This window comes from Microbacterium sp. Y355, assembly GCF_059445345.1.
Genome location: NZ_JCAIUD010000001.1, coordinates 2,445,205 through 2,499,140, shown reverse-complemented (window position 1 = coordinate 2,499,140; position 53,936 = coordinate 2,445,205). Strand labels below are relative to the sequence as shown.

The following is a 53,936-nucleotide window of genomic DNA, read 5'->3' as shown; positions in this document are numbered from 1 at the left end:
CAGGTGCATCGCGCGCACCTCTCCGAACTTGACGCCGCCGACACCGGGCTCAAGAACGTCGTCGTGAAGGTGCAGCGCCCCGGCATTGACGAGATCGTCGCCACGGATCTCGCCGCTCTCCGCCGCGTCGGCGGTTGGCTGCGTCGCATCCGCATCGTCTCTGACCGCGTCGATGCACCCGGCCTCGTCGAAGAGTTTGCGCTGACCAGCCTCGAGGAGATCGACTATCTGCACGAGGCTGCTAGCGCCGAACGGTTCGCCGAGAACTTCGCCGACGACCCGCGCGTCGACACTCCGGAAATCATCTGGGAGCGAGTGACCCGCCGAGTGCTCACGCTCTCTGACGTCACTGCGATCAAGATCAACGACACCGCATCTCTCCGCGCGGCCGGCATCGACCCGAGCGAGGTCGCGAAGGTCTTCGCCGAGGTCATGTTCGACCAGGTCTTCACGCATAGCTTCGTGCACGCTGACCCGCACCCCGGCAACATCTTCGTCACCCCGATGCCGAAACGAGCGGATGCCGCGGCCCCCGCCTGGCGGCTCACCTTCATTGACTTCGGGATGATGGCGGAGGTGCCAGATAGCCTGCGCGACGGGCTACGCACGTTGCTCATCGCCGTCGCCGGCCGCGACAGTAGGGGGCTGGTGGCTGCCGCTCAGGAGATCGGCGTGCTGCTTCCGTCTGCCGATACTGTCGAGCTCGAACGCGCGCTGACCGCGCTGTTCGCCCGCTTCGGAGGGATGGGATTCGCCGAGCTGAGCAAGGTCGATCCGCGCGAGTTCCGCGACTTCGCGAACGAGTTCGGCGACATGGTGCGCTCGCTCCCCGTGCAACTGCCGGAGAACATGCTGCTGCTCTTCCGTTCGGTCGCGCTGACCTCTGGAATGTGCAGCGGGCTGGACCCCGCTTTCAACGTCTGGGATGCTGCGGAACCCTACGCCGCCCGCCTGCTCCGCGACGAGGCTGGCAACGTCGTGCAGGCGCTCGCTCGCCGCGCGCTTTCGACCGCCGATGTGACGTGGCGGCTGCCGCAGCGCATCGACGACGTTATTACCCGCATCGACGACGGAACAGTGTCGTTCGACACATCGCGGCTCGAACGACGCCTCGACGCGCTCATGCGCATCGGCCGGCGTGCGGTCGCTGCCGTAGTGTTCGCGGGACTGCTCGTCGGCGGAGCGCTGCTGCTCGCGCCGCTGCCAGCGCTCGGAACGACGCTCATGATCGTCTCGCCGTTGCCACTGGCGTACGCGGCGTTCGCCGGGCGGCGCTGAGGGCGGTCTCGCCCCCGGGCGGGTTCAGGCGAGTCGCCTCAGAACGGCGTGTCGTCCGACACCGACCATTCCGCATTCGGGGTCGACCATGAGTCAGTCGCGCCCGATGGTGATGCGGGTGCCGCTGGTGCCGCCGACACCGATGCGCCAGACACCGGAGCACCTCCGCCACCGGACCGATCTCCGCGGGTGACCTGCGCGGTCGCGTACTTGAGCGAAGGACCGACCTCGTCGATCTGCAACTCCATGCTCACTCGGCTGTTGCCCTCGCGGTCCTGATAGGTGCGCTGCTGCAGTCGTCCAGATGCGATCACTCGGCTGCCCTTGGTCAGCGACGCGGTGATGTTCGTCGCCATGTCGCGCCAGGCCGAGCAGCGCATGAACAGCGCCTCACCGTCTTTCCACTCGTTCGCCTGACGGTCGAATGAGCGTGGCGTGCTGGCGATGGTGAAGCTTGCGACCGCAACGCCGGATTGCGTCTGGCGCAGCTCGGGGTCGGCGGTGAGGTTTCCCACGATGGTGAGGGTTGTCTCGTTCATGTTGTTCACTCCGGTTTCGTATGTTCTTCATCTCGTGTCGAGACCGTCTCATCGGTGAGACGTGCTCACTGTATGGCGGGCATCCGACATTGGTCTTTCCGGACACACGCCTTTCACGTCATCGCGGCGAAGCGGCGTCGGTAGGCGAGCGGCGGGAGTCCGACGGTGGCGTGCAGGTGTTTGCGCAGCAGCGTTGTGCTTCCGAAGCCGGCTGCACTGGCGATTTGGTCCACGGTCAGATCGGTTGTCTCGAGCATGCGCCGGGCCGACTCGGTCCGTCGCTGGATCAGCCATCGGGCAGGAGTTTCTCCGACCTCGGCCTGAAAACGGCGAGAGAAGGTCCGCAGGCTCATGCGGGCGTGATCGGCGAGGTCGGCAACCGAGAGTGGATCGTGCAGGTTGTCGATCGCCCAGGCCTGAGTCGGCGTCGTCGAGGCTTGGGTGTCTTCGGGCAGTGGGCGCTCGATGAACTGAGCTTGGCCGCCATCGCGCCACGGCGCCACGACGCAGTGACGTGCGGCAGAGTTGGCGACTTCCGCACCGTAGTCCCGTCGCACAAGGTGCAGGCACAGGTCGATCGCCGCGGCTCCGCCCGCTGAGGTCAGCACGCGTCCGTTATCGACGAAGAGTACGTCGGGGTCGACTGTGACACGGGGGAAGAGCGCGGCGAACGCCTCGCTCAAGGCCCAATGCGTGGTGGCGGTGAGACCGTCGAGCAACCCCGTGGCAGCGAGCACGAACGCGGACGTGCAGAGACTGACGACGCGTGTGTGCTGTGGTATCGCATCGAGAGCTGCGGCAAGTTCAGGGGGTAGTGGTTGGCCGGCACGTAGTTCCGTACTGGGCTCCTGGGTGGCGATCACGACCGTGTCGGCTGACTGGAGCAGTCGGTGATCGTGGTCAACCTGGATCGTGAAGTCCTCGCTGGTGCGCACGGGGCCGCCGTCGAGTGAGCAGGTCGCCACGTCGTAGAGGCGCCGACCGGAGGTATCGAGAGCTTCATTGAAGACCCTTGCCGGGATTCCGAGGTCGAACGGCATCACGCCGTCCAGGGCGAGTACGGCCACGAGATGTGTCATGGCCGTAAGTTTACGCATAGTGACATTTCTGCCACTGGTTTGCGTGCTTCCGGCTCTGCAGAATCGACATCATGACAAACGAACTGACTTCCATGCGAGCCATCACCCAGCAGAACTTCGGCGGGCCTGAGGAGCTCGTTCTCACTACTGTCGCCCGCCCGACGCCGCTTCCGACCGAGGTCTTGGTCCGCGTCACCGCGGCCGGGGTGAACCCTGTCGATTGGAAGTCCCGCCAGGGCGGTGGCATGGCCGGCGTGCTCGGGGCCCCGCCATTCATCTTGGGTTGGGACATCGCCGGTGTCGTCGAGGAGGTGGGGTTCGGCGTGACCACGCTGAAGGTTGGAGATCGGGTCTTCGGCATGCCGTGGTTCCCCCGCCAGGCTGGCGCCTACGCCGAATACGTCACAGCCCCAGCCCGCCAACTCGCCAAGACCCCGGATACGGTGAGCGATATCGAGGCCGCGGCGGTTCCGCTAGCCGCGCTGACCGCCTGGCAGGTCATCGTTGATACCGCAGGAGTCAGGGCCGGAGATCGAGTGCTGATCAGCGCTGGTGCGGGTGGCGTGGGCCACTTCGCCGTGCAATTCGCCAAGCATCTAGGCGCACACGTCGTCGCTACCGCCAGCGAGCGGAATCACGACTGGCTGCGCTCACTCGGGGCAGATGAGGTCGTGGATTACCACGATGCCGACTACCTCTCACAGATCAAGGACATCGATGTCGTCGTCGAACTGACAGGTGCTGATCAGATCGCGATCGCCACCTCGACGCTGCGGCCGGGAGGCCTGATCATCGGCGTGCCGTCCGGCGTGTCGGCTGGGCTGCTTGAGATTGCCGCAGAACGAGGGTTCCGCGCATCCGCGTATCTGGTGGAGCCCGACGCGACTTCTTTGCGCAAGATCGGCGACCTGATCGCCGACGGCCAGGTAAAGGTCGAGGTCGCCGCGACGTTCCCGCTGGAGCAGGCCGCGGCCGCGCAAAAGCTCGGCGAGGACGGCCACACTCGCGGCAAGATCGTGCTCGAGGTCGCCTGATGAGCGCCTTCTTCGAGATCCGCCGCTACCAAACTCGTCCAGGACGCCGCGACGAGTGGGTCCGCTACATGGAGGATGTCGTCGTCCCCTACCAGCAGTCCAAGGGCATGACCGTCGTGGCTTCATTCGTCGATGAGGAAGACGAAGACGGCTACGTCTGGATCCGTCGCTTCGAGGACGAAGACAGCCGTCTGGCCCGCTACGCCGCAGCATACGAGGATCCGCAGTGGATCAACGTGATCAAGCCGGTCGTCGAAGCCCTGCTGCTCGTAGACCGGACTGTTGTTACCCGCGTTCGCCCCACGCCCGTCTCCGGCCTCAGCTGATCACCGCCCACACCGTCGCAACTGTCCAATCGCACTCGATGCTCACCCAATCAGGAAGGCCCCTCAGATGACTGAATCCTCCGTTTCCTCGCAGGAACTGGCTGACGTTCTACTCGCTTCGGCACAGGAATCTGAGGCGGCCGACCGTCTCACCCCCAACAGCATTGAGGCGCTCCGACGCGCCGGTGCTTTCGCGTTCCGCTCGCGGCGGACTGAGGGCGCGTGGGCCACTCCATTCGAGATCGCCGAACAGCTGGCAGCGGTCGGCCGCTTCTCTCCGTCCGCCGCCTGGGTGGCGGGTACATGCGCGACGACGAAGACCCTCTTCGCGCGTAATTTCGGCGACGCTGCTCCAGAAGAGGCACTGGCTGAGCCCGACGCGCTCGCCTGTGGGTCTGGCGTGCCAGCGGGAACGGCGACCCGCGTCGGCGAGGACATGCGCATCAGCGGCCGGTGGGCGAATATCTCAGGCAGCGAGGACGCCGACTGGGCCTCGCTCGCCGTGATGGTCGACGGCGCCTATAGCTGGGCCTTCATCCCCCTCGATCTGCTGAGGATCGAACGGACCTGGCAGATGGCGGGGATGCGCGGCACGGGGAGCCATACCGTGGTCGCGGACGAAGTCGTCGTGCCTGCTCGATGGGTGGTCGCGGGTCAGATGCCCTCGCCCGCCGACCAGCTCGTTAGCGGCCTGACAGTTCTGGCGCCGGTGGTGGGCGCGACGTTCGGAGCGCTCGGCCTCATCCGAGACATGTTCGCCTCCGACCGCAAGCCCTTCATGACGACTTACGAGCGCATGAGCGACTCGGCTGGTGCGCGCCATTGGTTCGCCGAAGCGGACCGGCTCGCACACCGAGCCGAGCGGGCAATGCTGGCGGTGGCCACGGTAGCGGGTGGCGAGGAACTCGACCAGATCGGAGTGGCCCGCGCGTTCTCTGATCTGGCCGATGCGGCGCGCGACAGCCGCGCCGCTGTCGACCTGATGATGGACCTGCACGGCGCATCCGGCTTCAACACGGCCAACGCGCTGCAGCGGTTCTGGCGCGATATCGCCGTGGGTAGCCGCCACCCGCTGCTGAATCCGTATCTCGCCCTTGAGCGTCTCGGTGCCGCAACTGCTGTCACCGACCGGGCCTAGCAGAGCGGCGCGGTTCACTCGACGAGCGACTGGGTGCCGAGCACGATGGCGAGTTCGAGCCGTTGCGCGTCGTCGGTGCCCGGAGCCGCGGTGTAGACCATGATGCGCAGGTCGTCCTGCGCGACGACCAGGGTGTCGCAGTCGACTTCGATCGGGCCGACCGTCGGATGGTCGATGATCTTGCGACGTGACCCCTCGGTCATCGGTGAATCGGCCGCGGTCGCCCAGAGGTTGACGAACATGGGGCTCGCGATGCTCAGCTCGGCCACCAGCCGGCGGAGGCGGTCGTCCTGCGGGTATCGCGCCGCCGTCGCGCGGAGGTCCGACACGAGACCGCGTACCTGGGCGGCGTGCTCTTCAGCAGTCTGCCGCGCCCGCGACGCTGGTCCGAGCATGTTGCGCCACACGCCGTTGCGTTCATTACCCAGCAGTTCGGCGACCGGCCCCATGAGTGCGTCGTAGGGCGGGTTGGCGACCACGAGGTTCCAGCCCGCGTCGTACACGACCACGGGGATTCCGGTGAAGCGGTCAAGCAGACGCTGCACACTCGGCGGGATCCGCGTGGGCACCACCCCTCGCGCGTGCGGGTTGCGGCCGGCCAGTTCGAACAGGTGCGCCCGCTCACCATCGTCGAGGCGCAGGGCGCGGGCGAGCGATTCGATGACCTGTTCCGAGGGGGCAGTCGCCCGCCCCTGTTCGAGCCGGGTCAGGTAGTCGACCGAGATCCCGGCGAGACCGGCGAGCTCCTCTCGACGAAGGCCGAGCGCGCGTCGACGGCCGCCCGTGGAGATGCCGACGGCATCCGGCGACACTCGATCACGCCACCGTCGCACTATCCGGCCGAACTCCCACTCCTCCATGACTCCAGTCTGCTCCCGACGCGAGTCGTTGTCATGGCCCTGGCAGTCCTAGGAAAACGCGGCGACTGTCTGACCGGCGCGCGACGGAGCAGTGTGGGGATATGACAACGACACTGATCACCGGGGCCAACAAGGGCCTTGGCAAAGAAACTGCACGCCTTCTCGTCGACGCCGGCCACCTGGTCTGGCTCGGCTCTCGCGATGATGCGCGGGGGCGAGCCGCAGCCGACGAGGTCGGCGCACGTCACGTGCAGCTCGATGTGACCGACGACGCATCGGTAAAGGCCGCGCTACGGACGATCGCCGATGCTGGCACTGGGCTCGATGTACTCGTCAACAACGCGGGCATCGCGAAGCGCAACGGCGGTGCCGGGGAGTTGCTCGACAGCGCAAGCGTGCTCGAGGTATACGACACGAACGTGGTCGGCATCGTGCGGGTCACCGAGGCGGCGCTGCCGCTGCTCGCCGAATCGGCGAACCCGGTGATCGTCAACGTGTCGAGCGCGCTGGGCTCTTTCTGGGCGACTCATGAGCCGACGCGTCCGGCCTCCCACTTCGTCTCGCTCGTGTACGGATCGAGCAAGGCGGCGGTCTCGATGCTCACCGTGCAGTACGCGATGGCGCACCCTGCGGTGAAGGTCAATGCCGTCGAGCCGGGTATCACCGCGACGGAGCTCGGTGGCGGGAACCCAGGCACTCATCCGGGGCGTCCGGCATCCGAGAGTGCGGAGGTCGTCGCCCGCATGGCGATGATCGCCGCCGATGGTCCCACTGGGACGTTCCAGGAGGATGCTGGCGAGTTCGCTTGGTGACGGCGGAAGGCGAGCATCTCGCCGGGCCTCGGGCGCCCGTCGACGACGAGCGGGGCCTCCCCTAGACAGGTGGGGAGGCCCCGCTCGGCAACGACTGTGCGGCGTCAGCTGGTCGCGCGAGCCGCCGTTTCGATGAGCTTCGCAGTCGCGGTCGGGTGGGAGACGTACCCTGCGTGCGATGCGTTGATCGAGGTGGTCTTCGCACCCATCCGCTCGGCGAAGAAGCGCTGCGCGACGGGAGAGAGGGCCTTGTCCTGGTTGGAGACCTGGTACCAGCTAGGGATCGTCTTCCACGCTGGTACTGCGGTCAGCTCTTCGAGGACCGCAACGTTGGTCGGGCGCTGGGTCGCGGCCATGATGTCGGTCTGTCGCGCGGGCAGATCCGCGGCGAAGATCTGGCGGAAACGCGTCGGGTCGATGGTGGCGTCGAGGCCGCCGGGGTAGGGCCGGACGATGAGCGAGTCGGTCGTCAGCTCGGCGCCCGGGTACTTGGTCGGATCGTTGAACTGGCCCAGGGTCTCACCCTCGTCCGGCGCGAAGGCGGCGACGTAGACCAGGGCGGTGACGTTGTCGGCGCCAGTGGCGGCGTTCGTGATGACGCCTCCGCCGTACGAGTGGCCGACGAGGACCACGTCGCCGTCGATCGTGTCGACGATGCTGCGGACGTAGGCCGCGTCAGTCGCCAGTCCGCGCAGCGGGTTGGCGACGGCGAGCACCGGGTAGCCGTCCTTCTCGAGCTGGGTGACTACACCGCCCCAGCCGCTTGAATCGGCCCATGCGCCGTGCACGAGAACGACAGTGGGTTTTTCGACAGGCGGCTGTCCGGGGTGGGGGCCGTGGCCGGCCTGCGCCGCGCTGGCGCCGGCTCCGAGGGTGAGAGCGAGGGCAGTGGTCACGGCCGCGCTGGCGACGGCAGCGGCGACCCGAGTAAGGCGCCGGGGGATACGAGTGTGCATGGAGTTTCCTTTCATCTGTTGCTCCATCCAAAGGTAGATAGAACGATCGGTACACCGAGTCTGCGCCGGTTCGTCGCAGATGTCAAGACCGATCGTTCTATCTCTCTGCTACTCTCGTAAACACAGCACGTGAAAGGACGAGGTGCACATATGTCGGAGGCACGGACTCGACTGCTCGACACAGCCACTCGGCTCTTCTACACCGAGGGACTGCGCGCCGTCGGCATCGATCGCGTCATCGCCGAGGCGCAGGTCACCCGCGCCACGCTCTACCGGCACTTCCCGAGCAAGGACGACCTTCTTGTCTCTTACCTCTCGCAGATCGACGAGGGGATCCGTGCCCGGATGGATGCCGCGCGCACCGCCGGCGCCGATCTGGACGACGTCATCCGGGCGATCGCCGAGGCCATCTCCGACGACATCCAGAGCCCCGGCTTCCGAGGGTGCGCATTCCTCAACGCCGTGGCCGAATTCCCGGATCCCGACCACCCGGTGCACCGTGCCGTCCTCGAGCATCGGCAGTGGTTCCTCGACACGATGATCGAGCTGTTCGCTCAGACGGGGAAGATCGACGCGGAGCCAGCAGCGCGTCATTTCGTGATGCTGCGAGACGGTGCGATGGCCGCGGGCTCTCTGACCGATCCGCTGTTGGTCTGCGTGACCTTCCTTCGAGGTGTCGAAGGGCTTCTCGCCTTTCGCAGCGGCCTGGAGGAGGACGCCGACTAGGCGTGGCGCCCTCCTCCAGGAAGAATCTTCTTCCAGGATGGGATATGCGAATTGCTTCGCAGGCCATCATCCGAGGGACGTCGGCATGCTGAGCACTCGTGTGGGTGTGATGGTCACAACGGCGATCTCGTGCTCGGTGGGGGGCTCCTTGGTCGCTGCGTAGACGGTGGGGTCCGCATATTCGAGGATTCGCACGATGCCGTCCTCCTCTACGTCGAATCGTTCGACGTAGAGGTTCTGATATGGCTCGCCAGAGTGGGACATGACAGCGTCACCGCGCGCTTCGAGGAACACAGTGCGGCCGTCCGCTGATTCGGTCCAGCGCTTGTCGACCCAGGCGAGGGACTGGAACTTCGTAATGTACGCGTCGACGTAGCCCAACACCTCTTCGCGGCCCTCGAAGATCCCTGCCATGTTGTGGTTTCCCGCCACCGGGAACATGTGCGCGACGTTCGGTGCCAGGGTCTCGGCGACTGCTTCCCTGTCTTGTGCCTCCATCGCCGTCACATAGGCCTGCACAGTCTTCAACGCGTTCATAAGTCTTCCTTTCTGGCCCGATCGGTCGCGGGCACCTGTTCGTTAAGGCAAACAGGTGCGGGGACACGTAGCCAGGGACCGTTAGTACTAGGGTCAATCCGCGCCGTTCGCGCTCACTGATGCACGCATCGCTTGCACTACCTGTGCAGCCCGCCGTCACGCTGGCGAAAACCTTCGATCACCCGGTGGTCGGGTCAATATCGCTCGACTGCGACGTTCTACATCTCGCCGACAGTGATCAGGACCTCGTCCTCCACACGGCGCCAAGCGGATCCGGTGCGGCCGTGAGCCTTGCGTTCTTGGAAACTGTGGGGCGAGGAGCCGCCATGTGAGCATCTGACGTCACGTTCGGTCGGAGGTCCTTTGAACCTGTTCTAGCCAGGTCCAAAACGCACTTTCACGGTCGGCGTCGTAGGACTCCTTGGATGACGACACCGCCTTCGTTTTGTGGATGTACGTGCCGGTCCCGGCGGTGGTGACGCCGAGGATGGCGTCGGCCAGTTTCCTGCCGGCGGGGACCGGCGTGTCCACGAGGCGAGTGACGGTGAGCAGCGGGACAACTTTGCTCATCAGAAAGGGGAAGGCTCCGCCGGTTTCGCGCGCGAGGCCGGTTCCGACGACGAGACTGGGGTTATACGAGATGATGTCTATGCCGTCGGGCAGGCGTCGGGCCCATTCATGCACCAGGTGAATGCCGCCCAGTTTGCTTGTCACGTAGGCGCGACGTCCAGCTCGGACCCGGCTGGGATGGTCGAATCCTCCGGGCTGAGCGATCTTTGGGATCGACCACCGGGGTGCGGGCATGGTCCCGCCGGTGTGCTGAAGATCACCGAAGTGAGCGTCGCTGACCGTGACGACGATGCGCGCCGGGGCTTGGATGTGGGGGTGCAGTTGCCGGAGAAGCTGGTGCGTGGACATGACGTTCACGGCGAAGGTTCTTTCGTACCCGTCAACTGTGGCCTCGAGTGCATTGGAGAGGTGGACGCCCGCGTTGAAGACGAGGCCGCGAAGTGGAGGTAGTCCGCCCGAATCGAGAACATCTTCCAGCTGGGCGCCAGCCGCAGCGACGCTCCCCTTGCTGGACAAATCGACGTCGACAGTCGAGACGTGCGGAGAGATCTTTCGTAGGCTCGGCAGTACCTCGGCTACAGAAGAACCTCTCCCCAGAACCACGAGGTGGATATCAGGGCTGCGACGCAGGATTTCTCGTGCTGCTTCGAGACCGATTCCTCGGGTGGCGCCGGTCATGACAATGGTTTGGGTTGCGGTGGTCATCTCATGCTCCTGGATTGCTGGGCTGATTCTGGTGATCTCATCTTTCGGGATGGCACCAAAAGGAGGAACACCCTGCCGAGGCTGGTACCAACAGGACCACGCAAAAGGGAGTCCGTGGCGGTCGAGCAGAGGAACAATGAACTATGGAGAGACACGGTCGACCAGAGTTCGGAGAATTTCTACGTCACCGACGTGCGCTCATGGTTCCTCCTGGTCGGCCCAACGATATGCGCTTGTCTGTGCGGCGCGTGCCAGGACTACGCCGTCAGGAACTCTCTGACGCTGCGGGAATCTCCGTCGAGTACTACACCCGCCTCGAGCAAGGGCGCGCGCCCCGGCCCTCGCGGGAGATCCTCACCGCGTTAGGGCGAGCCTTCCAACTCTCCACGGCTGAGAATGACCACCTGTTCCGACTTGCCGGCGAACTACCCCCGCAACCGCGAGCGCCTGCAACGAAAATCCGCCCGGGACTCCAACAACTGCTCGACACCCTGGACGACACCATGCCAGTCGCCATCTACGACGGCCGACTCGACGTGCTGGCGTTGAACGCTGCCGCGGCGGAACTGTTAGGGCCCATCTTCGGAGACGGCCCCCACGGCCACAACATCGTCTTCCAAGCGTTCACATCGGCGGGACTCCGCGAAGTGCTCGGCGACGATGGAGCGGAGCAACTCGCCCGAGTGTCCGCTGCCGAGCTCCGCAAAGCACTCACCCGCTACCCCGAAGATGAGAATCTAGGTTCTCTGTTCCGCGAGCTGTCGATGATCAGTCCCGAATTCATCCGTCACTGGGCTCGAGGAGAAATCGGAACCTGGAGATCCGCGCTGAAGCGGATCAACCATCCGACGAGAGGTTCACTCACCTTCGACAGCGAGATGCTGCACGACCCGGAAAACGACCACTGGGTCATGCTCCTCACACCCCACCGCGAGTGATCGATCAAGGTTTGGCGCTACTCGCAATAGCAGTGGAAGCAGGCTTCGGTGGAGCGAGTCCCCGTGATGTGAAGTGTCGAAGTGGTTCACGTCCATTCGTGGTCCGTACGAGGTGAGTGATCGATCCGCATCACCGCCAGGAAACGGAAGGCGCTCTCACGACATGTACAACGACCCTATGATGGCGATTCTTCTGTATCGGATGGACGTGAGGCGTGCCGAGGAGAACATCTCCCATCAGCCGGAACGATTCGATGAAAGAAGGCGACCGATAGTGAAAGTGTCTGTGCTGCGCCGGGTCAGATGGCTCTTGTCGTGGATGCACGCCTTTTCTGAGCGCCGTGTCGGATCACGCGAGTCTCGTTCGTAGCATCATCAGATAGACGGAAGTGTGATCGCACACGAGGCAGAATCGAGGACTGAGTATTCACGCCAGTGAGGTGAGTTCGACGGAGGGCAGCTTGGTCTTCGTGCGCGAGGTAATAACCCGCACCCACCGCGAGGAGTGGGCCCGCATCGTTGCGGGACTCGCACGACGATGCGGTGACCTCGACCTCGCTGAAGAGATGACCGCGGAGGCATTCGCTTCCGCGGTAGCTCACTGGCCCGTCGACGGTGTGCCGCCCAACCCGGGAGGGTGGATCACAACTACCGCGTACAGAAAAGCGATCGATCGGCTCCGGCGCGAGGCGCTTCGCGAATCGAAGTATCTGCAGGCGCTCATGATCTATGACCCGACTCCTGCCGAGCCTGTCGGAGCTGTGGAGGATGATCGCCTGCGAATGCTGTTCATCTGCTGCCACCCTGCCCTGACGATGGAGGCACGCGTCGCGTTGACCTTGCGCATCGTGGGCGGTCTTACGGTGTCGGAGATTGCGCACGCCTTTCTGGTGCAGGAGAGCGCGATGGGCCAACGGATCACCCGGGCAAAAACAAAGCTCAAGACCGCCCACATCCCATATCGAATGCCTGCGGCTGTTGATCTGCCGGAAAGGCTCGACGGTGTGCTCGCCGTGCTCTACTTGGTCTTCAACGAGGGCTATTTCGCATCAGGATCAGATACTTCACCGCTCCGCCGAGACCTCACCAGCGAAGCAATTCGCCTGACCCGACTACTGCGGGAATTGCTCCCTGACAACCATGAGACGGCAGGGTTGCTGGCGCTCATGTTGCTGACGGAGTCGCGTGCGGATGCCCGACTCAGCGCTGACGGGGAAGAGCTGGTGCGGTTGGACGAACAGGATCGCGGACTGTGGGATCAGGCGTTGATTGCGGAAGGCTTGTCACTCCTGTCGACGGAGGACGATGTCGTCGGCGTACGGACTCGAGCTGGACGGTTTGGGCTATTAGCCGCTATCAACGCAGTCCACTCGACCGCCTCCCGGGCCCGCGACACACGATGGGACCGGATCGTGACCCTCTACGAACAGCTGGAACGCGTTGATCCGAGTCCATTCGTCACCTTGAACAAGGCCATAGCGATCGCTGAGTATGACTCACCGGTTGTCGCCCTGTCCATCGTTGAGCGCCTAGGGTCCACGCTCGACGGATCCCACGCATTTCACGTCACTCGGGCCGAGCTTCTGCGCGCGGCGGGTCGATCACAAGAAGCGCTCGCCGCATACGGTGCTGCGCTCGATCTGGCCGGCAACTTAGCCGAAAGAGCACACCTGGTCCGACGGAAAGGCCAACTTTCGTCGTCCTTCCTGCCGGAAACCCCCGGCGAACCAAAGAATGGAGAGATCGAATGAGCAATCGATACCTAGTTATCCACATGACCGACTCAACAGGCACCCCCTTATCGCAGACCGACGATCAGCGGTTGCTCGGCGAGTGGGCCGAAGAAGGCAACGCTGAGGGACGACTACACGACGGCGCCCCTGTGGGAAGCCCCGAACAGGCAAAATCGGTCGCCGTTCGAAACGGACAGGCACTTGTCACCGATGGACCGTTCCCCGATTTCAAGGAGTGGTTCGCCGGCTACGACATCATCACTGCCGATTCGATCGAAGAGGCCACGGCATACATGGCCAAGCACCCCACCGCAGTACTCGGGCGGATCTACGTTCTCCCGCTCGTGAAGCTCCCGTGGGAAGAGGGATGAATGGTCGACGGTCTTAACGAGTAGTCGACACTTTCCGCGCTGAGCACGGCCGGGTATGAATCGACGTGCATGGGTCCGAGACGCCTGTCAGACACCCGGCCGGGACGATTCGCGTCGATGATGCCACGTTTCAGCAGCCCATAGAGCTGGTTCGTGTCATCTCAACGCAGTTCCGACAATCCGACTCTTGACGCAGCATCCGTTTCGTCGTAACGTACAACCAAATGGTTACACAACGAGAATTGAGCGAAGCGGAGGTCGACCGTGTGTTTCACGCACTGGCGGCATCCACTCGGCGCGACATCCTGCGCCGAACGATCGAGCGAGAGCACTCTGTCTCGACGCTCGCGTCCGAGTACGAGATGTCGTTCGCGGCAGTGCAGAAGCATGTCGCCGTGCTCGAAGCCGCGAACCTCATCATCAAACGCGCCGAGGGACGCGAGCGGCTCGTCCGCGCGAATCCTGAGATGATCGCGCGCGCTCGGGCGTTGCTCGCCCGGTACGAAGAGCTGTGGCGGGCCCGCATCTCCCGACTCGACGACCTCCTGTCATCCGAAGCACCCCATCAAGATTCACCGAAGAATTCACCGAAGAGAGGGAACTGAAATGCCTGTCACCGACGTCAGCACCAACGCTGAAGACCGCACGATGACCGTCACCGCCGACTTCGCCGCTCCGATCGAGCGGCTCTGGCACGCGTTCACCGACGCCAACCAGCTGGAGCGCTTCTGGGGTCCTCCCGGCTGGCCGGCCACTTTCGGCGAATTCGACTTCACGGTCGGCGGCAAGGCGCTCTATTACATGACCAGTCCGCAGGGCGAGAAGTCGGGCGGCTCCTGGGAGTTCCTGAACATCGACGAACCCCGCGGCTTCGAGGTCATCGACGCTTTCGCCGATGCTGAGGGCAACCCGCTCGACGGCTTCCCCTCGATGCGGATGACATTCGCATTCGAATCGACGGACGCCGGCAGCCGCATGGTCAACACCACCCACTTCGATTCGTCCGAGGCTCTCGAGCAGGTCATCGCGATGGGTGCAGTCGAGGGCTCGCGCATGGCGATGGATCAGTTGGATGCCGTGCTGCAAGACCTCCGCGAATACGCGCAGGGCAAGGGCACTCGCGTCGAGCTGATCGACGACACTCATGTGCGGATTACCCGCCTGGTGAACGGCCCGCGTGACCTCGTCTGGCGCGCCCATCACGAACCCGAGTTGATGAAGCAGTGGCTGCTCGGTCCTGACGGATGGGAGATGACGGAGTGTGTCATCGCCACCGCGCCCGGAGAGACGCACCGCACTGCGTGGGCGCCTGTCGGTGACACCGAGGGCGAAGCCTTCGGGTTTGAAGGAGAGGCTGTGCTCGTGGATGCGCCGCGCCGCGAGGTGAGCACCGAGCGGATGCAGGGCATGCCGACGCAGACCCTCAACGACCTCAACCTCTTTGAAGAGGACGGCGCGACGCTCATCACATTGCTGATCGAGTACCCCGATAAGGAGACCCGCGACATGATCCTCGCCACCGGCATGGCCGACGGCATGGAGGCGTCGTACGCGCGGCTCGAGAGCATGGTGCTGGTCGGTTAGGGCTGTTCTGGTCGACTCAGCGCTTTGCGCGGGTCGACCAGAATGCCGCCCACACGAGCACAGGCTGGAAGAACAGTCGCACGAAGCGCTTCATCTCGGTATCGAGCCCGAAGCCATCACGGTGATGCATCCACTGCGAGACGTTCCCAGGGAATACGGCGATGAAGAACAACGCCGCGATGACTCCGACCACGCCGCGCCGACGTCGGGCGAACAGCAGAGCTGAGCCGAGCCCGATCTCGACGGCGCCGGATGCCAAGACCGTGGTGTCCGGATCGAGCGGCACGAACTCAGGAACCTGTGCCTGAAACTCGCGGCGGCCGAAGGTGAGATGCGAGACGCCGGCGAACACGAGAAAGCTGCCGAGCCCGATGCGGGTGATGGTGCGCGCGCGAGAAGTCATGGCATGACACTACGCGTGCGCGACGGCGTCAGTGCAGGTGCTTGACAAGAGTGCAGTTCACCGAGTCATCGCCCGCTGGGCAGCGAGCCGGATCGGGGCATTTGCTCCCCCGTAGCCGTCGTACTCGCCGCGGCGCTCGACCACCTCGAAGAACACGTCGCCGATCGTGCGCGTGTAGAAGTGGATGAACTCACCCGTTGCATCCCGGTCATAGAGCAGATCTAGGTCTCGCAGCGATGAGAGCAGTTCTTCCGAAAGACCGAACCGAGCCGACAGGTCGTCGTAGTAGTTCGCCGGAATCCGCAGATGATCGATGCCCCGCTCACGGGCATTCCGCGCGACGGTGAAGACGTCATCCGTCCTGACTGCGATGTGCCGCGCGGGGGTCGGCGCCGTGGGAGGCGCCAGGTTGATCGGCACACGCACGATGCCGTCTGATGTGCGCATCACCTGACTGCGAATAAGCCCGCGAGGGCCAGGAACGTCGGCGGGCGGGTCGGCGTGCAGCGACAGCACGCTCGACATGAACAACACGGCCTCATCGAAGTCTTGCCAGGCATAGGCGAGGTTGATGTGATCGATTTCGCCGACCAAACCATTCACCGCACCCGTACCGCCATCGAACTCCTGCAGCCACGACTCTGCGATGGGCAGCGAACTCCAGAACACCTGCGTTCCATCGGGCGCAGCGACGCCACGCAGCGCTTGCTCTCCTTCATACGTCCGACGGAATATAGCAGTCGAACCCAGCGCGATCGCACGGTCGACAGCAGCCTCGGCATCCTCCACCAGTAGTCCGATGCCCGACAGTCGTGGCTCATCGTGACGCACCTGCTCGTTCAGGATCACGCGCGCGGAACCCGCACTCCACAGGCGAACGGGTTTGGTGCGGTGACGTCCCTTGAAAGCAAACCCCAACTGCGCGAGCAGCTCGTCGACTTCGGCGAGATCTGCCGCTGCAACCTCCACGAAGTCGAGACCACTCACCTCTGACGCAGCGACCAAGCGCCCGTCATCCCAGTCGTTCGCGGCAGCGGTGCGATCGGCCAACCACACCAGCGATCGTTGCGCATGTGCGGCCGTGCGCACCGTATCGGTCTGGCGATATGTGTCGTTGAACACCTCGAGCGACCACGGTCCGGTGTACCCGGCTCGCACCACGTGCGTCATGAACTTCACCAGATCGAAGTTGCCCTCGCCGGGGAAAAGCCGATGATGCCGACTCCACGACAGCACGTCCATGTCGAGTGTCGGAGCATCCGCCAGTTGCAAGAAGAAGATCTTCTCGGCATCGATCTCCTCGATGCCAGCTGGGTCATGCCCGAGCGAGAGAATGTGGAAACTGTCGAGGCAGATCCCGAGGTTGGGCCGATCGGCCTTCTTCACAATCGACCAGGTGCGTCGGTAGTCATCGACGTACTTTCCCCAGGCCAGCGCCTCATATGCGAGGCGGATGCCGTGCACCGCTGCCCTGTCGGCCAGCTCACCCAACTGCCGCGCTGCCACCTCATCGTCGTCGATCGTGGCCGTACCGACGTTGCTGCAGACAAGCATCAGATCGGTGCCGAGGCGCTTCATGATCTGGAACTTCGCCTCGGCCCGCCGCAGCGTGTCGGCGAAGACGTCGTCGGTGACACCCTCCACGTCGCGGAACGGCTGGAACATTTCGATCCGCAGTCCGAGTCGATCACAGAGTGCCCGAATCTCTTCTGGAGACTCGGGCGCGGCGATGAGATCGGCATCCATGATCTCGACTCCAGCGAAGCCGGCTTCAGCGCAGGCGTGGAGTTTGTCGACAAGTCCGCCAGAGAGGCAGACGGAAGCTATTGAGGTGAGCATGGCAGTGAACGTACCAGTTTGTACATTAATTTCCCAGAGGTGTTGCCCAATCAATGTACTAACCGGTACATTCGGTTCTGCATCACTCAACTCGAGGGACAAAGGCGTCGTGACTCAAGAACATCAACCCCAACGCACCGGCACACTGCGCCGCATCGCGCGTGTCATCACCGGCATAGAACTCACCATCGGCGCTGTCGCCGTGATGGTCATCTTGGTTCTGGTTTTCTACCAGGCACTGCAGCGCTACCTGCCGATCGAGAGCATCGCGTGGACAGGTGAGCTCGCCCGCTTCGCCCTGCTCTGGGCAACCTTCTCCGCGATGGGCATACTCGTCACGAGCCACGGCCACATCGCCCTCGAGCTCGTCGACTCGATCCGCAACCCCATGGTGGTGCGCATCATCCAGGTCTTCGCACTCCTGGTCGTCGCTGCTGCCGGTTTCGGGCTCAGCCTCGAAGCATGGGCACTCGTCTCGACTCAAGGAATCGTGAAGTCGCCCGTGCTGCGCATCCCGATGTCGTGGGTCTACGTCCCCGTACTCATTGGCACGATCAGCACCACAATCCGCGCGCTCATCTCGGCATTCGATATCGCAAGAAACGGCCCAGTGGCCGCCGATGTCGAAGAAGATCTCCCGGAGGCCGCAGGACTATGACTCTTCTCCTTCTCGCCCTCGCGATCGCTCTGCTTCTGGCGCTGCGCGTGCCGGTGCCCTTCGCCTTCCTCGGCCCGTCGCTGGTCTATATGGCCATCGAAGGCCAGTCGGTCGGCATGGCGCTGCGCACAGTCACCAACGCAGCCAGCAGCTTTCCACTGCTTGCCGTGCCCCTGTTCATCTTCCTCGGCGCACTCGCCAATCACGCCGGCATCGCAGACCGCCTCTTCCGTTTCGCTCAGGAGGGGCTCGCGAACATCCGTGGAAACCTCGGATATGTCGCCGTCGGTACCAGCGTCGGCTTCTCCTGGATGAGTGGCTCCGCGGTTGCGGATGCTGCGGCTCTCGGCAAGGTTCAGATCCCCGCGATGATCCGCGCAGGGTACGGTCGCCGCTTCGCCACTGGAGTGTCTGCGACATCATCCCTCATCGCACCGGTCATGCCCCCGAGCATCCCCGCAGTGATCTACGCCGGGCTCGCCGCCGCGTCGACTGGAGCACTGTTCGCAGCATCCGTCATCCCCGCCATACTCATGGCCATCGGCATGTGCATCGTGGTCTGGGTGCTCGTACGGCGCATGCCGAACATCAAGAAGGGCACCTTCAACAAGGCCGAGTTCCTGGACTCGACGAAGGGCGTCATCCTTCCTCTCGTCGCGCCGTTCATCATCCTGGGTGGCATCCTCGGCGGATTCTTCACCCCGACAGAGGCGGCCGCCGTCGGCGTCGTCTACATCATCTTCGTCGGCCTGGTGCAGCGCTCACTGAGTCTGAAGAGCTTCATCAAGGCGCTCACCGAGACCGTCACCATCACCGCGTCGATCATGATCATCGTGGCCTCCGCCTCGCTGCTCGGCTACATCCTCGCCCTCGAGCGTCTGCCCCAGATGATCACCGAGCTGGTCTTCACAATCACCGACAGCCCGACGGTGTTCCTCATCCTCGTGACCGTTGTCATGTTGATCCTTGGCACTGTCATCGACGCGACGGCCATCCTCGTGCTCACCGTGCCGATCATCCTGCCGATCGCGAACCAGATCGGTATCGATCCGATCGTTCTCGGTGTGCTGATGATCTTGTCGCTCATGATCGGCCTGCTCACCCCGCCGGTCGGAACCGTGCTGTTCGTCACGGCCGCGGTGTCGAAAACGCGCATCGGCGACGTATTCCGCGGATCGTTGCCGTTCATCATCCCGCTGCTCGTGATCTGCGTGCTCATCATCGCGTTCCCGAACGCCGTGATGTGGCTGCCGGGGGTGCTGGGGCTATGACGTTCGCGCCGCCTGCGACAGTCGTCGACGCTCGCCGTAGGGCCGTGCTCATCGGCCTGATCGGCGAGGGCGTGACCCCATCGCTCACGCCGGCCATGCACGAGCACGAAGGCGCGCGGCACGGCATGCACTACGTGTATCGCACGATCGATCTTGCGCCGAATGAGGGCACGACTGAATCGCTCAGCGCGCTGCTCGCCTCTGCCCGCCGCCTCGGATACAACGGGCTGAACATCACGCATCCGATCAAGCAGTCGATCGTTCCGCTGCTCGACGAGCTCAGCGACAACGCACGTGCGGTGGGTGCGGTGAACACGGTCGTATTTACGGATGCCGGAACTGTCGGCCACAACACCGACGTGACGGGTTTCGCCGCCGCGTTGAAGGATGCCTTCGGGGCGGAGCGACTCGGACGCGTCGTGCTGCTCGGCACGGGAGGTGCTGGCTCGGCGGTCGCGACGGCCTTGGCGCAGCATCCGATCGATGAGCTTGTGCTGATCGACCAGCTGACTGAGCGTGCCGAGGTGCTCGCCGCGCAGGTTCGCGCGCTGCGCGGAGCGAATGTGGCCGGAGCGAACGTGAGGGCGGCCGGCGTCGAAGATCTGGCGGCCCTGCTGGGCGAAGCCGATCTGATCGTGAATGCGACGCCGATCGGCATGGCCGCTCACCCCGGAACGCCGTTCGATGTGGCGCTGTTGCCGGACAGCATCCGCGCCGCGGACATCGTCTATCGCCCCGTCGACACCGCACTGTTGCAGGCTGCACGCGCCCGGGGCATCCGCACCATGTCTGGGCTCGGCATGGCCATGCATCAGGCGGCTGACGCCTTCGAGATTTTCACGGGGGAGCGCGCAGACCGAAAGGCGATGCTTGCCGACCTGAATGACCTGGTCGCCACTGAGGCGACCTTGAACCCCGCCACGCCGGGACCAGCACTACAGACAGCACCACCAACAGCAGCAGAAAGAGGAGAACAATCATGAATGCACGACGCACTCGGCGAACAATGTGGCTCGCCCTAGTCGCGGCACCGGCAATGATGCTGGTCGCCTGCTCGAGCGCAGGAGACGGCACCACCGGATCCGACGCCGGTGACGGCGACGCCGCCGCCACGCAGAAGCTCACACTCGCCCACAGTTACAACGAAGACCAGCCGCAGCATCGCTGCGGCGCGCAGGTCATCGCCGATGAGGTCACAGCCGCAGACGTCGGCCTCGAGATCGAGATCTTCCCGTCCAGCCAGCTCGGAGGCGACGCCGACCGCATCGCCGCGGTCGCATCCGGCGACATCGACATCGACATCCAGGGTGCTTCGGCACTCGGCGCGGTCTATGAGCCGATCAGCGTGCTCGACGCCGCCTATGCCTTCGACGATGCCGACCACCTGGCCGCCTTCATGGCGAGTGACGCCTCCGACACCGTCACCGCGGATTTCGAAGAGGCATCCGGCGTGCACACGCTGGGCGCATGGTCGGCGGGTGCGCGGCAGTTCACCGCGAACGTCCCGATTCGTACGCCAGCGGATCTGGAGGGTCTGCGCATGCGCTTCCCCGGTTCGCCGCAGTTCCTCATGAACGCCAAGGCGCTCGGCGCTGAGGCCACCGAGGTCGCTTACGAAGAGCTCTACCTCGCGCTGCAACAGGGCACCGTTGATGGTCAGGAGAACCCGATCACCAACATCGTCGCCTCGAACCTGAAAGAGGTTCAGGACTACGTCAGCATGAGCTCGCACCAGCTCAACACCAACCTGGTGATCATGGGCCCGATCTGGAACGACCTCAGCAGCGAGCAGCAGGAAGCCCTGACCGCGGCCACTGAGAAGGCCGTCGCTGAGGTCACCACCTGCGTCGCCGAAGACGAGGAGACGCTCCTCGAGGAATGGCGTACCGGTGATGACTGGGAGGTCATCGAGGATGTCGATCGCGACGCATTCAGTGAGAAGGCCGAGGAATACCTCTCCGGCGTTCTGACCGGCGATTCGCTCACGGTGTACGAGGCAATTCGCTCCACCTCGGAGTGATTCTTCCTGCATGACGCGTTCGGTACCGACGTTCACGGGGGAGGTGAACGGAGAGGCGCTCGGGGTGACCCTCATCCACGAGCACATCTTCGTCACCGACCCTGAGCTCGATGTAAATATGCCTCATCCGGAATGGGATGAGCAGGCGATGATCGAACGCGCTGTGACGCTTCTGACGAAACTGTACGAGCAGGGCGTGCGCACGGTCGTGGACCTCACCGTGATCGGACTGGGCCGTGACGTGCGGCGGGTGGCCGACGTTGCGGCACGTGTGCCGGTGCAGATCGTGGCTGCGACCGGATGCTACGCCGCAGAGGTGCTGCCGCCGTTCTTCAGGCTGAACGGGCCGGGGCTCGTCGTCGACGGCCCTGACCCGCTCGAAGCCCTCTTCGTAGGTGATATCGAACGGGGGATCGCAGGCACTTCGGTGCGAGCGGGGATGATCAAAATCGCCTCGGATGCCGCGGGCCTGACGCCCGACGCTGCACGAGTGTTCGCGGCTGCCGCTGCGGCACATCTGCGTACCGGTGTTCCGATCACGACGCATTCGCATGCGGCATCCCGCGGCGGATCCGCGCAGCAGGACGAACTTGAGCGCCTCGGCGTACCGCTCGACCGAGTGGTGATCGGGCATAGCGGCGACTCGACTGACATCTCTTACCTGCGCGGGCTCGCCGATCGCGGTTCGTTCCTGGGCTTTGACCGCTTCGGAATGGAGCACGTCGCGCGCGATGAAGATCGTGTGCGGATGCTGCTGCAACTGCTCGACGCCGGATACGCAGACCACATCGTGCTGTCGCACGACGCTGCCGTGTTCAGCAGAGTGACTCCGCCGTCATGGCGGGTCGCCCACGTGCCGTTGTGGCATATGTCGCACCTGTTCGACACTGTGCTGCCCCAGTTGAGTGCGGCCGGGGTCGACGGGGCCACTCTGCAGCAGTTGATGGTGGTGAATCCGCGGCGGGTGCTCACGGGTGAGGCATGATGTGTGCACAGGCAACTGATCAGGGTGCCGAGGGGAACGAGAAGTGATGACGGATGCCGTGACCGAACCAGTGGTGCGCAAGCGCGATGCCGAGCGCACGCGCGCGGAGCTGCTCGCGGTCGCCACTGAAGCCTTCGCCGAGTCAGGGTACGCGGGCACTCGGGTCGACGAGATCGCCGAGCGCACGCAGACGACGAAGCGGATGATCTACTACTACTTCGGCGGCAAGGAGCAGCTCTACCTTGCGGTGCTCGAGAACGCGTATCGCGGCATCCGTGAAACCGAGCAGTCGATACACGCCGGCGATCTGCCACCCGTCGATGCGCTGCGCCAGATCGCCGAGCTCACCTACGACCATCATCGAAATCACACCGAGTTCATCCGGTTGGTATCGATCGAGAACATCCACCACGGTGAGTTCATCAAGCGACTTGACGGGCTGCGCACTCTGAACCAGCCAGCCGTTGATGTGCTCGAGGTCGTGCTCGAGCGCGGGCGCGAAGAGGGCACTGTGCGCTCGGATGTCGACGCCCTCGACGTGCACCTGCTGATCAGTTCGTACTGCTTCTTCCAGGTAGCCAACCAGCACACGTTCGGGTACCTGTTCGACCGTGACCTGCTCGCCGAAGAGCGTCGCGATCACCTCCGCTCGATGATCGGTGATGTGGTCGTGGCCTGGATGACCGCCGGGGTGTGAGTCTTCTCTGGTAGAGAGGGAGCATGGAACTTATCGACCTTCTGCGCGAACTGGATGCCGGACGCACCATCACGGGCGCCTCGCCGCTGCACGAAGTGATGCATCGAACCAGCCAGGAGGCGCTGCGCATCACTGGCGAGTTGAACGGCGGTTATCACGAGCCACAGCGGGTGCGCAGCCTGCTGGCCGAGCTGATCGGGAAGCCCGTCGATGAGACAGTCACACTGTTTCCGCCGTTCTCATCGGACTTCGGCAAGAACATCACCTTCGGCAAGCGAGTGTTCATCAACTCCGGATGCAAGTTCCAAGACCAGGGGGGCATCGCTATCGGCGACGACTGCCTTATCGGCCACAACGTCGTCATTGCCACGCTTAACCATGACCTCGCGCCGAGTCGTCGGACCGACCTGCATCCCGCTCCTGTCGTGATCGGACGTAACGTCTGGATCGGGGCGAATGCGACGATTCTTCCAGGAGTAACGATCGGGGAGGATGCCGTGATCGGCGCGGCCTCGGTGGTCACCAAGGATGTCCCCGCGAGGGCAATCGTCGTCGGCTCGCCAGCGAGGTTCGTGCGCTCAGTCAGCGACTGAACGATCCCTGACCCGGTCGAAGGTCAGATCAGGCGGCGAAGCGCCTCTTCCAGCGAGATTCCCTGGGCGTCGGCGCGGTCGCGCAGTCGCGCGTGCTCATCGGACTTGAGCGTGACGCGCAGGTCGACGGGCCCCATCTCGGTCTCGAGCGAGTCGTCCAGACTGTCGAACAGACTGGATGCTTCGGCCCACAGTGGAGCGGCGGCTGGGGCTGCGGCGCGTGGGGCTGGAGCGGATGCTGCGGCGGTCGGTGCGACAACCGCTGCGGCGGGCGCGGCGGCGCTGGCACCCGATCCCATGGTGAACCCTGGCCCACGCTTCGGCTCCTGCTTCGCCTGGTATGCCTTCGCGGCAGAGTTCGCGCGCACGTCTGCGGCCTCGTTGAGGTCGTGGCCGGCGTGACCCTTGACCCACTCGAACTTCACGTTGCGGCCCTGCATCGCCTCGTCCAGCGACTCCATGAGCTCGCGGTTCAGCACAGGGGCACCGTCGGCCTTGCGCCATCCGCGGCGCTTCCATCCCGGCATCCATTTGGTGATGGAGTCGATGACGTACTTGCTGTCGCACATGATCAACAGCGGCTCGTCCGTGCCGGCGGTCGCGATCAGCAGCTCGAGTACCGCCTGCAGCTCACCCTGATTGTTGGTGCCGTGCGGTGAACCGCCTGCTGCCCAGTTCGCATCGTCGATGTACCAGGCCCAGCCATTGGGCCCGGGGTTTCCCAGGGCGGAGCCGTCTGCCGCGGCGGTGATCGTCATCCTTCAACCGTACGATGCCGTGCCGGTGTCCTCCGACCGAATCGGGCGACGATGCGTGCGCCAACTTCGGAGATGTGCACGTTCCTCGGAGGAATCGCGCGAATTCGTCCGAGGGAAGGCACATCTCCGAGCGGGGCGCTCGGCGTCCGGCGCCAGGCAGCGGGTCAGGCGTCACCGCAGCATCGACAGCAGATGCGTCGCCACCTGCGCGGGTGTGAGCGCGGTCATCGCGGGCAGTTGAAGCACGTAGCGCGCGAAGATCACGCCGATGATCGCTGTCGCCATCCGGCGGGCGCGATCCTGACCGAACTCTGCCGCCAACGCCGTGAACACTGTGTGCTGCAGGTACGACATGAGCGCCGGCGAGCGTTCATCGCCGGTGGCGAGACGACGGGCGAATTCCACCAGACGAGCACCATTTTCCGGATGCTCCCACACGGCGACGAGTCCGCGCACGAGCCGAGTGAGATCGATGTGCCCGTCCTCATCGGTCGCCGCGGCGACGACGTGATGCGGGGCCGCGCGCAGCGAGACGGCTGCTGCGATCAGGGCGTCTCGGGAACCGAAATGGTAATTGACCAGGGTGTGACTCACGCCCACCTCGTCGGCGAGCATCCTCGCTGACGTCGAGGTCAGGTCTCCGGCTTCGAAGTGCTGATGCGCGGCATCCAGCAGTCGTTGACGCGCAGTGGAGTCGCCCCGTGGCCGGCCAGGAGATTTATTGACCATGCTCGCATCATGACACGCACGGGGCGATCGTGAAGGTATGAGCATCCACATTGATACCGACTGCGTGATCGTCGGCGGGGGCCCCGCCGGACTCATGATGGCGCTGCTCCTGCTGCGCCAGGGACTCCAGGTCACGGTCGTCGAGAAACACGCCGACTTCCTGCGCGATTTCCGCGGCGACACGATCCACCCCTCCACCCAGGAGCTTCTCGGCGAGCTCGATCTCCTCGACGAATTCCTCACCCGACCGCACGCCGACATGCCGCGCGTCTCGATCAGCTGGCACGGCGCCGTATTGACGCTGGCCGACTTCACGCACCTCCCCACACGGCGCAAGGTCATGACGTTCATGCCGCAGTGGGACTTCCTCGACTTGCTGGCCGACACCGCATCGCAGCATCCGGGATTTCGTCTGCTCCGTTCGACCCGGATCGATGGGCTCACTCGGGAAGGCGGCCGCGTGGTCGGCGTCACGGGCTCAGGGCTGGATGGACCAGTCAGCGTCCGCGCGCGCCTCGTGGTTGACGCATCCGGTCGTGATTCGGACATCCGAGCAGCCGCCGGTCTCAACCCGATCGGAGGCGCCGCGGCGATGGACGTGCTGTGGTTGCGGCTCGTCAAGCACCCCGGTGAAACCTATCCGTTCGTTCAGGCGGGGGCGGGCATGATCATCACGATCGATCGCGGGGAGTTCTTCCAGATCGCGCACGTGATCCCCGCGGGCAGTTGGACGGGTGTGCCGGACGACGTCGAAAGGATGAAAGAACGCATCGCGCGCATCTCACCTCGAATGGGAGAGGCCGTCGTCGAGACTTCGCTCGACGATGTGCACCTGCTGCAGGTGCGACTGGAGCGGCTGCGCCACTGGTACACCGACGGGATGCTGTGCATCGGCGACTCCGCCCACGCGATGTCGCCCGCCGGAGGAGTCGGCATCAACCTTGCGATCCAGGATGCCGTGGCGGTCGCCCGCATCCTCGGCCCGATTCTGCGGGAGGGCCGACCGACCGTTTCGGATCTGCGGCGCGTGCAAAGGCGTCGAAGCCGTCCGACCCGCATTACGCAGTTCGTTCAGCGTCGCATGCAGCGCCCGCTGATGGCAGAGCGTGCGCCGGACGGACCGCTACCGCTGCCGCTGCGACTGTTGCGCGATCACCCCGTGCTGACCCGACTCACCGGACGGTTCGTCGGGCTCGGCGTGCGGCCGGAATCACTCGTCGGAGGGCTCCGGCGGCACCACCGGGACGGAGATCGAAGTGACGCCCGTTCCCAATCCGAGGCTGAGCGGGGAAACGTCTGACTCGGGCAGGGAATCGACGGATCCCTCGCGCTCCAGCGGCTCGCCCGGCAATGCGGCCCAGGAGGTCTTCTCTTCCGGTTTTTGCGTGAACAGTCCCATGTATTCCTTAGAAGTCGGCGATGATGAGCTTCTTCATCGCCATCATCTTCTCGTACGCACCTGACCGGGACATGAGTTCGCCCATGTTCTCCGGCACGATCTGCCAGCTGAGTCCGTACTGGTCGGCGAGCCAACCGCACACTTCTGCTTCGGGCACGGCGGTGAGCGCATCCCAATATTTGTCGAGCTCTGCTTGATCTGCGCAGCGCACCTCAAGCGAGACGCCGCAGGTGAAAGTGAAGTCCTGCTCGACGGCCGAATCCATCATCGCGAACCATTGCCCGGCCAGGCGGAACTCGCCGAACATCACGCTGCCGGCATCCGCAGGTCCCGTCTTCTCCGGATACTCCGCGATGAAGCCGACGCCAGCATCCGGGAAGAGCGAGGAGTAAAACGTTGCAGCCTCACGTGCCATGTTCTGCACCGGCCCTGCGAACATCAATTGCGGAATCAGGAACGGGCGCGAGTCTCCCTCGGGGCTCGTCAGCAGAAGCTGCCAGTTGACTCCGTAGCGATCCTGCACCCAGCCATAGCGGGGGCTGAACGGATACTCGCGGAGTTCCATGAGCACCGAGCCACCGTCGGACAGCTTTGCCCAGGTTTCGTCGAGGCGTGCCTGGGCTGCATCCCGGTTGTCGTGGAACCGGAGCGGATCGAAGTTCAGCATGAACGACACAGAGCCGTTCGGCCGAAACTCATCACCGGCGTTGACCAGCGTAAGCAGGTAGCCGTCGATCACGAGGTCGACCGTCAGGGTCTTGCCCGCGAAGTCTGCCTGCCAGTCCGGCACATCGTCCGGATATCGCGCGCCGACGGTGGCGGTAGCGCCGGGGAAGACGTCTTTGTAGAACGCACCGGCTTCATCGGCGTTTCGGTCGAACCAGATGTTCGGGATGATCTTCTGCGACATGACAGCTCCCTTACTGCGGATGGTTCCTCCTGCGATTCCAGAGTGCGCCGTCCGCGTCGCGGATGCAAGGGGGTTGCGTCGCCTCTGACCCTCATGCCTAGGGTGGGAAGATGGCTTCTCTCACCACATCCGACGTCGACTGGGCCTCGTGGCTGGGAACGCTTGTCGCTCTACTCATAGGCATCGTTGCTGTCGCAGCGCTCGTGATCACCGTGCGCTTCATCGCCAACCGGGCACGCGGACGCTCGGCCTGGATCGGCGATCTGGAACGTCGCATCCGCGTGCCCGCTATGACGCTGGCATTCCTCATCACTGGATGGCTCGCGTGTGCCGCGACGGCCCCCGCGACGCTCTCGTGGTGGTCGGTGCTGGAGCGTGTCCTGCTGATCGCTGTTGTACTGGTCGGGGCATGGGAGTTGTCGACCCTCGTCACCTTCGGCATGGAACGGCTCATGCAGTACGACAGTGCACGGGATGGTTCGAGCCCGGAGGCGCGGCGCCGTCAGACTCAGCTCACTGTGCTGAATCGGCTTGTCGTGGTGCTGATATCGGTCCTCGCGATCGGTGTCGTGCTGTTCTCGTTCCCTGAGGTTCGGGCCCTCGGCACCAGCATCCTGGCATCCGCTGGTGTGGTGAGCATCATCGCGGGCCTTGCCGCACAATCCACCCTGGGCAACCTCATCGCCGGCGTACAGATCGCGTTCACCGATGCGATCAGGGTGGGCGATGTCGTTGTGATCGAGGGCGAGTGGGGGCGCATTGGTGAGATCAATCTCTCCTACGTCGTCGTCTACATCTGGGACGAGCGTCGGCTCATCCTGCCGTGCACCTACTTCACTTCGAGTCCCGTCGAGAGCTGGACGCGGAGGTCGGACAAGATTCTCGGCACCGTCTTCATGGACCTCGATTGGCGAGTGCCGGTGGATGCTGTGCGCGAGAAGTTCATGGAGATCATCGAGGCATCAGATACCTGGGACCGGCGTTCCGCTAACGTGCTGGTCACTGGATCCGAGGGCGGGTACGTGACGGTCCGGTTCAAGATCTCGGCCGCGAACTCGGACGATCAGTGGGATCTGCGCTGTCTCGTGCGCGAGAAGATCATCACTTGGCTGCAGCAGGAGCACCCCGAAGCACTGCCCGTCACGCGTGTGGCGATGGAGCGTTCGGAGTAGAGGGCGTGTCGGGGTCGTCTCGCGTGTCGGGGTTGGCTTCGCGGACGGCATCGACGAGCCTGCGCCACGGGCCGTCGAGCGCAGACTCCGGGAGGTCGCGCTCGTGCCGCGACTCCGGGGTGCGAGCGCGGATGCTCCAGATATAGCGGTCGGCGCCCTGCGGGCCGGGGCACGGCGCTTCCCACGGGCAGCGATCGATCAGCTCGATCCACTGGGGCATCTCCTCGTGGGGCGGCTCGACCTGCCAGCGACGACGGATGCCGGCGATGCCTCCGGTGCGGACGACGGCGATGAGGATGGTGGAGTCGTCGTCCGACTCACTCTGCGGGGCTGCGTCGCTCATCTTCAAAGACTCCTACGGTCATCCAGGCGGAGCGGATCGCCGCCGAGGTTTCATCGTCGACAGCGGCCGCGAGCGTGGCATCCGCGAACTGGCGGAACGTCGCTGTGCTCGACAACCCCCCGGTCAACGCCCGATACCAAGTGAGGCCTGCTCGCTCCCAGGCGTTGCCGCCGAGCGTCGTCGCCGCGAGCGCGAAGGCGCGGTTAGGGATGCCGGAGTTGATGTGCACCCCGCCGTTGTCCTCCGTGGTCTTCACGAAGTCGCGCATGTGTGCGGGCTGCGGATCCTTGCCGAGTTCGTCGTCGTCGTATGCCGTCCCTGGTTCGATCATCGATCGCAGCGCCCTGCCCTGCACCTCTTCGGTGAAGATCCCGGCTCCGATCAGCCAGGTTGCCTGATCTGCGGTCTGCCCTTCGCTGAACTGCTCGGTCAACGCACCGAACACATCGGCAATCGATTCATTCAGCGCGCCCGGCTGGCCCTGGTACTCGAGGTTCGCGGTGTGCTGGATGACACCGTGCGCGAGCTCATGGCCGACGACCGTGATCGACCCGGTGAAGCCGCGGAACACCTCGCCGTCGCCGTCTCCGAAGACCATGCGCTCGCCGTCCCAGAAGGCGTTGTCGTAGTCCACGCCGTAGTGCACCGTAGCGTCGAGATCCGCGCCAAGACCATCGAGGGAATTTCGCTGGAACGCCGCAAGCAGCAGCTCGAACGTGGCACCGAGGCCGTCGAAGGCCTCGTTCACCGCGGTGTCGTCGACGGGCGCTTCCTCTTCGGTGCGCACCACGAGGCCGGGCAGCTTTTCGGTGTTCTGCGCGTCGCTGATCGTGCGGTTCGGAGCATCCGTCAGCTCTGCGACGAGGTCGCCGTCTGCATCGATCGACAGGTTGATGCGGGCGCGGTACGGCGGGCGCCCGGCGAGCAGCGTCTGGCGTGCGGCATCTGCCGCTCGAGGGAAGCGCCCAGACTCGGCCAGGCGCGAGAGCAGGTAGGCCGGGATGATGGCGTGTGCGCGGTGGTCCATAACGCGACCCTACGCCGGGAGTCGGACGTCTGTCATCGGCGGACGCACAGCAGTGTCTGCCCCGGGAGCACTCTCCCAGCGCACTCGCGTAAAATCAGCCCAATGACCGATGCGCCTGTAGCCGACGACCGCGACCTCGGCGACGGTCTCGACCCGTCGGATCTCGAGACCACACTGCGCGTACTCGCCTCTATGGATCAGATCGACGAAGAGCATCCCGACTATGTCGCCGTGCGCCGTGCGACCGCCGCGATGTTCAAGGCCGTCAAGCGTGTGCGCCGCAAGGAGATCCGTGACGCGATCGCCGAGGCAGACAAGGCGGTCGTCGCAAACACCGCCACCGGTGCCCCCGACCGCATCGACGATGAAACGCGCGGCCACGACCTGCAGACGTCGACGGATGCTCCGATCGCGGGCGAGCTGCTCAAGCCCCGCAACTGCTACATCTGCAAGCAGCCGTACACGCTGGTCGATGCGTTCTATCACCAGCTCTGCCCCGAGTGTGCGCGCTTCAGCCACGGCAAGCGCAACGCTCGCACCGATCTCACTGGGAAGCGTGCGCTGCTCACCGGAGGACGCGCGAAGATCGGCATGCACATCGCGCTGCGGCTGCTCCGCGACGGCGCGCACCTCACGATCACCACACGGTTCCCCCGCGACGCGGTCCGTCGGTTCTCATCTCTGCCCGACTCAGCCGACTGGCTGCACCGCTTCCGCGTCGTCGGCATCGACCTGCGCGACCCCGCTCAGGTGATCGCGCTCGCCGATTCGGTCGCAGCTCAGGGCCCGCTTGACATCCTCATCAACAATGCTGCGCAGACTGTACGGCGCTCGCCGGGGGCATACTCACTGCTGGCGGATGCCGAAATGCAGCCGCTTCCGGACGGACCGCTGCCCGAGATGGAGACGTTCGGGCACACTGCCGATCCGCATCCGCAGGCCCTCGCGGCATCCGTCGCCTCGCATCCGCTCTTGTCTGTCGCAGCCCTCGGCGGCACCGTCGCCGAGCAGGGTGGGCAGGCTCTGACCGCCGAAGACCTCGCGCGCCTCGCGATGGCGCCCGGGTCGTCGTCGCTGGCGAAGCACGCGGACGGTACGGCGATCGATGCCGGCGGTCTCGTGCCAGACATCAACAGCGTGAACAGCTGGGTGCAGTCGATCGAGCAGGTCGATCCGCTCGAGATGCTCGAGGTGCAGCTCGCCAACACGACCGCGCCGTTCCTGCTGATCAGCCGTCTGCGGGCGTCGATGGCGGCATCCGACGCGCACCGTAAGTACGTGGTGAACGTCTCGGCGATGGAGGGGCAGTTCTCGCGCCGCTACAAGGGCCCAGGGCACCCGCACACGAACATGGCCAAGGCTGCGCTGAACATGCTCACGCGCACCAGCGCCGGCGAGATGCTTGAGAAGGACGGCATCCTGATGACCGCGGTCGACACTGGCTGGATCACCGACGAGCGCCCGCATGCCACCAAGGTGCGCCTCGCTGAGGAGGGCTTCCACGCCCCGCTCGACCTTGTCGACGGCGCCGCCCGAGTTTACGACCCGATCGTGCAGGGCGAGGCCGGGGTCGATGTGCACGGGGTGTTCCTGAAGGACTACAAGCCGAACCCCTGGTGAGTTCTGCCTCGCCTGTTACATCTGTCGGAGGGTGTTGCACCTGACGGACCATTTGGCCTGATCGCTCCGACATCTGCAACAACGTCCGACGTTCGTAGCATCGCCGGGGCCACCGTCAGTGCGCGGGGACCTCGAGGTTTGCGGATGCCCAGGTGCCGAGTTGGCCGAGGATCGGCAGCAGTCCGTCACCACTTGCGGTCAGCGCGTATGACACCGTGACCGGTGGACCATCATCGACGGTGCGGGCGATGAGCCCGGCCTGAGCGAGTTCGGCGAGACGGTCGGAGAGCACGGTGTCACTGATGCCTGCGACCGCGCGGCGCAGCGTGACGAACGTGGTCGGGCCGCCGCCGAGCGTTGAGATGATCATGCCGTTCCAGCGTTTTCCGAGCACGCTGAAGGCCAGTGTGACTGCGGCGTCACACACTTGGATCGCTGTTTCAGCTTCCGCCATAGCCCCATCATACCTGTGCTACGTTAACGCAAGTCGCTAAGAAAAACCTAGCGACTCCGAAAATGAAAGGTCGCCTCATGTCCCTGTTCCGCCTGGATGCCAGCATCCTGCCCGCGACGTCCGCCAGCCGTTCGCTTGCCGACCTCGTCGAAGCCGAGTGGACAGCATCCCACCCGGATTCCACGGTGACCCGTCGCGACGTCGCTGCTAATCCGGTCCCCGCGACGGCGTGGACGGATGCCGTCACGTCCGGATTCGTCGACGAAGCGCAGCGCACGGAGCGCCAGAACGAGGCGCGAGCCCTCGCGACCACCTTCGCCGACGAGCTGATCGATGCCGACGCACTGCTGTTCGCGGTGCCGCTGTACAACTACGGCGTCTCGCAGCACTTTAAGACCTGGTTCGACCTGACCTACACGGACGCGCGCACCGACCCCACCGGTACCGCGCTTCAGGGGAAGCCCGCGACCCTTGTCACCGTGCTCGGCGGAAACTACGGCCCCGGCACGCCCAAGGAAGGCTGGGACCACTCCACAACGTGGCTGCGTCGCGCACTCGAAGACGTCTGGGGCCTTGACCTGCGCGTCGTGCAGCGCCCGTTCACGCTCGTCGGCGTGAATCCGGCCATGGATGCCTTCGCCGACGTCGCTCTTGAGCTGAAGGGTGAGGCTGAGAAGTCGGCCAAGGTCTACGGTCAGGAGCTTGCCGCGACGCGGCGCGCCAAGGTCGCCTGAGCCTGCTGTAATTCCGGCCCCGATCTGCGGACCGTGCCCGATCTGCTGACGAATCTGGGGGGAACATCAGCAGATCGGGCTCATCGCGACCTACACGAGCTGCACCCGGTCCTGCGGGTGAGCCGCCAGTCTCGTCATCATCATCGGATTGCTAGCGCAGACGCCTAGCCGAGTGCCACAGGCGATCCCAGTGAGCTCGAAAGCTCGCGTGCGGCCTGTGCAACGTAGGCACCAAGGCGATCAAGGTGACCGCCGATCCGCGACTTCGGCGCGCTCACGTTGATGGCGGCGACGATACGTCCAGTGAAATCCGTGATGGGAGCAGACGCCCCGACGACACCGAGCTCGAGTTCCTCGTCGAGTGTGGCGTAGCCGCGCTCGCGGATTCTCTGCAGCTCGGTCAGCAGGGAGTCTAGGTCGCTCACGATCGCCTTGTTCTCCGGCGGGGTCTCCAACACTGCGAATCCAGCGGCCGCCATCGCCGGATTCAATGGTCCGACAAGAGGTTGATCCCGGCCGTGCTCCTGGTACCAACGTGCGAGTGACGCGCGATCCCAGTCGCTGATGAGCACGCGCCCGGAAGGGGTGCGCCACGCTGCTGTTGTCACGCCCTCCCACCCTGTGGTCCGGAACTCATGCGGGCTGAGCTCGCTCAGCACCGTCAGCACGTTCCCGCCGCGGAGCACACAGAGGTGGGTCGTCTCGCGAGTCGATTGTGCGATGTTGCGCAGATGGGGGCGGGCGCGGGAGACCAGCGACGCTTCGGTTGTGCGCGCGGCAATCGCGAACAGGCGACTCCCCAGCCGGTAGTTCATCGTCGCCTCATCGCGAACCACGAGCTCAGCGTCAGCGAGAGTGGCCATCGTTCGAGATATCACCGCCTTGTCGCGTCCGGTGAGCTGTGCGATCCGCATCACGCCCAGTCCTCCCTCAGCGACGGCCTCATCGCTGCCGAGCAGCTCGACGATCTCGATGTCCCGTCCCAGCCCTGAAGAGTTGCGGCGGGCAGCGCTCTGAGGGGGAGTCATCTCTTTAGAGTAAAAGCAAGTTGCCATATCGTCAACATGCGTTGTGGAAATGTCATCGGTTCCCTAGCCTGATGTCATCGTCACTCGGACGATCCCCTCACCGTTGAGAAAGGAGCGACAGTCCGTGTCAGGATTCGATCTCGACAACGTCACGAAGTTCCTCGAACGCCGCTGGGAAGACATCCTCCAGCTGGCGGCCGAGCACCTGCTCGTCGTGGTGATCTCCCTCGCCATCGCGCTCGTCATCGGAGTGGTTCTCGGATTACTCGTCTGGGATCGTGCGACGCCGCGGGCAATCGCGATCACCTCGGCATCCGTCGCGATCACGATTCCGTCGCTCGCGCTGCTCGCGCTGCTCAGCCCGATCCTCGGCCTCGGCTGGGGGCCCACCATCGTCGCCCTCGTCTTTTACTCGCTGCTGCCGATCATCCGCAACACCGTGGTCGGACTCCGTGAGATTCCCGCCCACATCCTGGAGTCGGCCACAGCGATGGGCATGAGCAAGCCGCGGGTGTTGCTCACCACTCAGCTGCCGCTCGCGTGGCCCGTTATCCTCACCGGCACTCGCGTCGCCGCACAGCTCTCGCTCGGCATCGCTGCGATCGCGGCATACGTCGCCGGCCCCGGCCTCGGCCAGTACATCTTCAAAGGACTCTCGTCGCTCGGCTCGAAGAACGCGTTGAACTACGCGCTCGCCGGAACCGTCGGAGTCATCGTCCTCGCGCTCCTCGTCGACGGAGCGTTCGTGCTCATCTCCCGATACACAACCTCGAGGGGTCTCCGTGCCTGATCTCACCACCGACACACAGAAGGTTTCCACCGACACCGGTTTCCTTTCTGCGATCGCGCAGAAGCAGCGTGGCGTAGGTATCGAACTCCGAGGCGTCAGCAAGGTCTATCCGGGCCAGGATGCTCCGGCCGTCGAAGACTTCTCCATGCACGTCGAACCCGGCGAACTCGTCATGTTCGTCGGCCCCAGCGGATGCGGCAAGACGACGACGATGAAGATGGTCAACCGCATCATTGAGCCGACGAGCGGCTCCATCCGCATCGACGGCACAGACATCCTCTCGATGAATCCGAATCAGCTCCGCCGCCACATCGGCTATGTCATCCAGCAGATCGGGCTCTTCCCGCACCTGACGATCGCCGAGAACATCGGCGTCGTGCCGCGTCTGCTCGGCTGGTCGAAAGCGAAGACCGCGGAGCGCGTCGACGAGCTACTGCAAACTGTGCAGCTTGACCCCGGGCAATTCGCCAAGCGCTACCCGAAGCAGCTTTCCGGCGGCCAACAGCAGCGAGCCGGGGTCGCACGCGCTCTCGCGGCCGATCCACCCGTCATGCTCATGGATGAGCCGTTCGGCGCGACCGACCCGATCACGCGCGAGAAGCTTCAGGCTGAGTTCCTGCGGCTACAGGCCGACATCGGCAAGACGATCATTTTCGTCACGCATGATTTCGATGAGGCGATCAGGCTCGGAGATCGAATCGCCGTGCTCAGTGACCGCTCTCACATCGAGCAGTTCGACACCCCTGCGCGCATCCTCGCGAACCCGGCGAACGAGTACGTGGCATCCTTCATTGGCCAGGGCGCGGCGCTGAAGCGGCTCGCTCTCATCCCCCTCACAGAGGCACAGTTGCTCCCGGCATCCGATGGCTCCCCGCAGATCAGTCTCGACTTCTCGCTACGTGACGCGCTGGACCTGCTCATGGTCACTGGAGCGTCGACCGTGAACGTCGTTGACTCCGACGGGCGCGTGCGCGGATCCATTGACAACGTCGGGATCTCGGCGGTGCTCACAGACGCGCCGGGTACTTCCGCCGGTGAGGGGACGCGCTGAGATGACTGTCATCTCCGCGACTCAAGCGACGTCGGTCGTTGTTCCCCGTCGTCGGCTCGGCTCGGTCGCACGGATATCTGCCGCACCTCTCGTCGTCGGCGCGGTCCTCGTGGTCACGCTCGTGTGGGTGGCGACGATCCCGCTGGACTCGATCGAGCAGCGTACCCTCAACCCGGACTACATCCTGTCTCGGGTAGGCGAGCACCTTTTGCTCACCGCTGCCGCCTCCGCGCTTGTCGCAGTCCTCGCGATTCCCGCGGGCATCGGCGTCTACCGCAGTCGCTCGAAGATCGTGCACGTCTTCGCGTTGGGGCTGGCGAACATCGGCCAAGCGACCCCGGCAGTCGGAGTCGTGATCCTGCTGGCGATCGTCTGGCAGACCGGTTTCGCTACCGCTCTCGTTGCTCTCGTCGCGTACTCGTTTCTCCCCGTGCTGCGCAATACACTCGTCGGCCTGGAGCAGGTCGACGCCGGAGTCAAAGAAGCGGCGCGAGGCATGGGGATGACGTCCGGGCAGGTGCTGCGCCGCATTGAGCTTCCGCTCGCCTCGCCGGTGATCCTCGCGGGCCTTCGTACCGCCCTCGTCTTCTGCGTGGGCGTCGCGACCATAGCCACGTTCATCAACGCCGGTGGTCTCGGCGACATGATCGTCAACGGACTGAAGCTGCAGCGGTTTCCTGTGCTGCTCGTCGGCGCGGTGCTGGTCGCCGCGATCGCCGTCCTCATCGACTGGATCGCCGGTCTCGTCGAAGAAGCAGTCCGTCCCCGCGGACTTTGATCTCGTTTCGACCTTTGCACGCATCTCCCTTCACACACCAAGGAGCAGTCATGAAGAAAAACCTCATCACTGGAGTCACCGCGCTTGCCGCGGGTGCGCTCCTTCTTGCCGGATGCTCGAGCTCCGGTGGCACCGAGAGCGCCAGCGGCGAACTCGACGGACTGACCGGTCAAGTCGGGTCGAAGGACTTCTCAGAGCAGTACATCCTCGCGTACATCACCACCGAGCTTCTCAACGCGCACGGCGCCGACCTCGAAGCGAACGTGAAGCTGGTCGGCTCGGCAAACGTGCGCCAGGCGCTGGAGAACGGCGACTTCATCGGGTACTGGGAGTACACCGGCACCTCATGGATTACGTACAACGGCAACACCACCCCGGTGAAGGGCGCTGAGGCGCAGTTCGACGCAGTCAAGGAGGCCGACGCTGCGAAGGACCTCGCCTGGCTGGATCCCGCACCCCTCAATAACACCTACGCATTCGCCGTCCGCGCTGACAAGGCCGAGGAACTGGGCGTGAAGACCATGAGTGACGTCGCGGCGCTCCCGGCCGAAGACCAGACGTTCTGCATCGAGAGCGAGTTCTCCACACGAGACGACGGCTGGCCGGGACTCAAGGCCGCATACGGGATCGATGTTCCTGACTCGAACGTCACGATGCTCGACACCGGCGTCATCTACACCGCGACGCAGAAGGGCGATGACTGCAACTTCGGCGAGGTCTTCCAGACCGACGGACGCATCCCCGCTCTCGATCTGGTCGTGATGGAGGATGACGAAGAGTTCTTCCCCTCCTACCAGGGCGGTTTCACCATCCGCCAGGAGGTCCTTGACGAATACCCGGCGATTGCCGATGTCATCGCAGAGATCTCTCCGCTGCTCACTACGGAGGAAATGCAGAAGCTGAACGCTCTCGTCGACGTCGAGGGTGAAGACCCCGAAGATGTCGCGATCGACTGGCTCGAAGAGCAGGAGCTGATCTGATGGCCGACGACTCCACACTCGAACTCGGAGAGAGCTTCATTGGAGAGGGAGTTAATGCCGCGCACATCAACAGTGTGTACGGCGCTCGCTCCGGACCGGCTGGCACGGCCTGGGCGACTGCTCTGGCAACACCAAGCCAAGGGCACGTGCCCTTTGTTGCGGTGCTGCGTCCCTCTCTTCCCGTCAAACCGCTGACGCTTTTCGTCACCAAAGCGGCTCCGGCAAGCGATGAGCACGGTACCCACATTTGGGGGCCAGCGCAGGCAGGTGTTGCTGCGGGCGTCGCAGATGCGGTCGCTGAAGGCACGCTCCCCGCGGATGCTGTCGACGACAACGTCGTGATCACCGCGGTCTGGGTGAACCCGGGGGCGGATGACGCGGATGCCGTGTACCGCAACAACCGGGAGGCAACCCGCACTGCGCTGCGCAATGGCTCGCAGGGCCTGCCACGCACCGAAGAGGTTCTCGACGCACGGTCTGCACCTCACAACCCTTTCTACACGGCCCCGGCCGACTGAGTATTGGAGATCTGATAAGCATGGTCACTACCCCGACGGTCGGCTTCATCGGCCTCGGCAGCATGGGCTCGGGCATGTCCTCGAACCTGCAGAAGGCGGGATACCGCCTCGTCGTGACAGACGTCCGACCGGAGGCGGCGGCATCGCTCGTCGCCGCCGGTGCGAGCTGGGCTGCGACGGCGGCCGAGGTCGCTGCCGCCAGCGACATCATCATCACGATGCTGCCGACGCCGCGTCACGTGACCGACGTCGTGAGCGGTCCCGGCGGCATCCTGGAGGGGATCGCAGACGGGGGCACATGGATCGACATGTCCACATCGGTGCCAGAAGTGGCCGACCGGGTACGCACCGAGGAGAGTGCACGTGGGTTGCGCATCCTCGACGCCCCGGTGAGCGGCATGGCGAAGGGCGCGGCATCGGGCATGCTGCAGATCTTCATCGGTGGGGATGCCGCAGACGTCGAACGAGTCCGTCCCGTCCTGGAAGCCATGGGCGACCCGGATCGGATCCTTCACGTCGGCGGTCACGGTGCGGGATACGCCGTGAAGCTGATGATCAACCAGCTGTGGTTCTCGCACCTGGTGGCGACCGCAGAGGTCCTGGCCGTGGGCGTACGCGCAGGGGTTGACCTGGCGGTGTTGCGTGATTCGCTCATCGCAAGCCCTGCGAACAGCACCTTCGTCGAACGCGACGTGCTCTCCATCCTGGAGAACGGCGATTACGACGAGGGCTTCGCTATCGCCCTCGCCTGCAAAGATCTGGGACTGTCGATCGACCTGGCGAGGTCGGTCGGGGTACCTGTCGAGCTCTCATCGTTGGTCGAGCAGATCTATCGGCGGGCGCGCGCGTCCTACGGCGACAAAGCAGGAGAGATGACTCCGTTCCGACTGTATGAGGACCTCATCCACAGCGAACTCCGACTCGTGCCCGAGCTCGCGCTCGCCGGATCGGAGGAGCAGGCATGACCGGCACGGATCTCAGCGCTGACGCACGTGAGAAGCAGCTGCTCGAGCGAGTTCCAACACAGCTCCTTCTCGGCGACGGATGGACCGATGCCGAGGGCGGTGCCCGATTCGCAGTGACTGATCCTGCGACGGGCAAGGTGCTCGCCGAGGTTGCGGATGCTCGGCCCGAGGACGGCCAGCGGGCACTCGCCGCCGCGGCGGCCGCGCAGGAGCGCTGGGCGGCCACACCGTCGCGCGAGCGCGGCGAGATACTACGCCGTGCGTTCGAACTCGTCACTGCGCGGACGGAGGATTTCGCTCTGCTGATGACGCTCGAGATGGGCAAGCCTCTTGCGGAGTCACGCGGCGAGGTTGCCTACGGTGCGGAGTTCCTGCGGTGGTTCTCGGAAGAGGCGCCGCGCATCTCCGGTCGATTCGCGATGGCGCCGGACGGCAAGAGTCGCCTGGTCGTGATGAAGACCCCGGTCGGGCCCTCGCTGTTCATCACCCCGTGGAACTTCCCGCTGGCGATGGCGACCCGCAAGATCGCCCCCGCGATCGCAGCCGGTTGCACGATGGTGCTCAAGCCCGCAGCGCTCACCCCGCTGACAGCTCTGTTGTTCGCGGAGGTGCTGCGAGAAGCGGGACTGCCGGATGGCGTCCTCACCGTCATCCCGACGACGAGTGCCGGCGCCGTCACCGGCCCCCTCATCCGCGACTCGCGGCTGAGGAAGCTCTCCTTCACCGGTTCCACCGAGGTGGGGCGGCGGCTGATCGCTGACTCCGCAGAGCAGGTGCTACGCGTTTCGATGGAGCTCGGCGGCAACGCGCCGTTCCTCGTCTTCGATGATGCGAATCTGTCGAAGGCCGTCGACGGCGCAGTGCTGGCGAAGATGCGCAACGGTGGGGAGGCGTGCGTCGCAGCCAACCGCTTCCTCATTCAGCGCGGGGTCGCCGCCGAGTTCACACGCCTGTTCACCGAGCGCATTGCGCGCTTCCAAATCGGTCGAGGAACGGATGCCGAAACTACGATGGGTCCGCTCATCGACGAGGCGACGCGCACCAAGGTCGCCGAACTCGTGGACAGCGCAGTGATTGACGGCGCCACGCTTGCGCTCGGCGGTCGCGCGTTGCCGGGTGCCGGCTACTTCTACGAGCCGACAGTGCTTGCCGACGTGCCCGCAGACGCGGCGATCCTCGACGAGGAGATCTTCGGTCCCGTCGCACCGATCGTCGTGTTCGATACCGAAGAGGAGGCTATCGAAATCGCCAACCGGACGCCGTTCGGACTCGTCGCCTTTGCGTACACGTCAGATCTCAACCGGGGGCTCCGCCTCGCGGAGCGACTCGAAACGGGCATGTTCGGGATAAACGCCGGCGTCGTCTCTAACCCGGCAGCTCCGTTCGGGGGCGTCAAACAGTCCGGACTAGGCCGCGAGGGCGGGTTTGAGGGAATCGATGAGTACCTTGAGACGCGATACGTGAACATCGCCGACCCGTTCGCACCGGAAGGATAGCGAGCATGGACATCACCGACTTCTCGCTGGATCTGTTTTCGCTTGAAGGACAGACAGCCGTGGTCACCGGCGGCAACACGGGCCTGGGCCGGGCGTTCAGCCTGGCCCTGGCCAAGGCGGGCGCGAACGTCTTCGTCGCTGGCCTCGCCGACGATGATGGGACGACCAGACGCCTGATCGAGGCAGAGGGACGAGAATACGCCTTCCTGGAGGCGGACATCGCTCAGCGCGGTGTGCCAGCGGACGTCGTCGCCGCCTGCGTCGACCGCTTCGGGTCGCTCGACGTGCTCGTCAACTCCGCTGGCATCGCGCTGCTCGACGATGTCGAGGCCTTCGACCGCGATAAATGGGACCCGATGATCTCCGTGAACCTCACGGCGCCATTCGAACTCGCGCACGAGGCGAGCCGCATCATGCGAGCGAAGGGGCGCGGGAAGATCATCAACATCGCATCGTTGTTCGCCTTCCTCGGCGGTAGGCAGTCGCCCGCCTACGCCGCGACGAAAGCGGGGATCGTAGGCTTCACCAAGGCCTACTGCGACGAGCTCGGCGCAGACGGTATCCAGGTCAACGCGATCGCTCCGGGGTACTTCGCCACGGCGATCACCGCGTCGACACGCTCCGACCCCGAAGCAAGCCGGAGGATTCTCGAGCACATTCCCGCCGAGCGGTGGGGCGATGCGGCAGACCTCATGGGGGCGACGGTGTTCCTCGCCAGTCGTGCCTCGGACTACGTCAACGGGCATGTGCTCGTTGTCGACGGCGGCTATCTGGTCCGCTGACCAGCTCCCCACAGACCTCACTGATTCGAACCACTCCCGAAAGCGAAGGCTATTCCCATGTCGGCATCACGATCCGCCCTCACCCGCGACGAGATCGTCACACGAGTGACCGCGCTCCTCGGCGCTGACGCGGTCGACACCGATCCGCGCGAACTCGAACTCGCCAGCGTCGACCGCTTCAAGAAATACCAGTCAGTGCACGGCATCTTCGACGGGCCGATTCCCGCGATCATCGCCTACCCCCGAACTACCGAGGAGGTCTCCGCTGTCCTGCGTTTCGCGAACGACAATCTCGTCAACGTCGTGCCACGAACCGGCCGAACAGCGACGGAAGGCGGCCTGGAGACGGTCGTCGAGGACACGATCGTGTTGGACGGATCGTGGATGAACAGCATCCTCGACGTCAACGAGACCGACATGATGGTCACTGTGCAGTGCGGTGTCCCGCTTCAGCAGCTCGAGGACGAACTTCGTGAGCGCGGGCTGACGACCGGGCACTCGCCGCAGTCGAAGCCGCTCGCGCAGTACGGCGGGTTGGTCGCGACCCGATCGATCGGTCAGTTCTCGACCCTCTACGGCGCCATCGAGGACATGGTGATCGGGCTTGAAGCAGTGTTCCCGGACGGGACTGTGACTCGCATCAAGAATGTGCCGCGTCGCGCGGCGGGGCCCGACATCCGCCACATCATCATCGGCAACGAGGGGATGCTGTGCGTCATCACCGAGGTGACGGTGAAGGTCTTCCCGTACCAACCGGAGAACACTTGCTTCTTCGGTTTCCTCGTCGACGAGTTCGAGGTCGGCGTCGAGGCATTGCGTGAGCTCGTCACGGCGGGGTACCGGCCGTCGGTCTGCCGGGTGTATTCACCCGAAGACGCGAACCAGCACTTCTCGCACTTCTCCGAGGGCAAATCGGTAGTCGTGCTCACTGCCGAAGGCCCTGAGCCGTTGGTTGTTGCGACCGCTGCCGGCATCGAGGCGGTATTCGCCGGGCGGCCGCACCAGCAAGTCGCGTCAGAACACATCGAGAAGTGGTTCCAGGGACTCAACTGGGGCCAGGACAAGATCGACGCCGAGAAAGAGGTGATGCTCCGCGACTCGCATCTCGGATACACCACCGAGGTGTCGATCAACTGGTCGGGAGTGAGCAGCCTCTATCACGCGGTGATCGACCGCATCCGCTCCGAATACCCTCGTGCTGATCACCTCACGATGCTCGGAGCGCACTCGTCGCACAGTTATCAGACCGGAACCAATCTCTACTTCGTATACGACTACAACATCGATTGTGAGCCGCGAGAGGAGATCGACTTCTATCACGTGCCCCTCAATGCCATCATCGTGGAGGAAGCGCTGCGATTGGGAGGTTCAATGGTGCACCACCACGGCATCGGCAAGTACCGCACACCCTGGACTCGCCAGGAGCACGGTTCGGCGTACCCGATGCTGGAGCGGCTCAAGCAGGCGTTCGACCCGAACGGCGTGATGAACGCGGGCACGATCCTCCCGCTCGAAGCGTGACCGCACCCCGCTACGTCGTCGCCATCGACGGCGGATCACAATCGACGAAGGTGCTCATCGTTGATGAGACCGGCGCGGTCCATGCCTCGGCGCAGCGTCGGCTGCGCGCAACCGAGTCCCCGGCGCCGGGGCACGTCGTGCATCCTGATGATGATCTCTGGGAATCGATCGTCGAGGCCTGTCGTGACGCGCTCTCCCAGTTCCCTGGGGATCCGGCCCACATCGTCGGGGTGGGTCTGTGCACGATCCGCTTCTGCCGTGCACTGCTCGACGAGAACGGCGGGCTCGTGGAGCCGGTGCTCAGCTGGATGGATGAGCGCGTGTCGAGGGCCCACGAGCAGAATGCCCTGGTGCGATATGTGACGACCTCGTCCGGGTACCTGACTCATCGTCTGACCGGTGAACGGCGCGACAGTGTCGGCAACCAACAGGGGATGTGGCCTGTTGATCAGGAGCAGTGGCGCTGGTCTGACGATCCGTGCGCATACGTGCGTACCGGTATGCGCACGGAACAGCTCTTCGAGCTTGTGCAGCCGGGCGAACTGCTCGGAACGGTCACGAATGATGCGTCAGTTGCGACCGGACTCCCTATCGGGCTGGCTGTCTATGCCACCGCGAACGACAAGGCCGTCGAGGCGCTCGGGTCAGGCCTGCGCGACGATCACACCGCGCTTCTCTCGCTCGGCACCTACATCGCGGCGATGACGGTGGGACGGGACGCGATCGCTATCGACGAGAGCTACTGGGTGAATTTCGCGGCGGAGCCGGAACGGTACCTGTACGAGAGCAGTGGTATCCGTCGGGGCATGTGGACCGTGAGCTGGTGGCGAGACCTGCTCGAGGACGAGCGCGGGATCACGGACGAGGAGCTCAACGAGGGCGCGAACGGTATCGCCCCTGGTAGCGACGGGCTGTTCGCTGTTCTGGACTGGCTTGCCCCTGGCGATGCACCGCACCGACGAGGAGCACTGCTGGGATTCGACGGCCGCCAGGGAAGATTTCATATCCACCGTGCCATCCTCGAAGGCATCGCCCTCACTATGAAAGGGCATGTCGACGCTCTGGAGGCTGCGCTCGGGCACCGATTCGAGAGCGTGATCGTCTCCGGTGGGGGCTCACGGTCAGATCTGATGATGCGCATTCTCGCGGCGGTGTTCGAACGGCCCGTGCGGCGGAACCGACTGACCGATGCTGCGGGCATGGGAGCAGCCATTTCTGCGTTCGTCGGTGTCGGCGTGCATCCGTCGTGGGATGCAGCGGTCGCGGCGACAGTTCATGCCGCCGACCGATTCGAACCTGAGCCGGAATGGGTGCGTGAGTACCGGCCCGTGCGCGAGGCGTACTCGTTGCTCCCGCGGCACCTGGATCCGTTGTTCCTGGAGTGGCAGGCGATCACCGCGCGCACTTCCGACGCGGGATAGCCGCTGCGATGGGCGGACTTCGCAGTGATGGGCGGAGGATTCTCGTGGATTCCTCCGCCCATCACTGCGTTCTCCGCCCGAGGCGGCGTATCTGAGCCGCGCTCAGCGCAACGACCGGAAGAACTCCTGCACGTCGGCCAGCAACAGTTCGGGCTCCTCGAGGGCGGCGAAGTGCCCACCGCGACCCTCGACGTCCGTCCAGCGCACGATGTTGTTCGCCTTCTCCTCGGCGAAGCGCAGCCCCACGTCGTGTGCGAACACGATCACGGCGGTGGGCACGCCCGAGCTCTCCGGCACTGTGCCCCATCCGGCATCCTGGGCGTAGCCGACGTATGCCGCCGTGCCGCCGGTGGACGTGAGCCAGTACAGCGAGGCGTTGTCGAACAGGAACTGTTCGCCGACGAGGTCAGCTGCAGGAGTGTCGGCGGGGTGGGTCCACTCCTGGAACTTGTCGAGGATCCACGCGAACTGACCGACGGGACTATCTGCGAGCATCGCACCGATCAGTGCGGGCCGAGTCGACTGGATCGCGATGTAGCCGAACTCTTTCTGCATGAATTCGCCGACTCGACGCAGTCGGTCCTGTTCCAACGGCGTGAGTGAAGCCGCAGTCTCGTCGTCGATCTGACCGACGAACGTGCCGAGCGAGCCGTTCGCGTGCACGCCGATCACACGGTCGGGTGCGAGGCGCCCCAACTCCGGAGCGACACCGGCGCCCATGTCACCGCCCTGCACGGCGAAGCGGTCATAGCCGAGACGGGTCATCAGTTCGAGCATCACGACGGCGATGTCGCTGCGCTTCCAATCATGGCCGACCAGCGGCATCGAGAACCCAAAGCCGGGATGTGACGGGATCACCACATCGAACGCATCGGATGCCTCGCCGCCATACGCGACCGGATCCGTCAGCGGGCCGATCAGCTTCTCGAACTCGAGGAAAGATCCGGGCCAACCGTGCATGAGCAGCAGCGGAGTTGCATCCGGATGCGCCGACTGCACGTGCACCGCGTGGATGTTCTGACCGTCGATGTTCGTGATGATCTGGGGCAAGGCGTTGAGCCGTTCTTCGGTCGCACGCCAGTCGTGGGCCGCCCAGCGGGCGATGAGGGTCCGCAGTTCGGATAACGGGATGCCGGTGCTGCGGTCGTCGACCGGGAGTGGCTGCTCAAACCTGGCGTTCGCGAGACGTGAGCGGAGGTCGTCGACGGCGGAGTCGGCGATATCGATGCGGAAGGGCTGGATACGAGCGTCGGTCTGTTTCGTGTTCATGTCTTCACTCTCTCGCCGTAAACGGCCACAATATGTCCTGATACAAGAACAGGATGAGGGCATGACTCGAACCACCGGACGCACTCTCGCCCTCCTCTCACTGCTCCAGGTGCGCAGAGAGTGGAGCGGCGCAGAGTTGCGCGCGCGCCTCGAAGTGAGTGACCGCACGCTGCGGCGCGACATCGACGATCTGCGCGAGCTCGGGTATGGCGTCGAAGCCACGCGCGGGCGGCACGGCGGCTATCGACTCGGCGCCGGCGCAGAAGTCCCGCCCCTCGCGCTCGCCCCCGACGAGTCGGTCGCGATCGCGATCGGGCTGCGGATAGCCGCGACAAGCGTGGTCACCGGGATGGAGGATGCCTCGGCGCGCGCCCTCGCGAAGCTGGAACAGTCGCTGTCGCCATCGACGAGACAGCAGATCGTCGACGTGGAGCGCGCGATGGTGCCGCTCGCTGGGGGACGACAGGACATCGACTTCGAGGTCATCACCGTTCTTGCCACGGCGATCGCGGGGCGGCGGCGACTGCGGATCGACTACACGCGCCATGACGGCGTCGAGGTGGTGCGGATCATCGAGGCGCACCGCATCGTGCACACCACCGAGCGCTGGTACCTCGTCGCTTGGGACTCAGAGCGGGAGGCGTGGCGCACCCTGCGGGTGGATCGTCTGCGGCGGCCGGCGATGCTTCGGGATGAGTTTCCTCGACGTGACATCCCCGATGAGGCGCTGCGACAGTTCACCACTCGGAGCATCACGACGGCGCCTTACCCCTATCGCGCACGGCTGCGGATGCACGCGCCGGCAGCCGTGGTGTCGCAGCATTTCGGTGCCACCGTCGCAGAGGTCGTTGACAGCGGCGACGGCACCAGCATCCTCACCGCCGGGTCCCGTACGCCCGAGGAGTTTGCGCTTTACATCGGGATGAGTGGCATCGAGTTCGAGGTGCTCGAAGGTGACGAGGTGCGCCAGGCGCTGGGGGACGTGGCGGAGCGGATGCTGCGAGGCCGCGCCCGCGCGGACGGGCGGACTTCGCAGTGATGGGCGGAGACGTTTCCAGGATTCCTCCGCCCAAGCGTGCGTTCTCAGCCCATCGAGGTGCCGCCGGCCTCACGCCGCGGGCAGTCGCACCGTGACGACAAGCCCGCCGCTCCTTCGTGACTCCAGCTCTAGCGTTCCGCCGTGGGCGCGAGTGATCCCCTCGGCGATCGCGAGGCCGAGGCCAGTACCCACGTGGGCCGCGTCCTTGCCGCGGGATCGGGCCGTCTCGCGTTGAAACGGCTCGCGCAGTGTCGCGAGGAGGCCCGCGGGGATGACCTCGCCGGTGTTCTCGACGATCACGACCGCATCCGCGGATCCCGACTCGGTGTGCACGTCGATCCAGCCGTCAGCGGTGAGGTTGTGCACGATCGCGTTGTGGACCAGATTCACGATGAGCTGTTGAAGCAACGTCGGCGACCCGCCGGTGACGGCTGTCGTACCGCGGATGCGGAGCGTGACGCCGCGTTGGTCGGCGAGCGGATGCAGGGTCTCCACGGCCTCTTCCGCCAGGAGAGACAGGTCCACACTGCGTCGTTCGAAGTTGCCGCGATCGGCGCGCGCCAGCAGAAGAAGCGCGTCGGTCAGCGCGATCGCCCGCGCATTGACATCCTTCAGTCGATCGATGAGTACGTCGACGTCGCGATCAGGGTCGTCTCGCGCTACCTCGAGCATCGTCTGCGAGATCGCCAGCGGCGTGCGCAGTTCGTGTGAGGCGTTGGCGGCGAAGCGTCGCTGTTCCTCGACGTGCGCTTCGAGCCTGGCCAGCATCGTGTCGAACACGTCGGCGAGGTCGCGGAACTCGTCCTTCGGGCCGGCCATGTCAACGCGATGCGAGAGCGATCCCTCGGCTGCCAGACGTGCGGCGTCGTTGAGGCGGGTGAGTGGCGCCAGCATCCGTCCTGCCAGAAACCAGCCGCCGACCAAGCCGAGCGCAAGGAGGAAAAGGAGTGCGGCGACTGCCGGCGGGGTGAACGCGCGGAGCAGGTCGGAGCGATTGGGGATGAATGGTCCAGGCCCGCTGATCTGCCCATCTGGTACGTAACGCAACAGGAACAGGGCGACAACAGCCATTAGCAGCACGCCCGAGATCATGAGGAATCCGGCGTAGCTCAGCGTGAGCTTCAGCCGCGCGCTCATGCCAGGGCGCCTAGCCATCTGCGGCATCCGTTTCGGCATCCGCATCGATCCGATAACCCACCCCTGGAACCGTGCGGATCAACCACGGCTCTCCCAATCGTTTGCGCAGGGATGACACGGTGATGCGCACGGCGTTCGTGAACGGGTCCGCATTCTCATCCCAGGCGCGCTCCAACAGCTCTTCCGCGCTGACGACTCCGCCTGCCGCACTGACGAGAACTTCCAGCACCGCGAACTGCTTCCTCGTGAGGGCGACGTACCGGTCGTCGCGGTACACCTCACGGCGGAAGGCGTCGAGCCTGAGCCCCGCTACCTCCTGCACCGGCGGCCGGGAATGAGCGCGGCGACGATCCAGTGCGCGCAGGCGTAACACGAGCTCTCGCAGTTCGAACGGCTTGGTGAGGTAGTCATCCGCACCGAGTTCGAAGCCGGAGGCCTTGTCATCGAGTCGGTCCGCGGCCGTGAGCATGAGGATCGGGATACCACTGCCGGAGTCGACGATCCAGCGCGCGATCTCGTCGCCGGATGGCCCGGGGATGTCGCGGTCGAGCACGGCGATGTCGTAGCTGTTCACCGATAGCAGCTCAAGGGCAGTGTCGCCATCGCCTGCGATATCGGCAGCGATCGCCTCGAGCCGGAGACCGTCACGCACCGCCTCGGCGAGGTAGGGCTCGTCCTCGACGATCAACACACGCATGGCTGAATCCTACGCATCGGCGCATATCGCGAGCGTATGAAGAACCGCATACGACAGGGCAACGGCGGGCTGTCTTCACTGGAGATATGAAAACTACCTCTGTGCCTCCCTCGACACTTCGACGCCGCCGGGTCCTGGTCGCCCTCGCCACACTTGCCTTCGTGGTGATCGCGGCTTTCGCCGTGCAGCAGTCGTTGGCGGTGGCATCCTCGGCGTCCTCCCCCTCCTTCGCGTCAAGCGGCGGAGTCGAGGCTTCGGGTGAGGTCACCGAAGCCGACGGGGTCATCCGCGACGGCGGGCAGCCCTCGGTCTTCGACGACACGTCCCCTGCGGTGGCGGGGCTCGACCCGGAGTTGATCTCCGCGGTGCGCAGCGCAGCGACGGATGCGAGAGCGGACGGTGTCGAGTTCTGGGTCAACAGCGGCTGGCGCTCGGAGGCGTTGCAGGCGCAACTGCTACGCGAGGCCGTTGTGACCTACGGTTCGGAAGAGGAAGCGGCACGGTGGGTGGCGACACCGGAGAATTCCTCCCATGTCACGGGGGATGCCGTCGACATCGGACCGCTGCGCGCGCTGGATTGGCTCGCGCAGCACGGCTCCGATTACGGCCTCTGCCAGACCTACGGGAACGAGTCCTGGCACTACGAACTGCGTCCGGAGGCACTCGACGTCGGATGCCCTCAGATGTACGCAGACCCGACCGAGGACCCACGGATGACGAGATGAGGCCCGCGCTGCAGGCGGTCGTGTAGGTTGCTCAGATCTGGCTCATCCCGCTCATCGCCGAGCGAGCAGCATCAAGGAGGAGTTCCATGAACGATCGCGCCGATCCCGCGGACGACCCTCTGGTCGCGTGGCGCCGGGTTGTCGAGACCGACTTCCCGTTGCTCACGGAGTGGCTGAAGCGACCTCACGTGCACCGCTACTGGCAGCATGACTTTACGCCAGAGGGAGTCGCGCGGGATTTCGGCCCCGGCACTCGAGGCGAGGAAGCGGGGGAGGACCTGCTCGTGTCGCTGGATGGGCAACCCGTGGCGCTCGTTCAGCGCTCCCGCATCGCCGACTACCCCGAGGAATTCATAGAGCTCAGCGCGATCGTCGATGTACCGGCGGGAGCGGTGACCGTCGACTACCTCATCGCGGACCCCTCGCACACAGGGCGCGGCCTCGGCAGCGCGATCATCCGCGCGGTCGTCGCAGATACCTGGTCGAGCTACCCCGAATGTCCAGCGATCATCGTGTCTGTCGTGGCGGGCAACATCGCGTCGTGGCGAGCCCTGGAGAAGGCCGGATTCCGGCGCGTGGGTGAAGGGGAGATGGAGCCGGAGAATCCGATCGATCTGCCGCTCCACGTCATATCGAGGATCGACCGCCCCCGCCCACGGGCCTAGAGTCGATCGATTCCGGTGACCGTGACGACGGCTTCGCCCGCCTCATCGGATGCCGCAAGATCGATGGTCGCGGCGATGCCCCAGTCGTGGTCACCGGCCGGGTCATCGATGATCTGACGCACGGTCCAGCTCGTGGGTCCCTCGGTCAGGAGCAGCAACTTCGAGCTGCGCGCGTCGGCACCGGTGAGGATCTCGTCGTGGTCGGCGAAGTAGCCGTCGAGCGCGGCATCCCAGGCATCCGATCCGAAGGTGGGATCGAGTACGGCCAGCGCATCGACGTCCTCACGTGCGGCGAGCTGCACCCGGCGGAACATCTCATTGCGCACCAGGATCCGGAAGGCGCGCACGTTCGACGTGAGACGCTTCGGAGCTGGCGGCACGATCGGTGCGTCATCATGACGGGGCAGATCCACCACCCCGTTGTCGATGCCTGCGCGCAACTCTTCCCACTCGTCGAGAAGGCTGGAGTCGACCTGCCGGACGAGCTCGCCGAGCCACTCGATCAGGTCGCGCAGATCCTCGCTCTTGAGGTCTTCGGGGATGGTCTGCGACGCCGCCCGATAGGCGTCAGAGAGGTACCGCAGCACCACGCCCTCGGACCGTGCGATCTTGTAGTACGCGACATATTCTCCAAACGACATGGCTCGCTCATACATGTCGCGGACGACGGCCTTCGGATGCAGCTCGAAGTCACGGATCCACGGTTGAGCGGCGCTGTACGTCTCAAACGCTGCGCCCAGCAGCTCCTCGAGCGGCTTCGGATACGTGATCTGCTCGAGCATCTCCATCCGCTCGTCGTACTCGATGCCCTCGCGCTTCATCTCGGCGACCGCTTCGCCACGAGCGAGGAACTCCTGCTGGCTCAGCACTGCCCGAGGATCATCCAGGGTCGATTCGACGATCGAGATCATGTCCAGCGCGAAGGTGGCGGCATCCGGATCAAGCAGTTCGAACGCGGCCAAAGCGAACGGCGACAGCGGTTGGTTCAGGGCGAAGTTCGGCTGCAGATCGACGGTGAGGCTGATCGTGCCATCGGCCGACTGCTCGACGATGCCCGATTCGCGGAGCGTCCGATAGATCCCCAGCGCGCGGATGGCCAGCATTCGCTGTCGGGCTCGTGGCTCGTGGTTGTCATATATCAGTGCGCGTATATTTCCGAACACGTCGCCGCCGCGGCCGATCACGTTGAGCATCATCGCGCTCGTGATCTGCATGTGCGAGGTGAGGGTCTCGGGTTCCGCATCGATGAGCTTGCGGAACGAGGGCTCCCCCCACGACACGAACCCGTCAGGGGCCTTCTTGCGGATCAACTTTCGCTTCTTCTTCGGGTCGTCGCCGGCCTTTTTGATCGCTGCGGCGTTCTCGGTCTCATGCTCCGGTGCCTGAACGACGACGGTTCCCGCAGTGTCGAATCCCGCCCGGCCAGCACGCCCTGCGATCTGGTGGAACTCGCGGGCATTCAGCTGGCGCATCCGTGTGCCGTCGAACTTCGTCAGCGCCGTGAACAGCACCGTGCGGATCGGCACGTTGATGCCCACTCCGAGGGTGTCGGTGCCGCAGATGACGCGCAGCATGCCGCGCTGTGCGAGCTGCTCGACGAGTCGCCGATACTTCGGCAGCATGCCGGCATGGTGCACACCGATGCCTGCGCGCAGGAACTTGGACAGCGTCTTGCCAAACGCCGTGGTGAAGCGGAACTCGCCGATGACGGCGGCGATCGCGTCACGCTGCTCGCGCGTCGCGATCTTCGTGCTCGACAGTGCCTGGGCACGTTCCATGGCGGCGGCCTGCGAGAAGTGCACGACGTAGATCGGCGACTGGCTGGTGTTCAGCAGGTCATCGACCGTCTCGTGAATGGGCGTCATCTCGTAGAAGAAGTGCAGCGGCACCGGTCGTTCGACTCCGGTTACCGTTGCGGTCTCGCGGCCGGTGCGACGGGTCAGATCCTCAGCCAACGCAGTGACGTCGCCGAGGGTCGCCGACATCAGAATGAACTGAGCCTGCGACAGAGTGAGCAGCGGCACCTGCCATGCCCACCCGCGTTCGGGGTCGGCATAGAAGTGGAACTCGTCCATCACGACCTGGCCGACGTCGGCCGTAGGGCCTTGACGCAGGGCGAGGTTCGCGAGGATCTCGGCCGTGCAGCAGATGATCGGCGCATCCGCGTTCACGGACGAGTCGCCGGTGATCATCCCGACGTTCTCGGGCCCGAACGTGTCGACGAGCGCGAAGAACTTCTCGCTCACCAGAGCCTTGATCGGGGCGGTGTAGTAGCTGCGGCGGCCCTCAGCGAGGGCGGCGAAATGTGCGCCGATCGCTACGAGAGACTTGCCGGTGCCGGTAGGCGTCGAGAGGATCAGGTTCTGCCCGGAGACGATCTCGATGATCGCCTCGTCCTGCGCCGGGTAGAGCTGGATGCCTGTGGACTCAGCCCATTCGACGAACGCCATGTACACGGCATCAGGGTCGACGGCTCCCGCATCGTCGCGCAGGGAGGTCGGATCGAGGCGCGCGGAGGAAGTCATGGTCCTTCGATCATCCCTCACTGAGCTGACCGGCATGCGCGCTCAGCGTTCATAACTCCTCAGAATTGGCGCATGATGACGATCACACGGGCCGAAACAGCCCGAACTGGTCCAAATTTGCGGAGTTATGAACCGCAGAGACGGGTGCCGTGGCCCTCAGCAGCCTCAGGCTTTCTTGACGACGCTTGACTTCAAAAGCATGGGGCCGAATCCGTCGACCTTGCAGTCGATGTCATGGCCGTTGACCGGATCGATGAGACGGATACCGCGCACCTTGGTTCCTGCCTTGATCGCCTGCGACCCCTTCACCTTGATGGAGGTGGTCACGACGACGGTGTCGCCGTCGGCCAGCACGTTGCCGACAGCGTCCTTCACGACGAGAGCGATGTCGGCATCCTCTGAGGCGGACTCAGACTCGGTCGGTGACCATTCGTGTCCGCACATCGGGCAGACGAGCAGCGCGCCCATCTCATACGCGTGCTCACTGGAGCACTCGGGGCACAGGGGAAGAGAGTCGGGCATGGTTCCATGCTCCTCGAACCTCACCCGACTCGCAACATGACAACGACGCGTCGCGGCACCGTGCGGCGTGGTCAGGCGGTCGCTGCGCGCAGCGCGATCTCGATCATGTCGCCGAAGGTCTGCTCGCGCTCCTTGGCCGTCGTCTCTTCGCCCGTGATGAGGTGGTCAGAGACCGTGCAGATGCTCAGCGCGCGGCGGTCGTAGTACGCGGCCAGCGTGTACAGCCCGCTCGTCTCCATCTCAACGCCCAGGGCGCCGTGCTTCACGAAGGGCTCATTCAGCTCAGGCCTGGTGCTGTAGAACTGGTCACTCGAGAACAGCAGCCCGACGTGAACATTCGACGAAAGCGGCAGTTCCTCGCTCGCCTCAACCGCCGCGCGTAGCAGCGAGAAGTCGGCGACCGGCGCGTAGTCGAGTCCATTGAAGCGCACGCGGTTGATGCCCGAATCGGTGCAGGCGCCGTTCGCGATGATGATGTCGCGCAGCGCGAGCTTCTCGGTCAGCGCGCCGCACGACCCGACTCGCACGATCGTCTGCACGTCGTATTCGTTGAACAGCTCGTTGGTGTAGATCGCCATCGACGGCTGCCCCATGCCTGAGCCCTGCACCGAGACGCGGTGCCCATTCCAGGTGCCGGTGAATCCCAGCATCCCGCGGGTCTCGGAGTACAGCACCGCGTCGGAAAGGAACGTCTCGGCGATCCACTTCGCCCGCAGTGGGTCACCGGGGAACAGGACGATGGGTGCGATCTCGCCGGGTGCGGCTGCGATGTGCGTGCTCATGCATCCAGCGTAGCGAGCAGTCTGAGACGTTAGTTGACCGACGCTCGCCGCAGACTCTGATGCAGAGCGGTCATTGCATCTGCCGCAGCGTCCAGCGCGGCACGCTGCTCGGAGGTCAGCTCTTCCAGCGCGGCATCCACGGGACTCGACCACGCTTCCGAGATCGCGGTGTGCTCAGAGATACCGAGTTCCGTCGGGAAGATCAACGACACGCGACGGTCGGACTCGCTCTTTTGCCGAGTGACGAACGCCCGTGCCACGAGCACGCGGATCGCCGTGCTGACGTTCGGCTGTTGCAGCCCGAGCGCCGCTGCGAGATCACCGATCGTTGAACCCGGATTGTCGATCACCTGCTTGAGCAGGGCGATCTCGGTTGTCGGGATCGGGCCGACGCCGGCACGTTCTGGTGCGGAGCGGTGAATGGCCCACGCGAGCTCGCGCAGGGCA

The 53,936-nt window shown here is 64.7% G+C and carries 58 protein-coding genes (2 of these 58 only partly in view); 36 read left to right on the top strand and 22 right to left on the bottom strand.

The genetic code is table 11. The features are described 5' to 3' along the window. Window positions 1-1,278 carry the 3' portion of an ABC1 kinase family protein gene (locus AC1C2O_RS11965; RefSeq protein ID WP_495430660.1) on the top strand. 411 nt of this gene lie to the left of the window's left edge, so the window shows 1,278 of its 1,689 coding nt (coding positions 412-1,689); its start codon lies beyond the left edge, outside the window; it ends in the stop codon at window positions 1,276-1,278. A gap of 38 nt (window positions 1,279-1,316) precedes the next feature. On the opposite strand, the gene AC1C2O_RS11960 is transcribed toward AC1C2O_RS11965, so the two are convergent. Together AC1C2O_RS11960 and AC1C2O_RS11955 are read right to left on the bottom strand one after the other, a co-directional pair. Then, a complete protein-coding gene (locus tag AC1C2O_RS11960) occupies window positions 1,317-1,817 on the bottom strand; it encodes a single-stranded DNA-binding protein (RefSeq protein ID WP_495430659.1) in 501 nt (166 codons plus the stop codon). Between the two features lie 113 nt (window positions 1,818-1,930). Continuing rightward, on the bottom strand, window positions 1,931-2,896 hold the full coding sequence (locus AC1C2O_RS11955; RefSeq protein ID WP_495430658.1) for a GlxA family transcriptional regulator: 966 nt from the start codon (window positions 2,894-2,896) through the stop codon (window positions 1,931-1,933). A 71-nt stretch (window positions 2,897-2,967) separates the two neighbouring features. Between AC1C2O_RS11955 and AC1C2O_RS11950 the strand changes: the two genes are divergently transcribed. The 3 genes from AC1C2O_RS11950 (at window position 2,968) to AC1C2O_RS11940 (ending at window position 5,394) form a co-directional block, all read left to right on the top strand. Beyond that, complete coding sequence (locus AC1C2O_RS11950) at window positions 2,968-3,930, top strand: NADP-dependent oxidoreductase (RefSeq protein WP_495430657.1); 963 nt, start codon at window positions 2,968-2,970, stop codon at window positions 3,928-3,930. Next, window positions 3,930-4,256, top strand: coding sequence for an NIPSNAP family protein (locus AC1C2O_RS11945; protein ID WP_495430656.1), 327 nt, complete (start codon window positions 3,930-3,932; stop codon window positions 4,254-4,256). Before AC1C2O_RS11950 ends, AC1C2O_RS11945 begins: the two co-directional genes overlap by 1 nt. A 67-nt stretch (window positions 4,257-4,323) precedes the next feature. Continuing rightward, window positions 4,324-5,394, top strand: a complete 1,071-nt coding sequence (locus AC1C2O_RS11940; RefSeq protein WP_495430655.1) for an acyl-CoA dehydrogenase family protein — start codon at window positions 4,324-4,326, stop codon at window positions 5,392-5,394. Between the two features lie 14 nt (window positions 5,395-5,408). Here the strand turns inward: AC1C2O_RS11940 and AC1C2O_RS11935 are convergent, their stop codons facing one another. Then, on the bottom strand, window positions 5,409-6,254 hold the full coding sequence (locus AC1C2O_RS11935) for a helix-turn-helix transcriptional regulator (protein WP_495430654.1): 846 nt from the start codon (window positions 6,252-6,254) through the stop codon (window positions 5,409-5,411). Window positions 6,255-6,355: 101 nt separating this feature from the next. Between AC1C2O_RS11935 and AC1C2O_RS11930 the strand changes: the two genes are divergently transcribed. Continuing rightward, complete coding sequence (locus AC1C2O_RS11930) at window positions 6,356-7,066, top strand: SDR family NAD(P)-dependent oxidoreductase (protein WP_495430653.1); 711 nt, start codon at window positions 6,356-6,358, stop codon at window positions 7,064-7,066. Window positions 7,067-7,170: 104 nt separating this feature from the next. Here AC1C2O_RS11930 and AC1C2O_RS11925 read toward each other — a convergent pair whose 3' ends face one another. Next, window positions 7,171-8,022 (bottom strand): alpha/beta fold hydrolase, encoded by an 852-nt coding sequence (locus AC1C2O_RS11925; RefSeq protein ID WP_495430652.1) that lies wholly within the window; start codon window positions 8,020-8,022, stop codon window positions 7,171-7,173. Between the two features lie 150 nt (window positions 8,023-8,172). On the opposite strand from AC1C2O_RS11925, the gene AC1C2O_RS11920 reads away from it, so the two are divergent. After that, window positions 8,173-8,748 (top strand): TetR/AcrR family transcriptional regulator, encoded by a 576-nt coding sequence (locus AC1C2O_RS11920; RefSeq protein ID WP_495430651.1) that lies wholly within the window; start codon window positions 8,173-8,175, stop codon window positions 8,746-8,748. A 66-nt stretch (window positions 8,749-8,814) separates the two neighbouring features. Here the strand turns inward: AC1C2O_RS11920 and AC1C2O_RS11915 are convergent, their stop codons facing one another. Further along, window positions 8,815-9,285, bottom strand: coding sequence for a nuclear transport factor 2 family protein (locus tag AC1C2O_RS11915; RefSeq protein WP_495430650.1), 471 nt, complete (start codon window positions 9,283-9,285; stop codon window positions 8,815-8,817). Between the two features lie 119 nt (window positions 9,286-9,404). On the opposite strand from AC1C2O_RS11915, the gene AC1C2O_RS11910 reads away from it, so the two are divergent. Continuing rightward, complete coding sequence (locus AC1C2O_RS11910) at window positions 9,405-9,617, top strand: MmyB family transcriptional regulator (protein ID WP_495430649.1); 213 nt, start codon at window positions 9,405-9,407, stop codon at window positions 9,615-9,617. Window positions 9,618-9,627: 10 nt separating this feature from the next. On the opposite strand, the gene AC1C2O_RS11905 is transcribed toward AC1C2O_RS11910, so the two are convergent. Next, window positions 9,628-10,560, bottom strand: a complete 933-nt coding sequence (locus tag AC1C2O_RS11905; protein ID WP_495430648.1) for an SDR family NAD(P)-dependent oxidoreductase — start codon at window positions 10,558-10,560, stop codon at window positions 9,628-9,630. Between the two features lie 143 nt (window positions 10,561-10,703). Between AC1C2O_RS11905 and AC1C2O_RS11900 the strand changes: the two genes are divergently transcribed. From AC1C2O_RS11900 to AC1C2O_RS11880, 5 genes are all read left to right on the top strand, one after another. Beyond that, window positions 10,704-11,498 carry a helix-turn-helix transcriptional regulator gene (locus AC1C2O_RS11900; protein WP_495430647.1) on the top strand — a complete coding sequence of 265 codons (795 nt, stop codon included), beginning with the start codon at window positions 10,704-10,706 and terminating at the stop codon, window positions 11,496-11,498. A 440-nt stretch (window positions 11,499-11,938) separates the two neighbouring features. Then, window positions 11,939-13,249, top strand: coding sequence for an RNA polymerase sigma factor (locus AC1C2O_RS11895; protein WP_495430646.1), 1,311 nt, complete (start codon window positions 11,939-11,941; stop codon window positions 13,247-13,249). Beyond that, window positions 13,246-13,602 (top strand): YciI family protein, encoded by a 357-nt coding sequence (locus AC1C2O_RS11890; protein ID WP_495430645.1) that lies wholly within the window; start codon window positions 13,246-13,248, stop codon window positions 13,600-13,602. Before AC1C2O_RS11895 ends, AC1C2O_RS11890 begins: the two co-directional genes overlap by 4 nt. Window positions 13,603-13,826: 224 nt before the next feature. Continuing rightward, window positions 13,827-14,207, top strand: a complete 381-nt coding sequence (locus AC1C2O_RS11885) for an ArsR/SmtB family transcription factor (protein WP_495430644.1) — start codon at window positions 13,827-13,829, stop codon at window positions 14,205-14,207. A 1-nt stretch (window position 14,208) separates the two neighbouring features. After that, on the top strand, window positions 14,209-15,186 hold the full coding sequence (locus tag AC1C2O_RS11880; RefSeq protein WP_495430643.1) for an SRPBCC family protein: 978 nt from the start codon (window positions 14,209-14,211) through the stop codon (window positions 15,184-15,186). Between the two features lie 16 nt (window positions 15,187-15,202). Here AC1C2O_RS11880 and AC1C2O_RS11875 read toward each other — a convergent pair whose 3' ends face one another. Together AC1C2O_RS11875 and AC1C2O_RS11870 are read right to left on the bottom strand one after the other, a co-directional pair. Continuing rightward, window positions 15,203-15,589, bottom strand: a complete 387-nt coding sequence (locus AC1C2O_RS11875; RefSeq protein WP_495430642.1) for a DoxX family protein — start codon at window positions 15,587-15,589, stop codon at window positions 15,203-15,205. Window positions 15,590-15,646: 57 nt separating this feature from the next. Continuing rightward, a complete protein-coding gene (locus tag AC1C2O_RS11870) occupies window positions 15,647-17,428 on the bottom strand; it encodes a bifunctional sugar phosphate isomerase/epimerase/4-hydroxyphenylpyruvate dioxygenase family protein (protein WP_495430641.1) in 1,782 nt (593 codons plus the stop codon). A 109-nt stretch (window positions 17,429-17,537) separates the two neighbouring features. Between AC1C2O_RS11870 and AC1C2O_RS11865 the strand changes: the two genes are divergently transcribed. From AC1C2O_RS11865 to AC1C2O_RS11835, 7 genes are read left to right on the top strand one after another with little or no spacing between them, the layout of a single operon-like run. Next, window positions 17,538-18,086: a TRAP transporter small permease gene (locus AC1C2O_RS11865; RefSeq protein ID WP_495430640.1), complete on the top strand. Its 549-nt coding sequence runs from the start codon at window positions 17,538-17,540 to the stop codon at window positions 18,084-18,086. Continuing rightward, window positions 18,083-19,357 (top strand): TRAP transporter large permease, encoded by a 1,275-nt coding sequence (locus tag AC1C2O_RS11860; protein ID WP_495430639.1) that lies wholly within the window; start codon window positions 18,083-18,085, stop codon window positions 19,355-19,357. The genes AC1C2O_RS11865 and AC1C2O_RS11860 overlap by 4 nt, the downstream gene beginning before the upstream one ends. Then, window positions 19,354-20,340 carry a shikimate dehydrogenase gene (locus AC1C2O_RS11855; RefSeq protein WP_495430638.1) on the top strand — a complete coding sequence of 329 codons (987 nt, stop codon included), beginning with the start codon at window positions 19,354-19,356 and terminating at the stop codon, window positions 20,338-20,340. Before AC1C2O_RS11860 ends, AC1C2O_RS11855 begins: the two co-directional genes overlap by 4 nt. After that, complete coding sequence (locus tag AC1C2O_RS11850; protein WP_495430637.1) at window positions 20,337-21,377, top strand: DctP family TRAP transporter solute-binding subunit; 1,041 nt, start codon at window positions 20,337-20,339, stop codon at window positions 21,375-21,377. Before AC1C2O_RS11855 ends, AC1C2O_RS11850 begins: the two co-directional genes overlap by 4 nt. A 10-nt stretch (window positions 21,378-21,387) precedes the next feature. After that, complete coding sequence (locus tag AC1C2O_RS11845) at window positions 21,388-22,362, top strand: phosphotriesterase family protein (protein WP_495430636.1); 975 nt, start codon at window positions 21,388-21,390, stop codon at window positions 22,360-22,362. Window positions 22,363-22,408: 46 nt separating this feature from the next. Further along, on the top strand, window positions 22,409-23,059 hold the full coding sequence (locus tag AC1C2O_RS11840; protein WP_495430635.1) for a TetR/AcrR family transcriptional regulator: 651 nt from the start codon (window positions 22,409-22,411) through the stop codon (window positions 23,057-23,059). A 23-nt stretch (window positions 23,060-23,082) separates the two neighbouring features. Continuing rightward, window positions 23,083-23,652, top strand: coding sequence for a sugar O-acetyltransferase (locus tag AC1C2O_RS11835; RefSeq protein WP_495430634.1), 570 nt, complete (start codon window positions 23,083-23,085; stop codon window positions 23,650-23,652). A 23-nt stretch (window positions 23,653-23,675) separates the two neighbouring features. Here the strand turns inward: AC1C2O_RS11835 and AC1C2O_RS11830 are convergent, their stop codons facing one another. Together AC1C2O_RS11830 and AC1C2O_RS11825 are read right to left on the bottom strand one after the other, a co-directional pair. Continuing rightward, the gene (locus tag AC1C2O_RS11830; RefSeq protein WP_495430633.1) at window positions 23,676-24,410 is read right to left on the bottom strand and encodes a ribonuclease H family protein; all 735 of its coding nucleotides are present in this window, start codon (window positions 24,408-24,410) and stop codon (window positions 23,676-23,678) included. Between the two features lie 171 nt (window positions 24,411-24,581). Continuing rightward, window positions 24,582-25,139 carry a TetR/AcrR family transcriptional regulator gene (locus tag AC1C2O_RS11825; protein WP_495430632.1) on the bottom strand — a complete coding sequence of 186 codons (558 nt, stop codon included), beginning with the start codon at window positions 25,137-25,139 and terminating at the stop codon, window positions 24,582-24,584. 37 nt (window positions 25,140-25,176) lie between these two features. Here AC1C2O_RS11825 and AC1C2O_RS11820 point away from each other — a divergent pair, with 37 nt between their 5' ends. Next, on the top strand, window positions 25,177-26,439 hold the full coding sequence (locus AC1C2O_RS11820) for an FAD-dependent oxidoreductase (protein WP_495430631.1): 1,263 nt from the start codon (window positions 25,177-25,179) through the stop codon (window positions 26,437-26,439). A 106-nt stretch (window positions 26,440-26,545) separates the two neighbouring features. Here AC1C2O_RS11820 and AC1C2O_RS11815 read toward each other — a convergent pair whose 3' ends face one another. Next, entirely contained in the window at window positions 26,546-27,448 is a 903-nt protein-coding gene (locus AC1C2O_RS11815; RefSeq protein WP_495430630.1) for a VOC family protein, read from the bottom strand. Between the two features lie 110 nt (window positions 27,449-27,558). On the opposite strand from AC1C2O_RS11815, the gene AC1C2O_RS11810 reads away from it, so the two are divergent. Next, the gene (locus AC1C2O_RS11810) at window positions 27,559-28,620 is read left to right on the top strand and encodes a mechanosensitive ion channel family protein (RefSeq protein ID WP_495430629.1); all 1,062 of its coding nucleotides are present in this window, start codon (window positions 27,559-27,561) and stop codon (window positions 28,618-28,620) included. Here the strand turns inward: AC1C2O_RS11810 and AC1C2O_RS11805 are convergent. Beyond that, window positions 28,589-28,963: a protealysin inhibitor emfourin gene (locus AC1C2O_RS11805; RefSeq protein WP_495430628.1), complete on the bottom strand. Its 375-nt coding sequence runs from the start codon at window positions 28,961-28,963 to the stop codon at window positions 28,589-28,591. The genes AC1C2O_RS11810 and AC1C2O_RS11805 overlap by 32 nt on opposite strands. Further along, entirely contained in the window at window positions 28,938-29,990 is a 1,053-nt protein-coding gene (locus tag AC1C2O_RS11800; RefSeq protein ID WP_495430627.1) for a M4 family metallopeptidase, read from the bottom strand. The genes AC1C2O_RS11805 and AC1C2O_RS11800 overlap by 26 nt, the downstream gene beginning before the upstream one ends. 102 nt (window positions 29,991-30,092) lie before the next feature. Here AC1C2O_RS11800 and AC1C2O_RS11795 point away from each other — a divergent pair, with 102 nt between their 5' ends. After that, a complete protein-coding gene (locus tag AC1C2O_RS11795; RefSeq protein WP_495430626.1) occupies window positions 30,093-31,610 on the top strand; it encodes an SDR family NAD(P)-dependent oxidoreductase in 1,518 nt (505 codons plus the stop codon). Window positions 31,611-31,725: 115 nt separating this feature from the next. On the opposite strand, the gene AC1C2O_RS11790 is transcribed toward AC1C2O_RS11795, so the two are convergent. After that, a complete protein-coding gene (locus tag AC1C2O_RS11790; RefSeq protein ID WP_495430625.1) occupies window positions 31,726-32,064 on the bottom strand; it encodes a winged helix-turn-helix transcriptional regulator in 339 nt (112 codons plus the stop codon). A 77-nt stretch (window positions 32,065-32,141) separates the two neighbouring features. Here AC1C2O_RS11790 and AC1C2O_RS11785 point away from each other — a divergent pair, with 77 nt between their 5' ends. Next, window positions 32,142-32,798: an FMN-dependent NADH-azoreductase gene (locus AC1C2O_RS11785; RefSeq protein ID WP_495430623.1), complete on the top strand. Its 657-nt coding sequence runs from the start codon at window positions 32,142-32,144 to the stop codon at window positions 32,796-32,798. 164 nt (window positions 32,799-32,962) lie between these two features. Here AC1C2O_RS11785 and AC1C2O_RS11780 read toward each other — a convergent pair whose 3' ends face one another. Next, window positions 32,963-33,826, bottom strand: coding sequence for an IclR family transcriptional regulator (locus AC1C2O_RS11780; protein WP_495430622.1), 864 nt, complete (start codon window positions 33,824-33,826; stop codon window positions 32,963-32,965). Between the two features lie 124 nt (window positions 33,827-33,950). Here AC1C2O_RS11780 and AC1C2O_RS11775 point away from each other — a divergent pair, with 124 nt between their 5' ends. From AC1C2O_RS11775 to AC1C2O_RS11730, 10 genes are read left to right on the top strand one after another with little or no spacing between them, the layout of a single operon-like run. Further along, the gene (locus AC1C2O_RS11775; protein WP_495430621.1) at window positions 33,951-34,616 is read left to right on the top strand and encodes an ABC transporter permease; all 666 of its coding nucleotides are present in this window, start codon (window positions 33,951-33,953) and stop codon (window positions 34,614-34,616) included. Then, window positions 34,609-35,667: an ABC transporter ATP-binding protein gene (locus AC1C2O_RS11770; protein ID WP_495430620.1), complete on the top strand. Its 1,059-nt coding sequence runs from the start codon at window positions 34,609-34,611 to the stop codon at window positions 35,665-35,667. The genes AC1C2O_RS11775 and AC1C2O_RS11770 overlap by 8 nt, the downstream gene beginning before the upstream one ends. A gap of 1 nt (window position 35,668) precedes the next feature. After that, window positions 35,669-36,445 carry an ABC transporter permease gene (locus AC1C2O_RS11765; RefSeq protein ID WP_495430619.1) on the top strand — a complete coding sequence of 259 codons (777 nt, stop codon included), beginning with the start codon at window positions 35,669-35,671 and terminating at the stop codon, window positions 36,443-36,445. Between the two features lie 50 nt (window positions 36,446-36,495). Next, window positions 36,496-37,425, top strand: coding sequence for a glycine betaine ABC transporter substrate-binding protein (locus AC1C2O_RS11760; RefSeq protein ID WP_495430618.1), 930 nt, complete (start codon window positions 36,496-36,498; stop codon window positions 37,423-37,425). Continuing rightward, window positions 37,425-37,943, top strand: coding sequence for a formaldehyde-activating enzyme (fae, locus tag AC1C2O_RS11755; RefSeq protein ID WP_495430617.1), 519 nt, complete (start codon window positions 37,425-37,427; stop codon window positions 37,941-37,943). The genes AC1C2O_RS11760 and fae overlap by 1 nt, the downstream gene beginning before the upstream one ends. A gap of 20 nt (window positions 37,944-37,963) precedes the next feature. Further along, a complete protein-coding gene (locus AC1C2O_RS11750) occupies window positions 37,964-38,908 on the top strand; it encodes an NAD(P)-dependent oxidoreductase (protein ID WP_495430616.1) in 945 nt (314 codons plus the stop codon). Continuing rightward, window positions 38,905-40,404: an NAD-dependent succinate-semialdehyde dehydrogenase gene (locus AC1C2O_RS11745; protein ID WP_495430615.1), complete on the top strand. Its 1,500-nt coding sequence runs from the start codon at window positions 38,905-38,907 to the stop codon at window positions 40,402-40,404. Before AC1C2O_RS11750 ends, AC1C2O_RS11745 begins: the two co-directional genes overlap by 4 nt. A 5-nt stretch (window positions 40,405-40,409) precedes the next feature. Next, complete coding sequence (locus tag AC1C2O_RS11740) at window positions 40,410-41,186, top strand: SDR family oxidoreductase (RefSeq protein WP_495430614.1); 777 nt, start codon at window positions 40,410-40,412, stop codon at window positions 41,184-41,186. Between the two features lie 57 nt (window positions 41,187-41,243). Further along, window positions 41,244-42,707: an FAD-binding oxidoreductase gene (locus tag AC1C2O_RS11735; RefSeq protein WP_495430613.1), complete on the top strand. Its 1,464-nt coding sequence runs from the start codon at window positions 41,244-41,246 to the stop codon at window positions 42,705-42,707. After that, window positions 42,704-44,128, top strand: a complete 1,425-nt coding sequence (locus AC1C2O_RS11730; protein WP_495430612.1) for an FGGY-family carbohydrate kinase — start codon at window positions 42,704-42,706, stop codon at window positions 44,126-44,128. The genes AC1C2O_RS11735 and AC1C2O_RS11730 overlap by 4 nt, the downstream gene beginning before the upstream one ends. 102 nt (window positions 44,129-44,230) lie before the next feature. Here the strand turns inward: AC1C2O_RS11730 and AC1C2O_RS11725 are convergent, their stop codons facing one another. Next, window positions 44,231-45,397 (bottom strand): epoxide hydrolase family protein, encoded by a 1,167-nt coding sequence (locus tag AC1C2O_RS11725; RefSeq protein WP_495430611.1) that lies wholly within the window; start codon window positions 45,395-45,397, stop codon window positions 44,231-44,233. Between the two features lie 61 nt (window positions 45,398-45,458). Between AC1C2O_RS11725 and AC1C2O_RS11720 the strand changes: the two genes are divergently transcribed. Further along, window positions 45,459-46,436, top strand: coding sequence for a helix-turn-helix transcriptional regulator (locus AC1C2O_RS11720; RefSeq protein ID WP_495430610.1), 978 nt, complete (start codon window positions 45,459-45,461; stop codon window positions 46,434-46,436). Between the two features lie 69 nt (window positions 46,437-46,505). Here the strand turns inward: AC1C2O_RS11720 and AC1C2O_RS11715 are convergent, their stop codons facing one another. Continuing rightward, window positions 46,506-47,573 (bottom strand): sensor histidine kinase, encoded by a 1,068-nt coding sequence (locus AC1C2O_RS11715; protein WP_495430609.1) that lies wholly within the window; start codon window positions 47,571-47,573, stop codon window positions 46,506-46,508. A 10-nt stretch (window positions 47,574-47,583) separates the two neighbouring features. Continuing rightward, window positions 47,584-48,270, bottom strand: coding sequence for a response regulator transcription factor (locus tag AC1C2O_RS11710; protein WP_495430608.1), 687 nt, complete (start codon window positions 48,268-48,270; stop codon window positions 47,584-47,586). Between the two features lie 101 nt (window positions 48,271-48,371). Here AC1C2O_RS11710 and AC1C2O_RS11705 point away from each other — a divergent pair, with 101 nt between their 5' ends. Together AC1C2O_RS11705 and AC1C2O_RS11700 are read left to right on the top strand one after the other, a co-directional pair. Then, window positions 48,372-48,995 carry a M15 family metallopeptidase gene (locus AC1C2O_RS11705; protein WP_495430607.1) on the top strand — a complete coding sequence of 208 codons (624 nt, stop codon included), beginning with the start codon at window positions 48,372-48,374 and terminating at the stop codon, window positions 48,993-48,995. An 86-nt stretch (window positions 48,996-49,081) separates the two neighbouring features. After that, on the top strand, window positions 49,082-49,660 hold the full coding sequence (locus tag AC1C2O_RS11700) for a GNAT family N-acetyltransferase (protein WP_495430606.1): 579 nt from the start codon (window positions 49,082-49,084) through the stop codon (window positions 49,658-49,660). Here AC1C2O_RS11700 and AC1C2O_RS11695 read toward each other — a convergent pair. The 4 genes from AC1C2O_RS11695 to AC1C2O_RS11680 all read right to left on the bottom strand — a co-directional run. Further along, window positions 49,657-52,185 (bottom strand): DEAD/DEAH box helicase, encoded by a 2,529-nt coding sequence (locus tag AC1C2O_RS11695; protein ID WP_495430605.1) that lies wholly within the window; start codon window positions 52,183-52,185, stop codon window positions 49,657-49,659. The two genes, AC1C2O_RS11700 and AC1C2O_RS11695, sit on opposite strands and share 4 nt — an antisense overlap. A 165-nt stretch (window positions 52,186-52,350) precedes the next feature. Next, the gene (locus AC1C2O_RS11690; RefSeq protein ID WP_495430604.1) at window positions 52,351-52,707 is read right to left on the bottom strand and encodes a zinc ribbon domain-containing protein YjdM; all 357 of its coding nucleotides are present in this window, start codon (window positions 52,705-52,707) and stop codon (window positions 52,351-52,353) included. A gap of 71 nt (window positions 52,708-52,778) precedes the next feature. Continuing rightward, window positions 52,779-53,489 (bottom strand): purine-nucleoside phosphorylase, encoded by a 711-nt coding sequence (deoD, locus tag AC1C2O_RS11685; protein WP_495430603.1) that lies wholly within the window; start codon window positions 53,487-53,489, stop codon window positions 52,779-52,781. Window positions 53,490-53,518: 29 nt separating this feature from the next. Continuing rightward, window positions 53,519-53,936, bottom strand: the 3' portion of a protein-coding gene (locus AC1C2O_RS11680) for a MarR family winged helix-turn-helix transcriptional regulator (RefSeq protein ID WP_495430602.1). Its footprint extends 41 nt past the window's final position; the window shows 418 of its 459 coding nt (coding positions 42-459); its start codon lies off the right edge, out of view; the stop codon is at window positions 53,519-53,521.

What these genes read in the sequence shown, in the direction of transcription:
- AC1C2O_RS11960 (WP_495430659.1), bottom strand. Translation starts at nt 1,817, where the DNA reads ATGAACGAGACAACCCTCACCATCGTGGGAAACCTCACCGCCGACCCC.
- AC1C2O_RS11955 (WP_495430658.1), bottom strand. Translation starts at nt 2,896, where the DNA reads ATGACACATCTCGTGGCCGTACTCGCCCTGGACGGCGTGATGCCGTTC.
- AC1C2O_RS11950 (WP_495430657.1), top strand. Translation starts at nt 2,968, where the DNA reads ATGACAAACGAACTGACTTCCATGCGAGCCATCACCCAGCAGAACTTC.
- AC1C2O_RS11945 (WP_495430656.1), top strand. Translation starts at nt 3,930, where the DNA reads ATGAGCGCCTTCTTCGAGATCCGCCGCTACCAAACTCGTCCAGGACGC.
- AC1C2O_RS11940 (WP_495430655.1), top strand. Translation starts at nt 4,324, where the DNA reads ATGACTGAATCCTCCGTTTCCTCGCAGGAACTGGCTGACGTTCTACTC.
- AC1C2O_RS11935 (WP_495430654.1), bottom strand. Translation starts at nt 6,254, where the DNA reads ATGGAGGAGTGGGAGTTCGGCCGGATAGTGCGACGGTGGCGTGATCGA.
- AC1C2O_RS11930 (WP_495430653.1), top strand. Translation starts at nt 6,356, where the DNA reads ATGACAACGACACTGATCACCGGGGCCAACAAGGGCCTTGGCAAAGAA.
- AC1C2O_RS11925 (WP_495430652.1), bottom strand. Translation starts at nt 8,022, where the DNA reads ATGCACACTCGTATCCCCCGGCGCCTTACTCGGGTCGCCGCTGCCGTC.
- AC1C2O_RS11920 (WP_495430651.1), top strand. Translation starts at nt 8,173, where the DNA reads ATGTCGGAGGCACGGACTCGACTGCTCGACACAGCCACTCGGCTCTTC.
- AC1C2O_RS11915 (WP_495430650.1), bottom strand. Translation starts at nt 9,285, where the DNA reads ATGAACGCGTTGAAGACTGTGCAGGCCTATGTGACGGCGATGGAGGCA.
- AC1C2O_RS11910 (WP_495430649.1), top strand. Translation starts at nt 9,405, where the DNA reads ATGCACGCATCGCTTGCACTACCTGTGCAGCCCGCCGTCACGCTGGCG.
- AC1C2O_RS11905 (WP_495430648.1), bottom strand. Translation starts at nt 10,560, where the DNA reads ATGACCACCGCAACCCAAACCATTGTCATGACCGGCGCCACCCGAGGA.
- AC1C2O_RS11900 (WP_495430647.1), top strand. Translation starts at nt 10,704, where the DNA reads ATGGAGAGACACGGTCGACCAGAGTTCGGAGAATTTCTACGTCACCGA.
- AC1C2O_RS11890 (WP_495430645.1), top strand. Translation starts at nt 13,246, where the DNA reads ATGAGCAATCGATACCTAGTTATCCACATGACCGACTCAACAGGCACC.
- AC1C2O_RS11885 (WP_495430644.1), top strand. Translation starts at nt 13,827, where the DNA reads ATGGTTACACAACGAGAATTGAGCGAAGCGGAGGTCGACCGTGTGTTT.
- AC1C2O_RS11880 (WP_495430643.1), top strand. Translation starts at nt 14,209, where the DNA reads ATGCCTGTCACCGACGTCAGCACCAACGCTGAAGACCGCACGATGACC.
- AC1C2O_RS11875 (WP_495430642.1), bottom strand. Translation starts at nt 15,589, where the DNA reads ATGACTTCTCGCGCGCGCACCATCACCCGCATCGGGCTCGGCAGCTTT.
- AC1C2O_RS11870 (WP_495430641.1), bottom strand. Translation starts at nt 17,428, where the DNA reads ATGCTCACCTCAATAGCTTCCGTCTGCCTCTCTGGCGGACTTGTCGAC.
- AC1C2O_RS11860 (WP_495430639.1), top strand. Translation starts at nt 18,083, where the DNA reads ATGACTCTTCTCCTTCTCGCCCTCGCGATCGCTCTGCTTCTGGCGCTG.
- AC1C2O_RS11855 (WP_495430638.1), top strand. Translation starts at nt 19,354, where the DNA reads ATGACGTTCGCGCCGCCTGCGACAGTCGTCGACGCTCGCCGTAGGGCC.
- AC1C2O_RS11850 (WP_495430637.1), top strand. Translation starts at nt 20,337, where the DNA reads ATGAATGCACGACGCACTCGGCGAACAATGTGGCTCGCCCTAGTCGCG.
- AC1C2O_RS11845 (WP_495430636.1), top strand. Translation starts at nt 21,388, where the DNA reads ATGACGCGTTCGGTACCGACGTTCACGGGGGAGGTGAACGGAGAGGCG.
- AC1C2O_RS11840 (WP_495430635.1), top strand. Translation starts at nt 22,409, where the DNA reads ATGACGGATGCCGTGACCGAACCAGTGGTGCGCAAGCGCGATGCCGAG.
- AC1C2O_RS11835 (WP_495430634.1), top strand. Translation starts at nt 23,083, where the DNA reads ATGGAACTTATCGACCTTCTGCGCGAACTGGATGCCGGACGCACCATC.
- AC1C2O_RS11830 (WP_495430633.1), bottom strand. Translation starts at nt 24,410, where the DNA reads ATGACGATCACCGCCGCGGCAGACGGCTCCGCCCTGGGAAACCCCGGG.
- AC1C2O_RS11825 (WP_495430632.1), bottom strand. Translation starts at nt 25,139, where the DNA reads ATGGTCAATAAATCTCCTGGCCGGCCACGGGGCGACTCCACTGCGCGT.
- AC1C2O_RS11820 (WP_495430631.1), top strand. Translation starts at nt 25,177, where the DNA reads ATGAGCATCCACATTGATACCGACTGCGTGATCGTCGGCGGGGGCCCC.
- AC1C2O_RS11815 (WP_495430630.1), bottom strand. Translation starts at nt 27,448, where the DNA reads ATGTCGCAGAAGATCATCCCGAACATCTGGTTCGACCGAAACGCCGAT.
- AC1C2O_RS11810 (WP_495430629.1), top strand. Translation starts at nt 27,559, where the DNA reads ATGGCTTCTCTCACCACATCCGACGTCGACTGGGCCTCGTGGCTGGGA.
- AC1C2O_RS11805 (WP_495430628.1), bottom strand. Translation starts at nt 28,963, where the DNA reads ATGAGCGACGCAGCCCCGCAGAGTGAGTCGGACGACGACTCCACCATC.
- AC1C2O_RS11800 (WP_495430627.1), bottom strand. Translation starts at nt 29,990, where the DNA reads ATGGACCACCGCGCACACGCCATCATCCCGGCCTACCTGCTCTCGCGC.
- AC1C2O_RS11795 (WP_495430626.1), top strand. Translation starts at nt 30,093, where the DNA reads ATGACCGATGCGCCTGTAGCCGACGACCGCGACCTCGGCGACGGTCTC.
- AC1C2O_RS11790 (WP_495430625.1), bottom strand. Translation starts at nt 32,064, where the DNA reads ATGGCGGAAGCTGAAACAGCGATCCAAGTGTGTGACGCCGCAGTCACA.
- AC1C2O_RS11785 (WP_495430623.1), top strand. Translation starts at nt 32,142, where the DNA reads ATGTCCCTGTTCCGCCTGGATGCCAGCATCCTGCCCGCGACGTCCGCC.
- AC1C2O_RS11780 (WP_495430622.1), bottom strand. Translation starts at nt 33,826, where the DNA reads ATGACTCCCCCTCAGAGCGCTGCCCGCCGCAACTCTTCAGGGCTGGGA.
- AC1C2O_RS11765 (WP_495430619.1), top strand. Translation starts at nt 35,669, where the DNA reads ATGACTGTCATCTCCGCGACTCAAGCGACGTCGGTCGTTGTTCCCCGT.
- AC1C2O_RS11760 (WP_495430618.1), top strand. Translation starts at nt 36,496, where the DNA reads ATGAAGAAAAACCTCATCACTGGAGTCACCGCGCTTGCCGCGGGTGCG.
- fae (WP_495430617.1), top strand. Translation starts at nt 37,425, where the DNA reads ATGGCCGACGACTCCACACTCGAACTCGGAGAGAGCTTCATTGGAGAG.
- AC1C2O_RS11750 (WP_495430616.1), top strand. Translation starts at nt 37,964, where the DNA reads ATGGTCACTACCCCGACGGTCGGCTTCATCGGCCTCGGCAGCATGGGC.
- AC1C2O_RS11745 (WP_495430615.1), top strand. Translation starts at nt 38,905, where the DNA reads ATGACCGGCACGGATCTCAGCGCTGACGCACGTGAGAAGCAGCTGCTC.
- AC1C2O_RS11740 (WP_495430614.1), top strand. Translation starts at nt 40,410, where the DNA reads ATGGACATCACCGACTTCTCGCTGGATCTGTTTTCGCTTGAAGGACAG.
- AC1C2O_RS11735 (WP_495430613.1), top strand. Translation starts at nt 41,244, where the DNA reads ATGTCGGCATCACGATCCGCCCTCACCCGCGACGAGATCGTCACACGA.
- AC1C2O_RS11725 (WP_495430611.1), bottom strand. Translation starts at nt 45,397, where the DNA reads ATGAACACGAAACAGACCGACGCTCGTATCCAGCCCTTCCGCATCGAT.
- AC1C2O_RS11720 (WP_495430610.1), top strand. Translation starts at nt 45,459, where the DNA reads ATGACTCGAACCACCGGACGCACTCTCGCCCTCCTCTCACTGCTCCAG.
- AC1C2O_RS11715 (WP_495430609.1), bottom strand. Translation starts at nt 47,573, where the DNA reads ATGAGCGCGCGGCTGAAGCTCACGCTGAGCTACGCCGGATTCCTCATG.
- AC1C2O_RS11710 (WP_495430608.1), bottom strand. Translation starts at nt 48,270, where the DNA reads ATGCGTGTGTTGATCGTCGAGGACGAGCCCTACCTCGCCGAGGCGGTG.
- AC1C2O_RS11700 (WP_495430606.1), top strand. Translation starts at nt 49,082, where the DNA reads ATGAACGATCGCGCCGATCCCGCGGACGACCCTCTGGTCGCGTGGCGC.
- AC1C2O_RS11695 (WP_495430605.1), bottom strand. Translation starts at nt 52,185, where the DNA reads ATGACTTCCTCCGCGCGCCTCGATCCGACCTCCCTGCGCGACGATGCG.
- AC1C2O_RS11690 (WP_495430604.1), bottom strand. Translation starts at nt 52,707, where the DNA reads ATGCCCGACTCTCTTCCCCTGTGCCCCGAGTGCTCCAGTGAGCACGCG.
- deoD (WP_495430603.1), bottom strand. Translation starts at nt 53,489, where the DNA reads ATGAGCACGCACATCGCAGCCGCACCCGGCGAGATCGCACCCATCGTC.